The sequence below is a fragment of the Microcoleus sp. F4-D5 genome (genome assembly GCF_036704885.1).
GTDB lineage: Bacteria > Cyanobacteriota > Cyanobacteriia > Cyanobacteriales > Microcoleaceae > Microcoleus.
Genome location: NZ_JAUBSX010000025.1, coordinates 1 through 57671, shown reverse-complemented (window position 1 = coordinate 57671; position 57671 = coordinate 1). Strand labels below are relative to the sequence as shown.

The 57671-nt window shown below is 44.1% G+C and carries 37 protein-coding genes, 1 tRNA gene and 4 pseudogenes (1 of these 42 running past the window's edge); 25 read left to right on the top strand and 17 right to left on the bottom strand.

The window, feature by feature from the left end; all coding sequences use genetic code 11:
* A protein-coding gene (locus tag QUA80_RS14085) for a lysylphosphatidylglycerol synthase transmembrane domain-containing protein (RefSeq protein WP_333425414.1) crosses the window boundary here: on the bottom strand, window positions 1–576 show its 5' portion. Its footprint begins 417 nt before the window's first position; 576 of the gene's 993 nt are visible here — the first part of the coding sequence; its start codon is at window positions 574–576; its stop codon lies off the left edge, out of view.
* 36 nt (window positions 577–612) lie between these two features.
* The gene (locus QUA80_RS14080) at window positions 613–1557 is read right to left on the bottom strand and encodes a glycosyltransferase family 2 protein (protein WP_333425412.1); all 945 of its coding nucleotides are present in this window, start codon (window positions 1555–1557) and stop codon (window positions 613–615) included.
* A 513-nt stretch (window positions 1558–2070) separates the two neighbouring features.
* Between QUA80_RS14080 and QUA80_RS14075 the strand changes: the two genes are divergently transcribed.
* The 9 genes and pseudogenes from QUA80_RS14075 (at window position 2071) to QUA80_RS14035 (ending at window position 13462) form a co-directional block, all read left to right on the top strand.
* Window positions 2071–7005 carry a type I polyketide synthase gene (locus tag QUA80_RS14075; protein WP_333425410.1) on the top strand — a complete coding sequence of 1645 codons (4935 nt, stop codon included), beginning with the start codon at window positions 2071–2073 and terminating at the stop codon, window positions 7003–7005.
* A gap of 80 nt (window positions 7006–7085) precedes the next feature.
* Window positions 7086–7238 carry a hypothetical protein gene (locus tag QUA80_RS14070; RefSeq protein ID WP_333425409.1) on the top strand — a complete coding sequence of 51 codons (153 nt, stop codon included), beginning with the start codon at window positions 7086–7088 and terminating at the stop codon, window positions 7236–7238.
* A complete protein-coding gene (locus QUA80_RS14065; protein ID WP_333425407.1) occupies window positions 7207–7518 on the top strand; it encodes a carbamoyltransferase N-terminal domain-containing protein in 312 nt (103 codons plus the stop codon). The genes QUA80_RS14070 and QUA80_RS14065 overlap by 32 nt, the downstream gene beginning before the upstream one ends.
* Before the next feature lie 58 nt (window positions 7519–7576).
* Entirely contained in the window at window positions 7577–7804 is a 228-nt protein-coding gene (locus QUA80_RS14060) for a carbamoyltransferase C-terminal domain-containing protein (RefSeq protein ID WP_333425405.1), read from the top strand.
* Between the two features lie 145 nt (window positions 7805–7949).
* Window positions 7950–8354, top strand: coding sequence for an SxtJ family membrane protein (locus QUA80_RS14055; protein ID WP_333425403.1), 405 nt, complete (start codon window positions 7950–7952; stop codon window positions 8352–8354).
* Window positions 8355–8377: 23 nt separating this feature from the next.
* Window positions 8378–8548 (top strand): annotated as a pseudogene (locus tag QUA80_RS14050) (DUF5989 family protein).
* A 110-nt stretch (window positions 8549–8658) separates the two neighbouring features.
* Entirely contained in the window at window positions 8659–10269 is a 1611-nt protein-coding gene (locus QUA80_RS14045; RefSeq protein WP_333425401.1) for a zinc-binding dehydrogenase, read from the top strand.
* Window position 10270: 1 nt separating this feature from the next.
* On the top strand, window positions 10271–11926 hold the full coding sequence (locus tag QUA80_RS14040; protein WP_333425399.1) for a condensation domain-containing protein: 1656 nt from the start codon (window positions 10271–10273) through the stop codon (window positions 11924–11926).
* 201 nt (window positions 11927–12127) lie between these two features.
* Window positions 12128–13462, top strand: coding sequence for an MFS transporter (locus QUA80_RS14035; protein ID WP_333425397.1), 1335 nt, complete (start codon window positions 12128–12130; stop codon window positions 13460–13462).
* Window positions 13463–13486: 24 nt separating this feature from the next.
* Here the strand turns inward: QUA80_RS14035 and QUA80_RS14030 are convergent.
* Window positions 13487–13597 (bottom strand): annotated as a pseudogene (locus QUA80_RS14030) (IS630 family transposase); the annotation flags it as partial.
* Between the two features lie 433 nt (window positions 13598–14030).
* Window positions 14031–14976: pseudogene (locus tag QUA80_RS14025) on the bottom strand (IS630 family transposase); the annotation flags it as partial.
* Between the two features lie 497 nt (window positions 14977–15473).
* On the opposite strand from QUA80_RS14025, the gene QUA80_RS14020 reads away from it, so the two are divergent.
* The 4 genes and pseudogenes from QUA80_RS14020 to QUA80_RS14005 all read left to right on the top strand — a co-directional run.
* Window positions 15474–17288, top strand: coding sequence for a serine hydrolase domain-containing protein (locus QUA80_RS14020; protein WP_333425395.1), 1815 nt, complete (start codon window positions 15474–15476; stop codon window positions 17286–17288).
* Window positions 17289–17729: 441 nt separating this feature from the next.
* Entirely contained in the window at window positions 17730–23930 is a 6201-nt protein-coding gene (locus QUA80_RS14015) for an SDR family NAD(P)-dependent oxidoreductase (protein ID WP_333425393.1), read from the top strand.
* 77 nt (window positions 23931–24007) lie between these two features.
* On the top strand, window positions 24008–25162 hold the full coding sequence (locus tag QUA80_RS14010) for a hypothetical protein (RefSeq protein ID WP_333425392.1): 1155 nt from the start codon (window positions 24008–24010) through the stop codon (window positions 25160–25162).
* 941 nt (window positions 25163–26103) lie between these two features.
* A pseudogene (locus QUA80_RS14005) lies at window positions 26104–26613 on the top strand (transposase); the annotation flags it as partial.
* Between the two features lie 342 nt (window positions 26614–26955).
* On the opposite strand, the gene QUA80_RS14000 reads toward QUA80_RS14005, so the two are convergent.
* The 4 genes from QUA80_RS14000 to QUA80_RS13985 all read right to left on the bottom strand — a co-directional run bounded on the left by QUA80_RS14000 (window position 26956) and on the right by QUA80_RS13985 (window position 28742).
* A tRNA-Pro gene (locus tag QUA80_RS14000) sits at window positions 26956–27029 on the bottom strand.
* A 37-nt stretch (window positions 27030–27066) separates the two neighbouring features.
* The gene (locus QUA80_RS13995; RefSeq protein ID WP_333425390.1) at window positions 27067–27435 is read right to left on the bottom strand and encodes a DUF1818 family protein; all 369 of its coding nucleotides are present in this window, start codon (window positions 27433–27435) and stop codon (window positions 27067–27069) included.
* Window positions 27436–27588: 153 nt separating this feature from the next.
* Window positions 27589–28236 carry a hypothetical protein gene (locus QUA80_RS13990; RefSeq protein WP_333425388.1) on the bottom strand — a complete coding sequence of 216 codons (648 nt, stop codon included), beginning with the start codon at window positions 28234–28236 and terminating at the stop codon, window positions 27589–27591.
* Between the two features lie 275 nt (window positions 28237–28511).
* Window positions 28512–28742 carry a DNA-directed RNA polymerase subunit omega gene (locus QUA80_RS13985; protein ID WP_172188796.1) on the bottom strand — a complete coding sequence of 77 codons (231 nt, stop codon included), beginning with the start codon at window positions 28740–28742 and terminating at the stop codon, window positions 28512–28514.
* A gap of 80 nt (window positions 28743–28822) precedes the next feature.
* On the opposite strand from QUA80_RS13985, the gene QUA80_RS13980 reads away from it, so the two are divergent.
* Window positions 28823–29515: a GDSL-type esterase/lipase family protein gene (locus QUA80_RS13980; protein ID WP_333425386.1), complete on the top strand. Its 693-nt coding sequence runs from the start codon at window positions 28823–28825 to the stop codon at window positions 29513–29515.
* A 322-nt stretch (window positions 29516–29837) separates the two neighbouring features.
* The gene (locus QUA80_RS13975; RefSeq protein WP_333425384.1) at window positions 29838–31091 is read left to right on the top strand and encodes an S-layer homology domain-containing protein; all 1254 of its coding nucleotides are present in this window, start codon (window positions 29838–29840) and stop codon (window positions 31089–31091) included.
* Window positions 31092–31217: 126 nt separating this feature from the next.
* On the opposite strand, the gene QUA80_RS13970 is transcribed toward QUA80_RS13975, so the two are convergent.
* From QUA80_RS13970 to QUA80_RS13940, 7 genes are all read right to left on the bottom strand, one after another.
* Window positions 31218–31742, bottom strand: coding sequence for a pentapeptide repeat-containing protein (locus QUA80_RS13970; protein ID WP_333425382.1), 525 nt, complete (start codon window positions 31740–31742; stop codon window positions 31218–31220).
* Between the two features lie 20 nt (window positions 31743–31762).
* The gene (locus QUA80_RS13965; RefSeq protein ID WP_333425381.1) at window positions 31763–33112 is read right to left on the bottom strand and encodes an LCP family protein; all 1350 of its coding nucleotides are present in this window, start codon (window positions 33110–33112) and stop codon (window positions 31763–31765) included.
* A 14-nt stretch (window positions 33113–33126) separates the two neighbouring features.
* Window positions 33127–33474 carry a DUF6717 family protein gene (locus QUA80_RS13960; protein ID WP_333425379.1) on the bottom strand — a complete coding sequence of 116 codons (348 nt, stop codon included), beginning with the start codon at window positions 33472–33474 and terminating at the stop codon, window positions 33127–33129.
* 419 nt (window positions 33475–33893) lie between these two features.
* On the bottom strand, window positions 33894–35069 hold the full coding sequence (locus tag QUA80_RS13955; RefSeq protein ID WP_333425377.1) for an aminotransferase class V-fold PLP-dependent enzyme: 1176 nt from the start codon (window positions 35067–35069) through the stop codon (window positions 33894–33896).
* A gap of 145 nt (window positions 35070–35214) precedes the next feature.
* Window positions 35215–35820 (bottom strand): molybdenum cofactor guanylyltransferase, encoded by a 606-nt coding sequence (locus QUA80_RS13950; RefSeq protein ID WP_333425374.1) that lies wholly within the window; start codon window positions 35818–35820, stop codon window positions 35215–35217.
* A gap of 97 nt (window positions 35821–35917) precedes the next feature.
* Window positions 35918–36982: an anthranilate phosphoribosyltransferase family protein gene (locus tag QUA80_RS13945; protein ID WP_333425373.1), complete on the bottom strand. Its 1065-nt coding sequence runs from the start codon at window positions 36980–36982 to the stop codon at window positions 35918–35920.
* Between the two features lie 203 nt (window positions 36983–37185).
* On the bottom strand, window positions 37186–38160 hold the full coding sequence (locus QUA80_RS13940) for a LysR family transcriptional regulator (protein WP_333425371.1): 975 nt from the start codon (window positions 38158–38160) through the stop codon (window positions 37186–37188).
* Between the two features lie 262 nt (window positions 38161–38422).
* Here QUA80_RS13940 and QUA80_RS13935 point away from each other — a divergent pair, with 262 nt between their 5' ends.
* Complete coding sequence (locus QUA80_RS13935) at window positions 38423–41830, top strand: PAS domain S-box protein (protein WP_445302235.1); 3408 nt, start codon at window positions 38423–38425, stop codon at window positions 41828–41830.
* Window positions 41831–41990: 160 nt separating this feature from the next.
* Here QUA80_RS13935 and QUA80_RS13930 read toward each other — a convergent pair whose 3' ends face one another.
* Window positions 41991–44204, bottom strand: coding sequence for a polysaccharide biosynthesis tyrosine autokinase (locus tag QUA80_RS13930; protein WP_333425367.1), 2214 nt, complete (start codon window positions 44202–44204; stop codon window positions 41991–41993).
* Window positions 44205–44627: 423 nt separating this feature from the next.
* Between QUA80_RS13930 and QUA80_RS13925 the strand changes: the two genes are divergently transcribed.
* From QUA80_RS13925 to QUA80_RS13905, 5 genes are all read left to right on the top strand, one after another.
* Window positions 44628–47411, top strand: coding sequence for a polysaccharide biosynthesis protein (locus QUA80_RS13925; RefSeq protein WP_333425365.1), 2784 nt, complete (start codon window positions 44628–44630; stop codon window positions 47409–47411).
* Window positions 47412–47491: 80 nt separating this feature from the next.
* Window positions 47492–48826, top strand: coding sequence for an oligosaccharide flippase family protein (locus QUA80_RS13920; protein WP_333425363.1), 1335 nt, complete (start codon window positions 47492–47494; stop codon window positions 48824–48826).
* Entirely contained in the window at window positions 48774–49970 is a 1197-nt protein-coding gene (locus QUA80_RS13915; RefSeq protein WP_333425361.1) for a glycosyltransferase family 1 protein, read from the top strand. Before QUA80_RS13920 ends, QUA80_RS13915 begins: the two co-directional genes overlap by 53 nt.
* 28 nt (window positions 49971–49998) lie before the next feature.
* On the top strand, window positions 49999–51363 hold the full coding sequence (locus QUA80_RS13910; RefSeq protein ID WP_333425359.1) for a hypothetical protein: 1365 nt from the start codon (window positions 49999–50001) through the stop codon (window positions 51361–51363).
* Window positions 51364–51398: 35 nt separating this feature from the next.
* On the top strand, window positions 51399–52616 hold the full coding sequence (locus tag QUA80_RS13905; RefSeq protein WP_333425357.1) for a hypothetical protein: 1218 nt from the start codon (window positions 51399–51401) through the stop codon (window positions 52614–52616).
* Window positions 52617–52687: 71 nt separating this feature from the next.
* Here the strand turns inward: QUA80_RS13905 and QUA80_RS13900 are convergent, their stop codons facing one another.
* A complete protein-coding gene (locus QUA80_RS13900) occupies window positions 52688–53239 on the bottom strand; it encodes an acyltransferase (RefSeq protein ID WP_333425355.1) in 552 nt (183 codons plus the stop codon).
* A gap of 524 nt (window positions 53240–53763) precedes the next feature.
* On the opposite strand from QUA80_RS13900, the gene QUA80_RS13895 reads away from it, so the two are divergent.
* From QUA80_RS13895 to QUA80_RS13880, 4 genes are all read left to right on the top strand, one after another.
* A complete protein-coding gene (locus QUA80_RS13895) occupies window positions 53764–54960 on the top strand; it encodes a glycosyltransferase family 4 protein (RefSeq protein ID WP_333425353.1) in 1197 nt (398 codons plus the stop codon).
* Window positions 54957–56126, top strand: coding sequence for a glycosyltransferase (locus QUA80_RS13890; RefSeq protein ID WP_333425351.1), 1170 nt, complete (start codon window positions 54957–54959; stop codon window positions 56124–56126). The genes QUA80_RS13895 and QUA80_RS13890 overlap by 4 nt, the downstream gene beginning before the upstream one ends.
* A complete protein-coding gene (locus tag QUA80_RS13885) occupies window positions 56119–57066 on the top strand; it encodes a GDP-mannose 4,6-dehydratase (RefSeq protein ID WP_333425349.1) in 948 nt (315 codons plus the stop codon). Before QUA80_RS13890 ends, QUA80_RS13885 begins: the two co-directional genes overlap by 8 nt.
* 81 nt (window positions 57067–57147) lie before the next feature.
* Window positions 57148–57303 (top strand): hypothetical protein, encoded by a 156-nt coding sequence (locus tag QUA80_RS13880; protein WP_333425347.1) that lies wholly within the window; start codon window positions 57148–57150, stop codon window positions 57301–57303.
* Window positions 57304–57671: the final 368 nt, after the last annotated feature.

Sequence of the window (57671 nt, the reverse complement as noted above, 5' to 3'; positions counted from 1 at the left end):
AATTTTAGTTGGCGCTATTTTAACCGCATTTTTGAAAAAAATCTCAGCAATTTTTGATGAACTCAGCAATAAAATACCTGCTAACAGTCCGAAAGCAACGCTGCTAGTCATTAGCCAAAACAACCAATCTTTTGCAGGATAAATTATTAAACCAAATGCACACCAGAGTAGCAATGATAATAAATCGCAAGCTTTCTCAAAAACCACTAAAGATAGAGACAGGGAACCATCTAAATGTCCTCGCTGCTTCATAAAATAAGCTTTGGCAATGTCCCCCATTTTTGAGGGTAATAACATATTTAAGACGCTAGACGCTAGGATTAAGCGATTGGCTTCGCCAAATCCTAAAGTTTGCCCTCTTGGCATTAGTTGTTGTAGCCGCCAAGAAGTCAACATTGTTAGGGGAACAACCATGCCTAGGCTAACTACCATCCACCCGCCCTGACAATTCTTAAATACCTTGATTAATTCATGCAAGTCTATTTTCCAGTAGATGGCTACCAGAATCAATAAACTAACAATTAAAGATATAATTTTTGTCGCTCCTGTCTTCGATATAGATTGTTGTTCTGCCATTTTTTATTAACCTTTCCTTGTGAATTTTGAGTTAATTTAATTAGAGCATTTATTCCAACGACTTTGCCGTTGAATTTCTTCGAGTAGTTTCCGGTTAGCTGCTATTAAGTCGGCAACGAGACCAAAGATCCACAGTTGAAATCCAATTAGAATTAAGATAGCAGCAAGAATTAAGCTGGGAAGGCGGGTTCTTTCGCTCCCCATAAAGAAATATATCAGCCAGCGAATCCCTAAAACAGTACCAATGCTTAAGGGGATATTTCCCAATAAAAAAAAGAAGTATAGGGGCTTGTACAGCGTGAAAATGCGGAGAATGGTAAAAAACGATCGCACGACATAACTCCAATTGCTTCGCACTAGACGAGATGGCCGTAATGCCGGATTTGTTTGAATCGGTACTGAAGTAATTGCTATTCCTTGTTGCCCTGCTTGGATAATTGTCTCAATGGTGTAGGTATAATTATTAAAAACATTGATTTGCATAACGGCTTTCCTACTGAAAGCACGAAAACCGCTAGGGGCATCGGGGATATCGGTATTAGAAGCAATGCGTACTACCCAACTTCCAAGTTTTTGCAGCAGCTTTTTCAAGGGAGAAAATTCATTATTTGTCTCAATAGATCTAGCCCCTACTACTATTTCTGCTTCTTCCAGAAGAATAGGCTGAATTAATTTGAGAATGTCAGCGGCACAGTATTGATTGTCTGCATCTGTATTGACAATAATATCTGCGCCAGCTTGGACAGATGCTTCTAGCCCGGCCATAAAAGCTTTGGCGAGACCTTGGTTTTGGGGTAAATTGACGATATGATCTACTCCGTGGGATTTTGCTACTTCTATTGTGCGATCGCGACTGCCATCATTGATTACCAACCATTCGACGGTATCGACTCCAGATAACTGACGCGGCAGTTCTTTCAGAGTTATACCTAGTGTTTCTTCTTCGTTGTAGCAGGGAATTTGGATAATCAGTTTTGTCATTTGACTGGGGACTTGAGATGAGATTTTTTTTACTGAATCAGGACTGACACTGACCCTCTAAACTTAAAATGCCCAGTACCCATCTTATACTAAGTGGTAGTTAGCAATTTAACTTACAGCGGGCGATCTGGGGAGAAGAATTTACGCAACAGATCTGCCATTGGGTATTATACTACCTGTAGCTATATTTTTCACCGTCACAATCTGCAAATTATGTCCCAATACTAGGCGAACTGCCGTTTGCCCTTACTCGACTATACAAATGCAATTAGTAGTCGCGTTACGAGTAAGGCTATTAAATAAACTTTATTGAAATGATGCAAACGTGTTATAGTTGAGGTTTTCCAAATAATATACATATAATATGTACGTAACGTACATTTTTAGGAAATTGTAAATATTTACTAAAATTTTTATAAGAGGCAGTCAGGCATCATATAATTACTTGGTTAATCCTGTCGTAAAAAAAATATGACTGGAAAAAAAATTGTTTGATTTTTTTATTGGTATTACATGAATGATTTAGAAATAGCAGTAATCGGCATGTCATGTCGTTTACCTGGTGCAAAAAATATCGAAGAATATTGGCAAAACTTGCTCTCTGGTGTCGAGTCAATTTCTAGGTTCTCAGATGACGAGTTGTTAGCTGAAGGTGTAAAACCAGAGTTGTTTAGTAACCCTGACTATGTAAGAGCTGGTGGAGTGCTGTCAGAGATAGATATGTTCGATGCCAGTTTCTTTGGTTTTAGTCCCAGCGAAGCTAAGTTAATGGACCCGCAACAACGTATGTTCTTAGAATGTGCGTGGGAGGCAATAGAGAAGGCAGGTTACAACCCAGAAATCTATGATGGTCTAATTGGCGTTTATGCAGGGGTAGGTATCAACACTTATTTACTTAATAATATTTATCAAAATCCAGATATATTGAAGTTAGTTAATCTGCACCAACTTGTGACAGCCAACGATAAAGACTATTTGCCGACGCGAGTGTCTTATAAGCTGAACTTGAAGGGACCTAGCATCAACGTGCAAACGGCGTGTTCTACGTCATTGGTAGCAGTGCATCTGGCTTGCCAAAGTTTGTTGAATGGTGAATGCGATATGGCTTTGGTAGGTGGGGTGTCGGCGCGAGTTCCTCACAAAGTAGGCCACTTGTATGAAGAAGGAATGATCTTATCGCCAGATGGACATTGTCGTGCTTTTGATGCTGAAGCAAGAGGGACTGTAGGCGGAAATGGTGTAGGAATTGTTGTTCTTAAACGACTCTCAGATGCGATCGCCGATGGAGACTGCGTTCACGCGACAATTAAAGGCTCGGCTATTAATAATGATGGTTCATTGAAAATAGGCTATACAGCTCCTAGCATAGACGGTCAAGCAGCAGTTATTGCGGAAGCTCAGGCCGTGGCAGGGGTCGAACCAGAAACAATTACTTATATCGAAGCTCACGGTACGGGAACAAATTTGGGCGATCCCATTGAAATAGCAGCACTTTCACAAGCTTTTAGGGAAAAGACCGATCGGAAAAACTTCTGCGCGATCGGCTCAGTCAAAACTAATATAGGTCATACGGATGCAGCATCTGGTGTCGCGAGCTTGATTAAAACGGTATTAGCGTTGAAAAACAAGACAATACCTCCTAGCTTGCATTTTGAAAAGCCAAACCCTAAAATTGATTTTGCCAATAGTCCTTTCTACGTTAATAATCGCTTGTCAAAATGGGAAACTAATGGTTTTCCGCGCCGCGCTGGGGTCAGTTCCTTTGGGATTGGAGGCACTAATGCCCATATTATTTTAGAGGAAGCGCTACCGACCGAAGCATCAGGAGAATCACGTCCTTGGCAAATTCTAGTAATTTCAGCCAAAACAAGTGATGCCTTAGAGCAAAGAACAAAAGATATAGCAGCCTATTTCCAGCAAGAACCGGAACTGAACATCGCGGACGCAGCATATACTCTGAGTATGGGTCGCCAAGCATTCAACCACCGACGGATGCTTGTTTGTCAGCAGCTTGATGAAGCGGCGATCGCCCTAAATAAATTAGAACCTACACAAGTTTTTACCAGCAATATCGAACCAAAAGAACGACCTGTCGTGTATATGTTTTCAGGACAGGGTTCTCAGTATGTTAATATGGGGCGTGAATTGTACGACAGCGAATCAATCTTTAGGGAGCAAGTCGATCGCTGCGCGGAATTATTACTGCCGGAACTAGGAATCGATCTGCGCCTGGTACTCTATCCGAGTGCGGAAAAAACGGAGGTTGCAGCCCGAGAACTCAAACAAACAAAAATAGCACAACCAGCTCTATTCGTAATAGAATATGCCTTGGCGCAGCAGTGGCAAGCTTGGGGAGTGCAGCCAGAAGCGGCGATCGGTCATAGTATTGGAGAATATGTAGCAGCTTGTATAGCAGGGGTTTTTTCATTAGAAGATGCCCTGTCTTTAGTGGCAGCCCGTGGGGAAATGATGCAGCAAATGCCGATCGGTGCTATGCTTTCCATTTTTCTTCCTAAAGAAAAAGTACAAACCTTATTGGGAACAGAACTATCATTAGCAACAATTAACTCTCAGTCTAGTTGCGTAGTTTCAGGTCCGGTAGCAGCAGTCGAGGCTTTAGAAAAACAACTCGCATCTCAAGATATTCAATGTCGTCGCCTGCAAACTTCCCATGCTTTTCATTCCTGGATGATGGACCCGATGTTAGACGGCTTTGCAAGGCGGGTAAAACAAGTTAACCTTCAGCCTCCAAAAATTCCCTACATCTCCAACCTGACTGGCAAATGGATTACAGTAACCCAGGCGACAGATCCTAACTATTGGGTAAGGCATCTGCGTGAAACCGTGCTATTTGAAGAAGGTTTGCAAAATTTATTGCCAGATCCCGATCGCGTATTGCTAGAAGTGGGACCGGGACGAACCTTGAGTACCCTAGCTAAAAGACATCCAGATAAATCTACAGCGCAGCTAGTATTAACATCGCTGCGTCACCCTCAAGAAGAACAGGCAGATCTAGCTTTTCTCCTCGATACTTTGGGCAAGTTATGGTTGGCTGGAGTCAAGGTGGATTGGTCTGAATTCTACAGTAGGGAGCGACGCCATCGTCTGCCATTGCCTACCTATCCCTTTGAACGCCAGCGTTACTGGATTTCACCTCAAAAACAGTCACAGGAGGTTGGTCAACCAAACCGGTCAGGTGAAGAAGGTAAAAAGCAAGATATTTCCGATTGGTTTTACACCCCGTCTTGGAACAGGTCTCAGCCCGGGGCAGCTAAACAGGGCAAACTACCAGCTAGCGTCCTGGTGTTTATTGATGAATACGGTTTGGGCGACCAACTGGCAAAACAGCTACAAGAACAAAGTCGAGAGGCGATCGCGGTTAAGATTGGCGAATCCTTTACCAAGCTGCACGAGGGCTTGTATGCTATCAATCCAAGAGAAATCAAGGACTATGAGAGATTGTTCGCAGAACTACCGGCCATTCCCAAGACAATCGTGCATCTGTGGAGTTTGGCAGGAGATGACCGTCCCCCGTGCGACTGGGAGGGAATTGAAGAAGTTTTAGATCGAGGCTTTTACAGTCTGCTGTTTCTCGCTCAAGCATTAGGGAAACAGAACTTAAATGATGATTTTCAACTCGCCGTCGTCTCCAATAATTTGCAAAATGTGACCGGACAAGAACGGTTGCGTTCAGAACAGGCAACAATCATAGGACCGGTGAAAACCATCCCCCAGGAATATCCTACTTTTAACTGTCGGAGTATCGATCTAGAAATTCCTCAAGCGGGAACCGAACAGTATCAGGAAACGATAGACCAACTGATGACCGAGTTGAAAATTCCTGCCTCTGATGAAGTGATCGCTTACCGAGGACAGCATCGCTGGGTACAAACTTTTACACCCATACCCTTGGAAGACAAACCAAATGAGGGGATACAACGATTAACCGCAGGAGGAGTCTATCTAGTAACAGGCGGAATGGGAGGTATTGGACTGGTATTAGCAGAATATCTGGCGCAGACAGTACAAGCAAAATTGGTTCTGATCGGGCGATCGGCTTTTCCAGAACGAAACGAGTGGTCAGAGTGGTTGGCGACTCACGACTCAGCAGAAAACGTTAGTTGCAAAATTCGGAAATTGCAAGAACTGGAAAAATTTGGCGCTGAAGTTTTACCTTTGCGTGCAGACGTTGCTGATTTTCAACAGATGCAAAAGGCGATCGGTCGCGCCAAGCAACATTTTGGTAAAATCAACGGAGTTATCCACGCCGCCGGAGTGCCTGGTGGCGGCTTGATTCAGCAAAAAACGCGAGAAATGGCTGAAAAAATTCTCGCTCCCAAGGTAAGGGGTACTCTCATTCTCGACGCCCTTCTCAAAGATACTCAGCTAGATTTCTTTGTTGTTACCTCTTCACTAAATTCCCTTATCCCTGTATTGGGTCAAGTTGACTATTGTGCTGCCAATGCTTTTCTAGACGCATTCGCTCAGTATAAAAACTCCAAAGGTAAATTCACAGTATCTATCAACTGGGATGCTTGGCAAGAAGTTGGTATGGCAGCGGCGACGGCAGAAAAATCAACAGGAACAAAAGCCGATTACTCGCAGATCGCTCACCCGTTATTTGATAGCGTTATGGGAGTAGATGAAAGCAACAAAAAAATATACATATCTAACATGAGTATCAGTAAAAACTGGATACTCCAAGAACATCTTGTTATGGGACAAGCAACTATTCCCGGAACTGCATACTTAGAAATAGCGAGAGCAGCTTTTGAACACCTCACTCATAGCGAAACCGTTGAACTGCGGGAAGTATTTTTCTTGACTCCATTAACTGTGAAAGCAGACGAAGAGAAAGAAGTAAGAACAATTATTACTAAAAATGGAAATGAGTGGGAATTCGAGATAGTTAGCAAATTGAATTCCGATTCACAGCAGTGGCAAAAACATTGTGTTGGAGAAATTGTCAGCCTAGAAGTAGAGAAACCTACGCAACTTGCAATCCAAAAACTAGAAGCAAAATGTCTAGAACACCAACAAACCCCCATTCTAGTAGAAAAACCGCAAGCAAGTTTGATAGAATTCGGTCCCAGATGGGACAATGTAAAATGGGTAAAGTTTGGTCAAAATGAGGGATTAGCCTTTCTGGAACTGAACGAAAACTTTATAGCTGACATCAAAGACTATAAATTGCACCCAGCTTTATTAGACACAGCTACCGGTTTCATGGGCTTGAAAAATCAAGATGGCGCTTACCTGCCGTTTTCTTATAAAAAAGTCAAGCTTACTAGACCGATACCAGAAAAAGTCTACAGCTATATTACACAACAACCAGTTGATGGTAAATCGTCCAGTTTGAAAATGAATGTTACCATCGCAGACGAAATGGGAGTGGTGATAGTAGACATAGAAGAGTATACTCTCAGGAAGATCGATGGCAGCAAATAATACCATCAAAATCTGGGGTAAGATACTTTGCAGTACCTATTTGTTAGCAGGCTTATTCACACAAATCTAAAGTTGTTAAAATGCCTGTTCTAGGTATTTCAGCTTACGATCGTGAGAGTGCGGCAGCTTTAGTCGTTGATGGTGAAATTGTTTCGGCTGTTCAGGAAAAACGCTTATTGTCTAAAACAGGCAAGCATCAACTTGTCAGACATCGACCAAATTGTGTTTTATGAAAAGTTATTGTTCAAATTTGAACGGCTACTGGAAACCTACTTAACCTATGCGCCCAGAGGTTTTCGCTCATCGATCACCGCCATGCCAATCTGGTTGAAAGAAAAGCTGTATCTAAAAACGCTACTGAAAAAAGAATTGGCTACAATAGCGGCGTGTAAAAGTTCTCAATTGTCCCCACTATTGTTTACTGAACATCACCAAGCACATGCTGCTTCTGCTTTTTTTCCCAGTCATTTTGAGCGTGCCGCCGTTTTATGTTTAGATGGTGTAGGAGCTTGACCGTCCCCGTCCCTATATGGTATTAGTAGTACCAGTCAAAAAGAATTTACGAATTCCTATGACAAAGGAGGAAGAACAACTATTTGGCATTGACAAGCTGAAAGTCAAGCGTTCCCAGCTTCCATCGGTGCCCCGTGTTGATTGCACTGCTCGCATTCAAACCGTTCACAAAGAAACCAATCCTCGTTACTATGATTTAATTTGTCATTTTGAGACACTAACTGGTTGTGCGATATTGGTGAATAGTTCTTTTAATGTAGGTGAACTGATTGCTTGTCAAGCATAAAACGCTTATTGCTGTTGTATGAGAACGGAAATGAACTATTTAGTTTTAGACAATTTATTGTTAACTAAACCCGAACAGCCACAGATGCCTGAAGATGATTCATGGAAAACTTTTTGACTTAGATTAACCCAAGAGAACTTCAATCATGGAGCAGATAACAGAACTTGACAAAAAAGGTCTACGAGAATTCGGACTGATTGGCGGAGCAATTGTGGCGATTTTGTTTGGTCTTGTATTACCAATAACACGTCATCATTCTCTGTCGATTTTGCCGTGGCTGATTGCTGGAGTTCTATGGATTTGGGCACTAATTGCACCCGCAACTCTCAATTTGTTTTACCAAACCTGGATGAGGATTGGACTGGTTCTAGGTTGGATACAAACACGAATTATGCTTGGGGTTGTATTCTATATAATCATTGTGCCAATGGGATTGATGAAACGGCTGTTAAATCAAGACTCATGGGCGCGAGGCTTCCAGTCAAACTTACCTACTTATCGCCAAAGCAGCCGGATAAGAACTAAAGAAAGTATGGAGAAACCATTCTGATGTTAAAAGACAATTTGTAATTTCTGAAAGACCGTAGTGCGTTCATCAAGCAGCAACAAAAATACTGGTTAATTCCTTTAATTGTGACTCTAGTTATTTGAGGAGGTTTGATTGTTTTTGCTCAATCTTCTGCGCTCGCGCCTTTCATTTATACCCTTTTTTTTAAAAAAATAAATGGATTGATAACGAAATAAAAATTTTACTTGATAATGATGAAGTTTATCGGTAAAAGGTTTGATTTGATGAAAAGATTTGATGGCGAAAAGTGACGGCTGAATACTTACACTTAACTCGAGCTTGAAATATGATAGAGATAGAACCAAAAACGGAAAAAGAACAGTTTTTTCTGGAAAGTGAAAACGTTTGCTTGGAAATTGCCGAACTAGGACTACTGGACACTCTCAAATTTCAGTCAGTGCCCCGCGTCCAACCCGGGTATGGTGAAGTAGAAATAGAGGTTCTGGCAACGGGTCTGAATTTCAAAGATGTACTCCGAGCATTGGGGATGATGCCGGTGGAACCGGGTGTACCTGTTAGATTTGGCTTGGAATGTGCTGGAAAAATAGTCAAATTGGGAGATAAAGTTGAAGGATTTGAAATTGGAGACGAAGTCATAGCTTTTGGTTCCAACTGTTTTAGTAGGTATCTAAGAAGTTCTACAGAATTAATTGTTAAAAAACCCAAATTTCTCAGTATAGAAGAAGCCGCAACAATACCAGTAGCCTTTATGACTGCTTACTATGGCTTAATAGAATTGGCAAGGCTGCGACGTGGAGAAAAAGTTCTGATTCATGCTGCCACAGGAGGCGTGGGCATGGCGTCTGTACAAGTGGCTCAGTGGGTGGGAGCAGAAATTTTGGCAACGGCTGGCAACCCAGAAAAACGCGCATTTCTGCAAGGACTGGGGATAGAATATATTATGGATTCCCGGTCTCTGGATTTTGCTGATGAAGTGATGCAATACACCAACTGTAAAGGTGTAGATGTCATTTTGAATTGCTTAGCTGGAGAATTCATAGCAAAGAATTTTGCGATTATGGCTCCCTACGGACGTTTCATAGAAATAGGGATGCGGGATATATACAGTAATAGTCAATTCGGTCTAGAACCATTTAAAAAAGGTTTATCTTTATTTGCGCTGTTAGTGGGGCCTGAACTTCCAAAATTTAGTTCTATTTTTCGAGATATCGTGCAAGAATTTGAAAAAGGGAGTTTTAGTCCGCTTCCGGTTAAGGTATTCTCGGCAATGTCCGTGAATGAGGCTTTCGCATATATGGCGCGGGCTAAACATATCGGGAAGATTGTGGTGTCTTTCCCGGGGCTGGCGGAACATAAAAGTCAGGAAAGCCAGGGAAAAAATGGCCGGGTCTCTGTTCCGGATGTCAATTACCGCAGTCGTGAAAGAGAGCTCAGTCAAGGGATACTGCCGAAAGAAGGTTTAGAAGCTTTTAGACGAATTTTGGGCGCTAACCTACCCCAGGTTGTAGTATCTACCGTCGATTTGACAACAAGGCTAAAGCAAGCGACACAGACTGCCGGAGGTATTTTCTTAAAAGAATCAAAATCAGCAGCACCAGTATCCTCAGTTGCCCATCCTCGCCCCCAACTCAATAGTGCTTACATAGCCCCTAGCACCGATGTTGAGAAAAAGGTGGCTAAAATATGGCAAGATTATTTGGGAATTGACCAAGTGGGGGTTCATGATAACTTTTTAGATTTAGGTGGCGATTCTTTGCTGGCTACGCAAGTCATTGCTAGATTGCGGGAAGTTTTTTCTGTAAAATTATCTTTGGCTAGTTTGTTTGAAGCCCCTACGATTACCCAGATGGCTAATCATATTGAAGGCATGATTTCTGCCCAGCGGGGACTCAAAGACACAAGCAATATAACAGATAGAGAAGAAATAGAAATTTAATATGAAAAGCACTTCGGATTTTTTATTAGATTTGCAAAAGCAGGACATCAAAGTTTGGGTAGAAGGGGCTCGCCTGCGATGTAATGCGCCGAAGGGAATGCTCACATCAGAATTACAGGCTGAATTGACAGCTCGCAAGCAAGACCTGATAGCATACTTGCAGCAACAGGAGCAAGGGGCTTTAGAAGAAACATTTCCTTCTATTCGTCCAGTTTCCCAAACTCAAGAGCTACCTTTAAGTTGGACTCAGCAACGACTTTGGTTTCTAGATAGACTAGAAGGAGGAAGTAACGCTGCTTATAATTTGTCAACGGTCTTAGAGATAAATGGCAACTTAAATGTCAAAGCTCTAGAACAAACCTTAGCTGAAATCATTAAGCGTCATGAGATATTGCGTACCACTTTCAAGTTAGTAAATGGTACACCAGTCCAAGCGATCGACCCCGGCTTAACTGTAAGATTACCTGTCATCGATTTGCAGCATTACTCAGAGGTGGAAAAAGCTTCCCAAGCCCGACGGTTAGCTATTGAAGAAATATCACGAACGTTCGATCTAGCTAACGGCCCGTTGATGCGGAGTAGTTTGTTGCAACTAGGTTCAGAATCTCACATTCTGCTCGTTACCATGCATCATATTGTCTTTGATGGGTGGTCTACAGCAATCTTTGTTAAAGAATTGTCTACTTTATATCAAGCCTTTGCAAAAAACTTGCCTTCACCTTTAGCAGACTTACCAATTCAGTATGCTGACTTTGCGGTTTGGCAGCGCCAGTGGCTTAACGAAGATATCCTAAAACCCAAGCTAGACTATTGGAAACAAAAACTCGCTGGGACACCGCCATTGCTAGAACTGCCGACCGATCGCCCCCGTCCTCTAGTAGATAGTATGCAAGGAGATAGCGAGACATTTCAGTTAAGCGCAGAGGTAACTGAAAATCTCAAAAATCTCAGTAAGAGGTCTGGAGCTACTCTTTATATGATTCTGTTAGCAGCTTTAGCAACTTTATTGTTTCGTTACAGTTCTCAGAAAGACATTGTTATTGGTTCTCCGATCGCCAACCGTTACCCTAAAGAGACAGAGCCACTCATTGGACTATTTATTAATACGTTGGTATTGCGGATTAATTTGGAGGAAAATCCAAGTTTTCTGGAATTATTAACTCGGGTGCGTCAAGTAACTTTAGAAGCATACGAAAATCAGAATGTTCCTTTTGAAAAGCTAGTAAAAGAACTTAATGTAAAACGAGATTTGAGTCGCAATCCTTTGTTTCAGGTATGGTATACTCTGCAAAATACGGCAGTTGAAGGATTAGAATTAACTGGTTTGCAAGTGCGATCGCTGGAATTCGAGAACCCAACTGCGATTTTTGATTTAGAATTTATTCTAGAATATATACCAGAAGGCATAAAAGGTCGGTTGAGATATAAAACAGATTTATTTGAGGCATCGACAATAGTTCAAATGCTAAAGAGTTTTCAAACACTGCTACAAAGTATTGTAGAAGAACCAGAGCGCCGGCTAAGTAATTTAAGACTTTTGACAGATGAAGAAACAGGAGGTTACAGTATACGTAGCTTTCCTGATGCGGAGCTAAGTCAAAACGAGTTCGAGAAGTTGATGATGGAAATTGCAAAGATTTCTGTTCAGTCTCTGTAATAACCTTTATCTCGGGTGGAATAACTTAAAATCTTCATTCAACCGAGCAATTGATGGCATTAAGCCTTCATCTTCGTCCTTATTATCAGCGCGATAACCAAGTCCAAAAGCTTATTAAGAGTAGTTTATAGCCAAAGTTGTAGCCCCGTAGGTATTAATGTATCATTTATTTACAGATGTGAAAGATTTACAAAGGAAAAAATGAAAGTCTTTATCTTCATCTGGTTCGGTCAGCTAATCTCCCTGATTGGCTCGACTCTTACCAGCTTTGCCTTGGGCGTAAGAGTTTATCAAAACACAGGGTCTGTCACGCAGTTCGCCCTGATCACTCTGTGCGCCACTCTACCTCTAGTGGTAATTTCTCCTATAGCAGGAACTCTAGTTGATCGGTGGAGTCGGCGCTGGACGATGATTCTTAGTGATTGTGGTAGCGGTATGTGTACGCTGGCGATCGCTGTTTTGGTAGCCACTGGTACGCTTCAAATCTGGCACATATATTTGATTACAGCGCTAAATTCCTTATTTAGCAGTTTCCAATGGCCTGCTTATACCGCAGCAACTACCCTGTTAGTTCCCAAAGAACAGTTGAGTCGCGCCAGTGGCATGGTTCAGTCAGGAGAAGGCGTCGCTCAAATCCTATCTCCCGCGATCGCTGGTGTTCTTCTAGGAACAATAGGATTGAGGGGTATTATTTTCCTCGACCTCGCTACTTTCATTTTTGCGCTATTAAGCCTACTTTGTGTCCGGTTTCCAGAGTTGGAGACCACTACGCAAGAAATTAGCATAAAAGCGCTTTGGGAAGAATTAGTCTACGGCTTCACCTACATTACCACGAGACCAGGGTTAGTCGGAATACTTATTTTTTTCGCGGTTATTAACTTGTTTACGGGATTAATAACTGTCTTGTTCCCTCCTTTAATACTAGAGTTGTTCTCTCCTGTGGTGCTGGGTACTGTCGAGTCGATTAGCGGCATAGGTATGCTCGCTGGTAGCTTGCTGATGATTATTTGGAAAGGTCCTGCTCAGCGCATTAATACTGTATTTGGGGTTGCTATATTTATGGCTGTGTCTATCATGGCTGTGGGATTACACAGTTCCATATTCTTTTTATGTATTGGTGGTTTTCTCTTCTTATTTGGTTCCCCAGTTATCCGTGCTTGTCTCCAAGTTATCTGGCAAACAAAAGTTGCACCCGAGGTTCAAGGAAGAGTTTTTGCCCTTAGACGGATGGTAGCCCGGTCATGTCTACCCTTGGCGGCTCTACTAGCCGGACCGTTAGATGACTATGTTTTTGAACCTTTCATGACAAGTGATAGTCCTTTAGCATCAAGCCTTGGACAAATCATTGGCGTAGGAACAGGTCGCGGCATCGATCTGCTGTTCGTCTTCCTGGGCTTATCGATGATATTGACAACCTTTTTGGCATACCTATATCCTCCTCTGCGGCTTGTTGAAAGCCAACTGCCTGATGTCCCTTCTTCTGCGGAGTGTTCGCTCGACCCACCTCCAATTCAGTCAGTTGCTCCTATCCTCTAATTTGTCGGTGAGGCGTTTAGTTTATTCAGGAGGAAAAGCTTCATAAAAAGCACTTTTGACATGAGTATTAAGATTATATTGAACCACACTAATCACTTTCGCATGAGGATAGCGCTCATCTACTAAATATTTCACGATTTGGGATAATTCTCACTTGAAGCATAAATTTGCCTTTGAGGCAAATTTATGCTTCGTAAGAGTGTTACTTAAACCAAAAGATGGCTTTTTTTTAAGGATAAGCGGCAAATGTCTGGGGGGTGACAATCCGCCCCAAACCCAGAGAGTGTAAACATTTAGCCAGGTTATGCTAAAAAAAGATTGGCAGCCGAATTGTTACACGCGCTTCCTATCCCAAAAATAATGTTACCAACATTCTATTAGACCCACTTACAAAGACAACTGACACAAGTCCAGTTTATTCTACTCAGAATCTTGCTCCCCTTGATACAATCTGAGAAGGAAGTGAGGTTAGAGAGACTCGTGCGAGTATTCCCTTACCCAATTACTACCGAAAGTCGTCGTCGCAAACTACAAAGATTTCTTGATTTATAGCCTTTCGAGCGAAAGATGAGGTACAATAACAGCAGTGTGTAAACAAGTTAAAAATATTTGACGGTGTAACTTGACTGAACGCCAAATTTATGGATTCTGCTAATTCTTGATAATTAGTAGTCTTGAGAGAACGGAGAATATTTTTAAGTTTTGACCGCAGATTTTCAAGTGGTGAAAAATCTGGTGAATAAGGAGATAAGTATATTAATTTCGCCCCTTTTTTTTCGATGGCTTTTTCCACTTCTTCTCCCAACTGAATGGGACAATTATCCATCACTACACAAGCCCCTTTCCAGAGTTTTGGCACAACTTTTCTGATAATAAAAACTTCAAATGTAATGGCATCAGTTCCGCCTATTAGATTAACCGATGTCATTTTTTTTTGACTGACATTGCTCCAATTATTGAGACCTTTTTGCCATGTTTATTTGGTTTTGGTCGCGAGAGCTCTTTAACCTTTCAAAGCTCTCGCATGTAACCTAACCATTGCCAAATTAACTCCCGATTCGTCAATGAATATTAAGTCTTTCAAACTAATCTATTTAAGTTTTTGCCAGAACTCACACCGCAGGAGTTGAACTCGGTCGGTGCCTTTGCCCGAAAGGAACAGAGTCTTTGTTGACAGTAAGCTCTAAGAGTTTTATCATTGTTGCTATTGTCTATCTACTAACGGAAAATCCACTTTTTTCATAAAGTAAATAACGAAGTTCTTCAAGGGTTGCATTATGGTTTACTTCAATCAATTGGGCAAATATGAGTAGTTGCTCTGCATTAAGTTTGCCTTTGACTCCACATCGGTCAGTTCGGGGAGTAATGTTTTGTGTTTCACGATATTGTTTAAGCAATTTTTGTACAAAGCTGAGGGCTACAGAAAAACGCTTAGCTATTGCTTTTTGTGAAATCGGTTCAGTATGATAAGTATCAATAATTTTTTGCCTAAAATCAATCGAATCAGCTTTCATTTTTAACAATGTATGAAGAGGAGTACAAGTAAACGTGTTGTGAGTCAAGCAGATCGTACTGTCAAAAAATGCTATTATGTGTGCTATCGCTTTCCCGTGGCTTTACTGAACCATGTAACTATAGTTCATTTGATCTGATATTCTCTGTCTGACCCTCATGAGTGAGTGTCATTAGCAAGATACCTCATCTTTCGCTCGAAAGGCTATATCTCCTAGACTTCTTTGTCACCCCCCCCCAGGAAGAAAATCTTAAGTTACATGACAGCAGCCGCGAGCCCATCGAAGCGGGTAAACCTATAGCTCGTATGCGATAGCTCTCTTTGGCACTACCCCGCAGGGGGTAAGTTCCGCTTAATCTTCTACCTCTTGAGTTTTTGAGCAACAGCTTCCCTTCTATTCAAAGGCAGCTACTTTTAGCTGCGACCGTTTTTTAGTCTAAATTCCAGTGAGACAGTTTTCTGGCTAAAATCAAAAAGAACAAATTTTAGGATAAAAAAATGACAGACAGTACAACAGCACCAAACTCAGCCTTATGTGCGCGACAATTGGAAGACTTTAAGAAAAAGTTTGAAGAAAGGATGCAGTTCTATATGATACCTGGGGCATCATTAGGCATTGTTCAAAATGGCCAAGTGCTCGTGTCTCAGGGGTTTGGCGTGCGAGACTTGGAAACAGAGGAGCCAGTTACTCCAAAAACTCTTTTTACCTTGGGGTCAATGACTAAGTCATTGACAGCTTTTATGACTGCTACTCAAGTAGATGAGGGTTTATATACTTGGGATACTCCAGTCTCTGAAATTAGCTCGCAATACAAATTTCCCGATGAAATCAAAGACCCACTAAAAGTTAAAGATTTATTGGGGATGGCTAGTGGCATAGACGGTGCAGTTAATCCGTTTGCTAACATAGAAGATATGATATTGGGTGCTAATGCAACGCTTTGGAATGACCAATCTGCAATATACACTATCAAAAATATCCCTTTTTTGCCATGCTTTCCAGAGAATATTGGGAAACACCTTTATAACAACGAGCTGTATGCAAGTGCTGCTTACCTGACCCCTTTAAAAAATCAAAAGCCTACATCCCAATTGCTGCCAGCTTATAAGCGATTGATGCGCCAGAAAGTATTTAAGCCTATTGGCATGGAAAGTACCTGTCTCACTGCTATTTTATCAAGTGCTAGTCGTGACTATGCTGTCAGCTACGGCCTCGATATGAGGGATGGAATACCAAAAATTTTTGAAAAAGGTTCGATAAGTATTAATTTTATCGATGGTATAGGTCCAGCAGGTCAGGGGGTTTCAAACGTTGAAGATATGAACCGTTACCTGATAACTTTGTTGAACAACGGAGTCAACCCAGATGGTCAGCGGGTGGTTAATGCTGAAACTCTACAGGAACTTTGGAATGTAGAAGGCAAACCCTCTAAAACAAATGTTGATGATGTGGGTATTACAGGAACCACAAGGTATGGAATGGGTTGGTGGGTAGAAGAAATTCCCAGGAAATCTAATCCTAACGAAAAAATCACAGTACGGCATCATGGAGGGTTTTTACCATCCTGGGCTTGTATGCAGATGCTAGTTCCAGAACACAATGTCGGCATGGTCATCCTCAGCAATGGCTGTTTTGGTCGTGAGTTGACGATGGAAATGAATCAAGAGCTGCTTAAGTTGCTCTATGACTCCGATCTCGACAACTTAATTGACAATGAAGCCCTTTATAACGATTTTTTGAATGATTTGAAAACAACAGTTCCAAACAAAGTGTCATCATACACGATCGCATCCGAAAATTTGGACGATGTGGAGCTGCTTCTCGGTAATTATGAAGGGGGGTGGACTTTAGCGCTAGACCAAGATCGTAGCTTGGTGTTGTTCAAAGACGGCTGGATTTATGAGTTGTATCCCTCTAAAGACGATCCCTTACACATTTATTACATAGGAGCATCGAATAATCACAGGGTGATGAGGGTTAGAGATTCAAAGGATTCAGACCCTGATTTTGATGTGTTTGAAGCAGCTAAAATTTGGTTTGTCGAACATGATGAGGAAGAAGTCATTCAAATGATTGGGCCTCAAGTCGGACAACTCAAGAAATGGCGCAATGTACTGCATTCCCATGAGTCACACAGTCAAGTCCGCAGCATATTAACTGGTAAACCCGCTGAGTATTTTCTTACTCGTCCCGAACTCGCTCCCCGCAAGGCTGTAAAACCAGGGAAAAAACCTCCTAAAGCCAAAGATCGCAAGCTCAAAATCTCGCATGAAACAACACGTTACTTAATTGAGAACATGCAATTGGATTAAACCGTAAATCTTTCCTGAATTTTGATCGACCCGGTTTCTTTGAATTAACCGGGTTTTTGGTATTCGGTGACTTCACAGTTCCTACAAGGATTGCTATATAAATCCCTAACCAAGAGGAAATTACCTATTTTAACTGCTTCCCTATAACCTCTTAGAAAATGTCTGAGAAGTCAAAAATGCCATGTCCAACCGAACGATAGCGCAGTCAAGCGTGTCAAAAAAAATTAACCATATCCTCGGATTCTTCGCTTTACTTCGTTACGCGCAGAATGATAAAATATACCCTGTTTCAAGTGTTCACACATCCTCTGAGATAGAACCTGTTGCCTGTTGCCTCTTTTAAACGGTATTCTTTGGGTGGAGCGCGGGTACAAAAAGTTACCGCTTGGCGGGAATTTGCCTACTTGTCTAGTTTAGAAAAAACAGTAAAAGAGATAAAAGATGGATGATATTGAAGATATCTATGAATTAAGCCCTATGCAGCAGGGCATTCTGTTTCACAGCCTTTACGAACAGGGTTCTAGAGTGTATTTTCATCAACTTGCTTGGACTTTACAAGGAAAGTTGAATATAGATGCTTTTAAACAAGCGTGGCATAAAGTTGTAGCTAGACACGCGGTTTTGCGGACTTCCTTCCACTGGCAAGAGTTGGAAAAACCCCTTCAAGTAGTCCACTCTACTGTGGAGTTACCTTGGGTCGATCGCTCTTGGCGGGGACTGACGCCTTTAGAATTAGAAGAAAAGCGATCGGCTTTTCTGCAAGCTGATAGTCAGCAGGGCTTTCATCTGGACGAAGCGCCGCTGATGCGGTGTGCTTCGATCGAGTTAGAACCCGATCGCTGGGAATTTGTCTGGAGTCTGCACCATCTATTACTTGATGGCTGGAGTATGGCGATCGTCCTTAAGGAAGTTTTTGAGTCCTACGAAGCGATCGCCAGAGGTGAAAATTTATATTTACCGCCCCCCACGCCCTTCCGAGAGTATATTGCTTGGTTGCAACAGCAAGATTTTTCCAAAGCTGAAGCTTTTTGGCAACAAACACTCCAGGGCTTTAAAATGCCTACTATTTTACCAAGCATTAAAAGGTCAAAAAATCAAGATTGTTACACAGAGCAAGATTTTCATTTAACAGAAGTGACGACTGCGGCTTTGCAGTCTTTAGCTCGCTCAAATAGTTTGACATTAAATACAATTCTACAGGGAACTTGGGCGCTACTGCTAAGTTGCTATAGTGGGGAGTCAGATGTTGTCTTTGGAGTCACTGTTTCCGGTCGTCCACCTTCTTTACCAAAAGTAGAATCAATGGTGGGGGTGTCGATTAATACTTTACCAGTGCGCGTGCAAGTGCCCGAAGAAGTGGAACTATTGCCTTGGTTGAGAAACTTGCAGGCACAGCAGGTTGAACAACAACAATACTCCTATATGCCGTTGGTGGAAATTCAAACTTTGAGTGAAGTACCCCAAGGTCTGCCTTTGTTTGAAAGCATTGTTATTTTTCAGAACTATCCGGTAGATACTTCCACAAGGCAGGGAGACTTAAAAATAGGTCAAATTAAAGGAACTGGACATACTAATTATCCTTTGACATTAATGGTCAGTCCAGGTTCAGAATTGTCAGTACGCATCAAGTATGATGGCGATCGCTTTGGGTCAAAAACAATCACATCGATCCGAGAAAACTTACAAGGTTTGTTAGAGGCGATCGCAACGAATCAAGAGCAAAAAATTGCTTCATTTATAACCAAGCTACAGAAAAAGGGCAAACCAATTAAACTGCAACAACTTGAAGCTGCATTGATGTCTGCTCCTGAAGTTGAAGATTGTTTTGTGTTAGAAAGAGAAAACACTATTGTTGCTTATGTGGTGCCATCCTCTAAATTGACTGCTACAGAAAAGCTAAATTCTTATTTGCAATCTCAACTAGCTACTTACCAGCAACCAGATATATACGTACAAGTATCGGCTTTACCGCTGACAGATACAGGAGAAATTGACGAAGCAGCTATCCGTTGTTTACCTGCGATCGATCGAGACTTGGTACAACGCGGGGAAAAACAACTGCGCGGTCTGCCAGAAATTGAGCAAGTGGCGGTAGTTGTTCAATCTCAGACTAATACTTTACCACCTTTGCATTTATCTGACTTATTACCGCAGACAGAAGCTCGGGCTGTTGACTTTACTGCTGTTTCTGGTGATAGCCAATTATTGCTTGCTGCCGAACCCCAAGCACCGATCGCGAAGTCACGATCGCACGCTATCAGCCACGGCAGACCGCTACAATATCCAGAAAATATGCCGCGTACCCTTGCAGAACTATTGCAAGTTACGGCTAGAACGAGTAATAAAAATATTCTATACATACAGCCCGATGGTAGCGAGTTATTTCAATCCTATGGGGATTTACTGACACAGGCACAACGAATCAAGGCTCTTTTGAAAGAACTCGGTCTCCAACCCCAAGATAAAGTCATACTGCAAATCAAAAATCCGCAAGATTTTATTCCGGCATTTTGGGGCTGCATTCTGGGAGGTTTTGTACCTGTCCCCCTGGCGATCGCTCCTACCTACAGCGAAGTCAATAATGCTGCGAACAAATTGCACAATGCCTGGCAGATGTTGGAAAATCCGATCGTTCTAGCTAGCAAAGAATTGGTAGAGGCGATCGCTTCTTGGTCGGAAATGCTCGGTTTAGAAAATTTTAAAGTGGAAAGTTGCGATCGGCTTTACGAATATGACCCAGATCCTGATTATCATCTCAGTCAGCCAGATGATTTAGCAATTTTACTCTTAACTTCCGGAAGTACGGGAATGCCTAAAGGAGTCATGCTGAGTCATTGGAATATATTAAGTAGCGTGGCGGCTACTTCTGAAGTCAATCAATTGACTCAAGAAGATATATCTCTCAATTGGTTATCCCTAGACCATCCGGGACCTCTGATTCGCTGCTGTATCCGATGCGTATTTATTGGTTGCGAGCAAATTCACGTACCCACAGATCTGATTTTACATCAGCCGCTGACATGGTTTGACTTGTTGGAACGCTATCAGGTGACAAACACTTGGAGTCCTAATTTTGCCTTTACTCTCGTTAACGAGCAATCTGCTGAAATTAAACAGCGGACGTGGAATTTGTCTGCAGTCAGGTCTTTGTTAAATACCGCTGAACCGATCGTACCGCAAACAGCCCAAAGATTTTGGGAAGTATTTCAATCCCACCAGTTAGCTGCCCAGGCGATGCATTCCTCTTGGGGAATGGCAGAAACTTCTTCAGGCGTGACTTTTTCTGACAAATTTTTGTTAGAAAACCCAACCCCGACTTCCTTTGCAGAACTGGGGCTTCCCATTCCGGGTGTGTCTTTGAGAATCGTAAGCGGTGAAAATCAAGTTTTAGAAGAAGGGACAATCGGGTATTTACAAGTAAAGGGCGAACAGGTCACGCAGGGTTACTATAACAATTCTCAACTCGATCGGGAAGTCTTTACTGCAGATGGCTGGTTCGCTACAGGCGATCTTGGATTTATACAAGCGGGACGCTTAACAATTACGGGACGGCAAAAAGATGTCATTATTATTAATGGGGCTAATTATTACAGTCATGAAATTGAAGCCGTCGTCGAAAAACTTCCAGATATTGAAGTGTCATACACGGCTGCGGTATGTGTAGGACGAGATAAATTAGCGATATTTTTCTCTACTTCTCTCGCCGATAACGATCGTCTGTTGCGGAACAAATTAGAAGAAATTCAGCAGCAAGTTGTCACTCAAATTGGCATTAAAGCTGATTGCTTGCTGCCTGTAGAGAAGACAGCCATTCCCAAAACTTCTATTGGCAAAATTCAGCGATCGCAACTCAGTCAGCAATTGTCAGCAGGCGAATTCAACCATATTCTCAAAAAAGTAGATATTCTGTTGGAGAATGCCAAAACCATCCCCGACTGGTTTTACCGCCAAATCTGGCAAACAAAACAATTACGCCCATCAACTGATTTGTCAACAGGGCAGACATTAATTTTTATCGATCCATTAGGATTGGGGGATTATATCGGCGAGCAACTGAAGCAGGAAAATCAATCTTGTATTAAAGTATCGGTAGGAGCGGTTTTTGTTAAATTCAGCGACGATTGCTACAGTATAAATCCCGAAAAAGCCGAGGATTATTATTTACTACTAGAAAGCATAGCAGTCAAGCAAAAATATATCGAGCAAATTATACATTTATGGAATTACAGCAAGTATAAAGGAGAAATTTCCAGTCTGGCAGAATTGGAAACGGCTCAAAATACCGGAGTTTACAGTTTACTCTTCTTGGTACAAGCTTTGGCAAAGGTTCAAGGCGATCGACATCCAGCAAAACTATTATTCATTTCCAGTCATACCCAGTCTACAGGAGCTAATGACGAGATTGCATACGAAAAGTCCTCAGTTCTTGGTTTGCTGAAAACAATCCCTCAAGAAATGCCTTGGTTGAACTGCCGTCATATTGATTTATCTGTCGGTCGAGTTGAGGTAAACGGGGATTCTATTCTGGCGGAGATGCAAGACATAACAAAAGAACGAGAAGTTGCCTACCGCAAGGGACAGCGTTTGGTTCCGCGTCTGGAACGAGTAAACTGGTCTAGCGAATGTAAGCAAGCATTGCCTTTTAAAACAGGCGGTAGCTATCTCATTACTGGCGGACTGGGAGGAATTGGCGTAGAAATTGCGAAATACCTGCTCAAACATTATCAAGCCAAGTTAATATTGGTTGGTCGGACACCGCTACTGGCAGAAAAACTCGCAGTTTTTGAGCAATTACAACAGCTAAATGGGACTGTCATGTATGAAACAGTCGATATTAGCGATCGCCCGGGTATGGAAGCCATCCGATCGGCTTGGGGCGAGTTGGATGGCATTATTCACTTAGCAGGTGTAGCCCGTGAGAGTTTGATAGAGTCAGAAACGCAGTCAGGTTTGGCAACAGCCTTGCGTTCTAAGGTATCTGGCACCTGGGTACTGCACCAATTAATTAAAGATAACCCTGATAGTATTTTTATCAACTTCTCTTCTGTCAACGGTTTTTTTGGAGGAACGACTGTTGGCGCTTATGCAGCAGCTAACAGTTTTATCGATGCTTTTTCTGACTGCCAAAGAACCCGCAGTTCCTTGCACAGTTATTGTTTAGCTTGGAGTATGTGGGACGAAACTGGCATGAGTCGGGGCTATCAAATGAAAGAACTCAGCCGCGATCGCGGTTACTATCCAATTCAAAAACAGCAAGGAATTTACGCTTTTTTGGCAGGAATGAGTTTGGGACCCACACGCTTGACCGTCGGTTTAGATGGCAGTAACGTAAACATACAGCGCTATCAGTCCAAATGTTATAGTTTGGAAAAATTAATAGCCTATTTTACAGGCACAGTACCCGCAAGTCTGCCACAACCACCATGCGATCGCTTCGGCACTCCTACCGCCTGTGAGTTAGCTTTAGTAAAGGAAATGCCCCTTACCGATAGCGGTGAAATCGATCTTCACCAGCTTGCAGGAAAAATTACGCCTCAAAAAGAAGGCGAACGGGTAGCGCCCCGCAACGATGTAGAACGCGAGATTGCACAAATATGGCAAGAAGTGCTGGGAGTTGAAAATGTCGGTATTTACGACAACTTCTTTCAACTGGGAGGACATTCCTTGCGGGCGATCCAAGTCATCTATCGCTTGCAGAACAAATTTTCTGTAGACTTACCCTTGCAAAACCTCTTCAAAACTCCTAATATTGCCGGTTTAGCCGCAACAATTGGACAGCAGTGTCAAGACCAAGCATTCTCCTGCTTAGTTCCCATTCAGCAAAAGGGTAATAGATCGCCCTTCTTCTGCGTCCATCCCGTTGGCGGTAATGTCCTTTGCTATGCTGATTTAGCCCGTAATCTCGGCAACGAACAGCCATTTTATGGACTGCAATCAGTGGGTCTCAATGGGGAACAAGAACCCATGACCTCTATTGAAGAGATGGCATCCCATTATATTAAAGCCATTCAAACCATTCAGCCGACTGGTCCGTATTATATAGGGGGTTGGTCTTTAGGAGGTGCGATCGCTTTTGAGATTGCCCAACAATTATCCGTTGCAGGACACGAAATAGCGTTGCTTGCACCGATCGACAGCTACACCCCAAAAGTAATCGACCAGGTATCCGACCAACGCAAGCGCGTTTTGTCACACCAATCAAGCGATCGGGTTATAGATGATGCCACCTTAGCTTCCTACTACTTTGCCCGAGACCTTGGTAGTCTTTTAGGAAAAGATCTGCCGATCTCAATGGATCAACTACAACAACTAGACTTAGATGCACAGTTGACTTATATTTTAGAGCAGGCTCGGATAGCTAAACTTTTACCGCCGGAGTTAGGACTACCGCAAATCCGTCGCTTATTTCAAGTCTTCCAAGCAAATATCCAAGCGCGGCTTCGCTATCGCCCCCAACCATATATTGGATCGATTGTCTTGTTTTGCGCTAGCGAACAAGCTGAAGAAGTGACAGCAGACTCGTCTCAAGGTTGGGATACTCTTGCAATTGGAGGTTTAGAGAAACACTTAATTCATGGAGGACATTACCAGATCCTAAAAAGTCTCAATTTAGCAGAAAAACTTAAGCGTTATCTAACTTAATAACTTACAAGTAGATGGCAATGAAGGCTTAAAAATCTTGGTGATAATAACGTTTTAGCTAACTAAAAATAGTGAAGATGAAGTTCAAAAAAACTAACTTGTTGCAATTCATAGCATTGTGCCTGAGCGCAATATGCTTCTATCTGATTCAAGTTGCTCCAACCTTAGCCGCAGATATGCCAAGCGATTTTAGTTCAAATTTGTTTGAGGCTAACTCGCTTAACACCTTTGGCAATACCTATCTAATGGATAAGCATTCTTGGACATTGTTTGCCAAATTAAATCAGAAAGCACCAATACAATGTCCTGAAACCAATAACACTATTTGGGAAACTTGGGCAGATAATGCTGAGACGTTCCCAGGCAGTCAACCAAAATGGCCTGAAGTATGCGGTACTGCGGAAAAACCCCGTTTAAAGGTGCTTAGAGAGCGCAGCATTAACTTGTTTCTTAAAGAAGAAGAAAAACCGATAATTCCCGGAGTCGAATTTGTTAGCTCCTCAGTAGAAGAAGTCCGTCGTAATCGTGCTGTATTTGATTATATTCTTAATAAAGATCTCTGGAATTTGGATGGTTTAGCCAAGGCTTATGCTAGTGATGAAAAAATTGATTTTCCTACTGATGCTATTGAAGTAAAAGCTGATTGGGTGGCAATTCGCGAATCAGAAAAAAGTAAATATCACTGGAATTACACTCAAGATGGAACTCTAGTTGGTTTGCGGGCGATGCACATTATTACCAAAGAGTTGCCAAACTGGTTCTGGGCAACCTTTGAATGGGTTGACAACTTAGGACGCTGCGATGAAATCGGCTGTATCGATAACTTTGGGGTAACTCCGCATACCGTCAAACCGAACAATACTATCAATCTCAAATATGCTACCGAACAATTAACCCCGGAACTGGAAAAATTATTTACTGCTTACGGATTAACAGGAGAATGGGGCGAAGAATTTAAGAACTACCGCCTGAAAGGAACTCAAATCAACTTTATTGATTCTACAGGAAACCCAACGCTTTTGGGCAATTCAATTACAGAACAAAACGCTGTATTTGGCTCTTCTTGTATAACTTGCCACGCGCAGGCAAGGATTGATGCTTCTGGTCACGCAGCAAGAGTTCTTACATTAGTTGGAGCACCTGAGCCTGAATTGTTTAAAAACCTAAAATCAACGGGCTTTGTTTGGTCAATCCCAATGTGTGTAAACTATCCTTGGGCTTGTCAGCATTAATGAGCGCTGCATAATAGAGGGATGAAGTGTCTTGGGTAGTGGTAAATATCTAGTGAAAAAATTACTACATAGCTGGGGGGGTGACAACCAGGCCCAAACCCAGAATTCGTAAGGATTGAGCCTATGTGTGGTTAAAAAAGATAGGCAACAAAATTTTTAGACGCTTGCCTATCTAAAAAATAATAATACCAACATTCTACCACATTCATTTTCAAAAAAAACTAACGTTAGCTCAGTTTAAACTGATTGAAATATTGCTACCTGTGATACAATCAGAAAAACAAATCAGATTAGAACGGCTCTCCCGCCTATTTCCCTCTCTAATTACAACCGAAAGTCGGCGACGTAAGTTACAAAGATTTTTGGATTTGCCCAACTTAAATATTTCCTTAATTTGGTTCCCATTAATTACTTATTGATTGACCAATTATTGCCGTCTGGGTCAAACTTTGTCAATCGCAATTGACCGCATTCAATGGCGATGCATGAATCTTTTTATGGTGACGCTAATCTGGGAAAAAAGAGCAATTCCATTATACTGGTCATTATTGCCAAAATTAGGAAACAGTAACTTGTCGGAACAAACTAAAAATTTACAGCAAGTTTTACCATTATTTTCAGAATATAAAGTCGTCGTTTTAGGAGACCGGGAATTTTGTTCTATTGACTTGGGAAACTGGCTTAATGAAAAAGGTGTGTACTTTTGTTTGAGCTTGAAAAAAATTATTATATCGAAATAGAAGATTTAATTTTGCGACGGTTAGATGAATGAGGAATAGTACCGAGAACATCTTTATATTTTGCAGGAAAAAGAGTTAGAAAAACAGGCACGACTGCGGGATTTGATGTGGCTTGTAAATGGAAAAACACCTCGGCAAAAAATCAAGTTAAAGAAGCTTGGTTTATTCTCACAAATGTAGGTTCATTACCAGCAACATACAGAATTTGGAGCCAAATTGTCAGCGAGCAGCTTTGAAGGGTATGTATTCTTAGATCGAATTAGCTGGGATAACTTTAATGAATCAGGAGACTTAATCGCCCAAATAGAAGCCTTCAAAGAATTCACAGGTTATTATCCAGAATCAGTACATGATGACCAGATTTATGGGACGCTCTCTAACAGAGCATGGTGTAAATAAAGAGGGATTAGGATGAGCGGTTCGCCTTTAGGAAGACGACTAACTCACATCAGTAAAGCAACAAAGAAACAAGCTAAAAAAGATGAAATAGACAGTCAAGCAATCGAAGGAAAATTCGGACAAGCGAAGCGCAAGTTTAATCTGGATCGAGTAATGTCTAAGCGTAGTAATACCTTCCAAACAGCGATCGGTATGACTTTTTAAGTCATGAACCTTGTGGCGGGATTAAGGATATTATTGTTGCTTTTTTTGTGTCAATTTTTATCAAAAACAACTCGCGATTGCAGGCTGATTAGAAATAATTATCTGTGAGAGCAAGCACAATAATAATAACTTAACTGAGGCACTTGCTTGAATCGGGCGATCGAACTTTTTTGGGGTTTCCTGTACTTATTCAGCAAGCCCTAATTAGGGAAAAAAATGAATGAATAGAGTGGCTAAAAGCAGGAGCTATCTTGTAAAAAAATGGTCAAAGCTTGATAGATTCGTATAGATTCGTTGGCGAATGGTACTTTGACACACTCGTGTCAGACATCCGCAAAAGTATGTACAGAAAGGATTTGGGAATTTTCGGAGATGTCTATTGACAATGACAGTATGCTGCGAAATCTACCAAAAACAATGGAATCCCTGATTGCTCAAGGATTCCACCTATCGGAGCGGCGGGATTTGAACCCACGACCCCTACTACCCCAAAGTAGTGCGCTACCAAGCTGCGCTACGCCCCGACAGCTTTAATAGCTTAGCATAGAGTTCCCGAAAAAGTCAAAAAACTTTTAAAACTTTTGCGGCCTGCACCAAACTCGGAACCGCAGCCGCCGGCCAAAAACCCTCGCACCTCCGGCCAGCATTCAAGATCAATTGCACGCTGTAAGTTTCGGGATAGCCTTCCACCTGCACCCACAGCAAGTCGCTTTCGGCTTCAATGGCGATTTTTTCCTCGTCCATTAACTCAGAGGCAATGTGACTCATTGTGCCGGCTAATTGCCCCAACAATCGGCAAAAATCGTTCAACTCAGCCTCCGTGAGTTCGATCGCCCAACCGTCGCCAGCTACCAAACCCTGAAACTCCTCCGCCTCCGGGTTCCATCCCAAACGCCATCCGCTACCAGTCTTAATTACACGTTCCACCATTGAGGGATTTTAGATTTTAGATTTTGGATTTTAGATTTTATATTAGTAGGACTTACCCATAAATACGAAACTCAAGAAACCGGGTTTTTTATCAGTGTTAAAAGCTCAAATGCAGTATTTTCGTAAAAAACCCGGTTTCTGCATCTCTGAGTATTACGGTAGCAGCAATTTCGCATCTCCCGGCTGCGGCTGCGGTATTTCCGGGGAATTCGATCGCCCTTGCGGTTTTTCCCCCGCCGCCGGTGTGGGGGCCCCCCCGGAACTCTCCGTAAAAACATCAACCAAAGCTTGAACCAAAGCATCCCGCTGTGCTCTATTTAACCTTTGAATAGCAGCGCGATCCTGTTCCATTGGATTTGAGCGCAAAACGTCGTTTCCCGGATACACGCTTTCCACCAAATAATCGGGAGTCGCCCCCAAATAGTCAGCTAAACTCAACTTCCAATCAAAGCGGTAATTGGGCGGTCGTCCTTTGACAAATACGTGATATCGAATCAACCGCCCGACTAAAGTATTGGTAGGATCGACTTTTCCTGTTTCCTTAGAAATGTAGTTATTTTCGATCGGCAAATCCGGCAATTTTTCATACACCAATTTCCACGCATCTTGCACCCTCACTTGCGGCGGCGCAGATTGTTGAGCCACCCGCTGCACGGACGCAGAGTCAGAACTCCTCTGCTGCGAAGGTTCCAAAGCCGACATACTCAATTCGCCCGATTCCAATACCCAACTCAAAAGCGTGAAAATCGCCACAATCAAAGTAACGAACAGAAAACTTAAGCCCTGCTTTAATTTATTCACTGTTTTGACACTTTCAAACATAGAATAATTTCATAATCTTACGGCAATCGGAGTCATACTTTCTAATTTTATGAATTAGGAAAATCCACCCTGTTGGCAGCCTCCAGATTTTGTAAAAAGCGTTTTTTAGAAGTGCGAGCTTCCGGCTCAGTTGCGTATATAAAATAAACCGAGTTTTTCGCGGAGGCGCGCCAGTCTAGTTTGAAAAAGTTTTGGGTTTTGAGTTGACAAAAATTGCTGGCAACTCTCCACTCAAAACCCAAAACTCCCGAAGTCTAGATATCTCCGATTATTTCCGGCTGAGTCAGTTCGTCCGACATCTCAAATATCGCCCGCATTACAGGTTTCATTTGATGGTCGTCCATATTGTCAAAATCTTCATAGCGACGGCGTTTTGCGCGGTTCGCCACCTGTACCGTAATCCGATAGCGGTTGGATGCAGCACCGATTAACTCTTCCGCCCGACGGGTTAGCTGAGTTGAATCGAAGGTTGGACGCTTAACCATGAGACTACCTACTTTATGTAATGTTACATTCTAGTTTAGTATGTCAAGATTCATAATTTATTAACTGAGTATCATTGCTTATGCAGGTAGCAACAGCCTATTCCTTTGGTCACTTGCATCGGGGAAATTCTCATCCCCTCAAATTGGTTGCTTTCGGTGACAGCTTAATCTACGGTTTCGGCGACGGTGTAGGCGGTGGCTGGGTAGAAAGACTGCGCCGACAGTGGATGTTACCGGAGAGTGCAGGACACGTTTTATACAATTTGGGCGTTCGGGGCGATCGCACCTATCAAGTCTCCCAGCGCCTGGAAAACGAGTTTCGCCACCGGGGCGAACTCAGAAACCGCGTCCCGGATGCGATTATTCTTTCCGTAGGCCTCAACGATTCGGCGAGAGTGCAGTCGCCTACCGGGCGCAACTACACTGAGTTTGAACATTTTAAAACAGTTTTGGATAACTTATTAGACACTTCCAAACAACTTTGTCCGGTGATATTTGTCGGGATGGTACCGGTGGATGAAAGTAAAATGCCTTTTCAAGATTGTTTGTACTACAGTCATGCCGACCAATATCGGTATAAGGAAGCAACGAAATTAGCTTGTCAGTTGCGGGGAATTCCCTATTTAGATATTTTTGATAAATGGATAAATCGGGGCAGTGGTTGGTGGCGATCGCGCTTGATTGCTGACGGGCTGCATCCCAATGCAGCGGGGTATCAATCTTTATTTGAAGATGTGACAAGTTGGGAACCGCTAGCCTCCATTAGTCATTAGTCATTAATCAAATCGAGCGAGGGCGGGCACTCTTGGCACTGCCCCTACATAATACAGCTTCTGCATCCAGGACTGTATAAATTCAAGGTAGATAAGGGAGATAAGCAACATAAGGATTTTAAGGAATTTAAGCATTTTAAAATTCCCCAATCACCATAAAAATATTTATTTTAAAAGACCGTATCTTCCCCCCACGAAAAATAAAAAGATTCAACAATGATTACATAAGTGAGGTAAAGAGCAAGTTTGGCAGGAATCAATCAGCCTATCAAAAGCTTGCTTGTCCTCAATAAAAAAACTTGTGTAAATTGGAGAATCAAAAATGTCTGTATTACATCGCATTAAATCCGGTACATCTGTTTTATTAACACTGGGAACAATTGCCGGAACCGCAGCGCCGATGCTAGCTCCCGCGCCTTCTTTTGCTCAGACAGCTTTTTCGGATGTTAATAATAACTACTGGGCAAAAGACTTTATTCAAGATTTGTCAGAAAGAGGAATTATCAAAGGATTTCCCGATGGCAGTTTTCGCCCGGATGCACCGGTAACGCGGGCTGAATTCGCGGCAATGGTGCGTTCTGTGAAAAAGGCAAAAACGCGCGCTGCTGTAAGGTTTGCCGATGTTCCGTCTAATTTTTGGGCAAGCGGGGCGATCGCAGAAGCTTACGAGATGGGATGGATGTCTGGCTATCCCGGCAATGTTTTCAGGCCGGCACAGCAGATTCCTCGCGTTCAAGTTGTAGTCGCTTTAAATAACGGAATGGGCTATGAGCCTACCTGCAATTTTCAAGATGTTCTCAGCTACTATAATGATGCCGGTGAGATTCAAAGTTATGCTGTCAAAAGCGTTGCTGCTGCTACTGAAAAACAGTTAGTTGTCAGCTATCCCAATCCTAAATCTCTCAAACCGAACAAATCAGCAACGCGAGCTGAAGTAGCTGCTTTTATCTATCAAACATTAGTGAGTACCAATCAAGCAAGAGCAATTAATTCTCCTTACATTGCCAAGATTGATGTTAGCGAGTCTGTTGCTGTGCAAATTCCCAGGGGGGTGACTATCCCCATCGAGTACACAAAAGGCAAGATTTTGCTCGGCCCCAATGACAAGTCTCCGATTACGCTGACTGTAGCTGCGGATATCACGGGCAATAACGGCCAAGTGCTGATACCGGAAGGCTCGAAAATTAGCGGCGAATTGCGATCGACTGCTTCGGGCGTTCAGTTTGTGGCTCAAGAATTAAGTATCCTCAACGGCAACAGAGTGCCTCTCAATGCCACTTCGCAACTGATTACTAAGAAAGAAACTGTTACTAAAGGCGTTAATGTTGGTAATCTGATTAAGAATACGGCGTTGGGTGCAGCTGCAGCGGCGGCGATCGCAGGTGTTACGGGCGATCGGGCGATCGCGACTGAAGAGGTGCTCGGCGGTGCGGGAATCGGGACTTTGATCGGGGTATTTTTGGGTCGAGATAAAGTCGATTTGTATGCTGTTAATCCCGACACCGATTTAGATTTGCTGTTGAATTCCGATTTGGTAGTTGCTACTGCCAGCACAGGCATTTGTAGCGCTCGATAGCACCGATACTTGGAAATTTCCTCAAACCCCTCGCCTTGCTGGAGAGGGGCTTTAATGTGTATATTTTACCTCGCTACAGGTGCATCTAATCAAATAATTAGCCAGGGATTTTTTTAGTGTGAATTTCTACGGACATCCCAAACTTTCGCGGGTAGAAATTCCCGTCACGGGATTGACACCATCTGCTTTCTCGCACAGGAGACCCACTTGATAAGCGTCAATAATCGCGTCACTAAAATCAGCGCCGGAAATTGCAGCATCAAAAAACCGAGTTCGAGTCATAATTGCCTCAGTAAAATTAGCATTCGTCAAATTAGCCCCGTCGAATGTAACTCTATCCGCCAAAGCACCGGAGAGGTTGGCACCTGACAAGTTGGCATTCAGCAAAACTCCCTTAGTCAAAATCGCATTAGTTAAATCAGCACCTTGAAAATTTGTTCCCCGCATTTCAGCAGCGACAAATGTTCCCCCCGCTAAATCCGAGTTAGAAAAATCGCGATCGGACAAATTAATATTTGTGTAATTAATATTTGTTTTCGGCAGGGCAAATGCCGGAGTAGCACTCAGCAGCACCCACGCACAAGCCAACACTAAACTTAAAACCAGGCTCAGGAAAATTCGGAAAACACTTTTCACAGATATTGCACTCATGGTAATTGACTCATGATTAATTAAAATCGCTTTACCCAATCCTCGCCGACGCGAAGTGTCAAGTCAGAATTGATTTCACCGGTAGAAGATGCTTCAATTTTACCGCCGCCTAACTCTTTTTGCAGTAGATTCGCTGCCTCTAAATCGCCTTGCTGAACAATAATTTGACTTTGACGCTCCTTCTGGGGCGAATCCTGCACTACAGATACATTAAAAAAGCCCTTGTTTGTGAGAAATTCAGCAACGGTTTTCGCGGCAGTCGGTTTGTTAGAAGCGTTTTGGACGGCTATTTTGAGGTTTTTGGGCAAAACGGACTCGGCGGGATTGCGAAATCGTCCTTGTGCAAAATCCGGCACGCTCTGGTTGAAATATAGTGTCATAATGCGATCGAGCCCGATCGCATCTACAATCCAATAACTCCTCAAATCCCCTTGTTCTGAACTAGAACGTCCAGGCAACATTACCATTTTAAAATTATCTCGCTCCAATTGCAAACCGAAATTTGCCAGCGTCAATATTTCCTCATAGTTTAAGTTTGTATCCACGTATTTTTGCATCAATCTAACAATTTGTGGCAAGCGTACCAATACTGATGGACTTGTGAGGCGGTTCCGAATAGCTTGAATTAAAGATTGCTGCCGCTGAATGCGGCCGATATCTCCTAAATCATCGTTGCGAAATCGAGCAAATTGTTCTGCTTGTTCTCCGTTGAGAGTTTGCCATCCCTTGGCTAAGTTTATTTTGAACTTTTGGGCGGTATCTGTATAGGACATCGCGCGAGGTACAAATACCTCGACTCCGCCCAACAAATCGACTAATTCCCGAAACGCATTGCTGCTGACTCGCACGTATCTTTCAATAGTCGTATTGTTCAGCATACTGCTAACCAATCGCGTAGCCAAAGCCGATCCTCCCCTGGCATTGGCTTCGCTAATTTTGCTGAATTTAATTCCGGGAACTTCGACTTTAGTATCTCGCGGAACAGAAAGCAAACTAATAGATTTATCTCTAGGATCGAGGTGGAATAAGAGTATTGTATCGCTGCGACCGTCAAACATCTTAGGGCCATTGGCTGCTGCTTCTGGCACGCGGTCAATTCCCAATATCAAGATATTAACTGGCCGCGATAGGCGGTATCCAGAGCGGTTTGAGGATAGATAGTCAAAGCCAGTAGCCTCTAATACTCTATTGATAATTGGCGGTTCCACCGGAGCTAAAAGGGCGGTAATTGCCCCCATTGTGGCAGAGATTGCCGCTGTGAAAACTAGGAAAAATAGCCCCACTATATACAGGAAGAACTTAGGCTTTTTTCTAGATGTTCGATCGACTGGTTGAACAAAGTTTCTTTTAAAAATTGACAAGTTTTTCATTGACTTGCTGTTGATTATTGCAGTTTTTCAGCTTTGCAGTAAAACTTGGGCGGTGCTTCTTGAAAGTATTTGAACATAGCCGGACACAACCAGCCTTCGAGATTTTTGGATTCCCACCGATACCAGTTACCGCCGTATTCTGCTTTCAACCACAGCATTTCTGCTTGATATCCGGGAAATGGATTGGCTGAAAATAAAAGTCGGAAACCTTGAGCGGCATTGGGAATGTCTGCGACAAGCGCGTTAATCATTTCGGGGACGCCCTGAACAAATGGTTCTCGGACAAGTCCGACTCGCTCGTCGTCAAAAACCCAGGTGTACTGTTCGCGATAGGGGTAAATTACCATCATGGCATTGGCCATGTTATTCGCCTCTTTTGATTTCGTTTGTTTTGTTTGCGAAAATGCAAGTGTTGATACATTATATTCTGTGGCGCGGAAGTTGTGCGCTATCCAATTTGACAACCCTGTTTTAACTTAGGAAATTTTACGGGTTATTTACAAACTTGGGCTTGGGCGGATTGGCGAAATCTATAGCTATAAGGCTTGAGAGCTGTTTTTTTGAGTTTTTTTGATTTTAGGTAAAGGGAGGTAAAGTAAAAAATGGTTAAATCTTAATAATTGCCAATTTTGCGCTATAATTATGCCTTGTTTTATAACAATTATTACCTAGGTAGTAAGGACGAATAGTCTGTATTCACCAAAACTGTGAAAACTACACCCTAACTACCCACATATAACTGTTTGTAGTTAGGTTTTATATTAGTTTTCGGGAATCTAGCTCAAATTGTTGTCAGCTCAACCAGCGCCTTCGCTAAATATTGATACTGGGGCAAAGTATTGTATAACTGAGCCGAAATCCTCACCAACTGCTTACTAGCATTCGGCCAAGGAATCACCGGAACTTCAATTTGAAAAATCTCCCACAGCGCCTCTTGCAAAGGTGGAATTCCTCCCTTTGCAACCTCCTCAGACTGAGTGTCTGGCAGTGGCAAAACTGCCATCGAACCCACCATTTCATCAGGACAAGGCAGTGGCAAACTTAATTTGTCCGCCAATATTTTTCTACCCGCCAACGCTAAAGTATGATTTTTCGCCATCAATTCCGGCCAGCCGCCGCTCAATAAAGAACCCATAAACTCAATAGCTACAGGCACGCACAAATAGGGACTCGGATCGACAGTTCCCATCCAGTCAAATTCTAATTGAAAGCGCGATTTATCAGCGCGGGGCGAATTAGCACCGTGGCTGATCGTAGTTGGACGAATGGCATTTTGTTTGTCGCGCCGCACGTATAAAAATCCCGCACCTTTCGGCGCGCAGAGCCATTTGTGGCAATTTCCCGTATAGTAAGCCACGCCAATTTCATCTAAATTCAGTGCTACCATTCCCGGCGCGTGAGCTCCGTCTACTAACACATCTACGCCACGGTTAGCTAACTCGCCAACTAACTGTTTGATGGGAAATATTAAACCTGTTTGGCTCACAACGTGGTCTAATAAGGCTAACTTTGTTTGCGGTGAAACGCACTTAATTATTGCTTCAATAATTTGGTCGGGTGACTCAATTGGAAATGGGACTTCTGCTACTATTACTTTAGCGCCTGTACGCTCGGCTACAAAATTAAGTGTGTTGCGGGAAGCGTTGTATTCCTGATTTGTAGTTAGCAATTCGTCGCCCGGAGAAAAACTGAGCGATCGCAAAACTGCATTTACTCCCGTCGTCGCATTCGGGACAAAAGCCAAGTCATCCTCAGCCGCACCGATAAATGCTGCTAACTGATTTCTTGCATTATCCAACAAGGGTTCAAATTCCCGCATTAAAAAGCGCAAGGGTTCTCTTTCCAGTTGTTCCCGAAAAGCGGTTTGCGCTTCCAGTACGGGAATCGGACAGGCCCCAAAAGAGCCGTGATTCAGGAAAGTTATATTGCGATCGAGCAACCAATATTCGTTAATCATTAGTAATTAGTCAGTAGTCAGTAGTCAGTAGTCAGTAGTCCTTAGACATCTCCCATAATTATTGTCGAACAGGCAGGATGCCTCTTCAAAACCTGCTTTTTAGGAGATGTCTATTAGTCATTAGTCATTAGTCAACATTCAACATTCAACCGTTACTCATTTTACCTTTTAACTGCTCAAACTCTTCTAATGTATTGCAATTCGATAACATTACTGCTTCTCGTTCCCCTACAGGTAGAGGGATAGCGGGGATTTGATTTAACCACACTTGAAAGGAACGTCCACCTCGATCGATAAAACTTTGCAAACTGGGCAGCGCTTTTTGGCGGTAGAAGGCGCATAAAGGCTCCCAGCGCGAATTTTGATAAGGCACAACTGCTAAAGTTGATTGGGGAAACTCGGTTAACTGACTTGCCCAGTTTTGAATAATTTGGGCATCCAACAAAGGCAAATCGCAAGCTAACAGTAAAATCCACTCGGCGGCTATTTCTGTCAATCCCTGAGTCAATGCAACCAAGGGCCCGGAACCCGGATTGTACTCTACCAGAAATTGGGATGTTTCGGTTAATGTCGATCGATAGCGATCGGGCCAAGCAGTCAGAACATAAACTGCCGGCCCTACAACTGCGGCAACTTCCAACACGCGCTGCAATAGGGATTTGCCCTGAATTTCCAGCAAAGCTTTATCCCTACCCATCCGCGAACTTTGACCGCCTGCAAGCACAATTACAGCAATTTGATGATTAGTCATTAGTTATTAGCCATCAGTTATGAGTCATCAGTCATTAGGAACAATAAAAAAATCTCAATGTAGGTGGGCATGGCGCACAAAACGTGACTAATTATTCTCAACTCAAAACACTAACGGCTTTGCTAACTTCCTCAAGTTTTTGCACGACTTGACCGCTACTCAATAAAGTTTCTGCTTCAATCAAACCCGAGCTAATATCCAAACAAACTCCGCTGCGCCACAGATAAAAGCCGCCGTTCCAGATAGCGGACTGCATTAATTCCGAGGGTTTTCCCAGCAACACTTCCTGCATTTGTTTGAATAACTCAGATCCTGATTGAAAGGCAGGATTTGTGCTGCTAAACCCGTAATCTCCGTGGGCTAAAAGCAGTCGCTCGAACTCAGCGTCCGGCTTAGCAATGCCGATAATCGCAGTACGATCGCGCGGTAAATCGCAGCTTCCCTCCAATCCCTTGACGGTGGTATAATTTTTGATTCCCCGCAATTCAAAGGCTTTTTGAAACATACCTTCTGTGGGCGGGTGGACGTAGCCGGAGATGACGTTAACGTCGCCGGCACAGGGACACCACATCAACTCCATTGTCGAAAAAGGCGGCCGTTTGCCGATTTCGCGGCGGTAGGGCACTAAAGCGGCGGCTTGAGGAAAATGCTTGGGAAGGTAAACAAAACCTAAACCCGTACTGTCAAAAACTTGCTGGACTTTTTCTAAACGAAGTTTTCTCCAGTCAACTCCCAAACCGCGCCAAATTTCAATCAGGGGAATGCCTTCCTTCGTGGGCGTGGTATCGCCCCCGTGCATGAGGGTTGGGACGCCAGAGGCGGCTAAAATTAGGGCGGTTATTGGGCTAATGGGAGCCGTGCGCGATCGCCCGTCGTAAGCAACGCCAAACACGGCCACGGTAGAGACGGAAAAACCTTTTTCTCGGTTTGGGGGGGCAAGCACAGGCCCCAATTGTTCATAAGCATCGAGCATTCCCGCTAATTCTTCGCCGGTGGGCCGTTTAATGCGGTGGGCAATCATAAAAGCTCCGATTTGAGCCGGTGTTGCTTCTTGCAGCAGCATCATCCGCGTGGCTGCTGCTGCTTCGGATCGAGTTAAATTTTCTCCTGTGTGTACTCCGCTGCCAATTTTTCGCAGCAATTCTCTAAAGGCGTCACTCATAACTTTTGAAGTTGGTAATTGGTAATTGGTAGTTGGTAATTGGTAGTATTTAAACCGTTTTAAATTTAAATTTCAGAACTATCTATTCAAAATTATCGAATTATACCAGTTCCCAAAAAGAAGGCAATTGTTGGAAATATCCAAACCCTTATTTCATCAGTCATTCCCAATCTAAAATCTACAATCTACAATCTAAAATGGTATTAACTGCCTGATTTTTCTAGCTTGAGTACATCAAAAGGCGGCACAAATTCGCGTACCAGATTCCAGAAATGGGCGATCGGCGGAATTTGCATTCGATCGTGAGTTGTCACCAACACCACTTCGCGAGTCCAAGTCGGATCGACCGCCGATTGACCGATCGCGGAAACCTTGGAATTTGAGCGCTCTTGGGCGATCGACCGCACTGCTAAAGTGCGATCGGTTTTCGCCTCCACCAAAGCTGAATGCGGCAGCAAAGCAATCAATTCTCCCTGCCGCACCACACCCCGAAAAGCATCAAGAGTGTTGAGTTCCAAAACAGCATGAAGTTTAGCACCGATGCGTCCAAATTGTTCTTGCACCATCCGCTGCATTCCGTACCCGTCCTTAAACACCACTTGCGGGTAACAAATCAATTCCGGCCAAGGTACTCGCTCGTACTGGGCCAGGGGATGACCCGCCGCCATCAACACCTCGATCGGCTCATTGTAGAGCACCTCAACCAACATTTCCGGGGCTTGAGTAAAATAGCGGTTGTTCATCACTACCGCGATGTCCACCAAACCGTCTTTGAGGACTTTTAGGGCTCTATCGCTTCCGAGGGAAGTCACCCGCAACTGCACGTCTGGATAGTCGCGGCAAAACTTTTGCAGCACAGGCGGCAAATAAGCAGCGCAAACCGAGTGAATGGCAGCCACACAAAGTTCTGGCTGCTTTCCCGCCAGCAAGTCTCCCAATTCTTCTGCTGCATTTTGCCAAGTCTGACAGATTTTGCGAGCGTGAGGCAGCAGGCATTCCCCTCCCACAGTCAGTTTCGCGTGGGCCGTGCGGTGAAACAGCGACAAACCCACTTCCGCTTCTAATCCCTGCACTTGGCGGCTAATAGTCGATTGGGTAACGCCACACTTCCGGGCCGCTTGCTGAAAGCTACCAGTTTCAGCAACTGAAAGAAATGCTTGAAGCTGCTCTAAGCGCATGGATGTTTAATTCGAGATGGTTTCAGATATTTTCCTCGAAGATAATCAGTGACATTAACCGATTTACTAGAAGAATTTAGTAGACGTTGATACACGTACAGATTAGTTTTGATTCCCGAGCAATAAAAGCGCAGGCATTAGCAATTTACACTCCCCCGCAAGACAGATGCGGGGATATTTGGCTGTTTTTTTGTGTATAAACTAGGAATTAGCGAGCCAGCAACAAAAGTACAACTGCGATCGATCGCACACGAATGCCGAAATGCTGCAATTTCTTAAGATTATGTTATTTAACCACAATTTTATTCTGCAAGGTGGATGTTGCCAGTGGCAAACCCAGTTGATGGGACTGCACGCGGTCAGCGATTTGTTAATTGCCTTGGCTTATTACTCAATTCCAGCAATTCTGACATACTTGGCCCGGAAGCAGGGAGACGTGCCTTTGAGCAAGGGGTTTCTCTTATTGGGAGCCTGGTTTTTCTGCGGCGGGACAACTCATTTGATGCAAGTTTGGATGCTGGTGCATCCCACCTCCTGGCTGTCAAGTTCGATCGCGGCCGTTACCGCTATCATCTCTCTGTGGGCTGTAGCGGAACTGATACCCTCGCTTTCTCAAGTGTTGGCTTTGGCTGGGGCGGCCTCGGGAGCAGCAAATACGGCGCTGGGAACTCAAAAGGTCGATCGACTGCAAGCCGGTTCTGCTATTAAAAATTCCGTCGCCTCCCCCACAACCGAACTCCAGCAAATTAACCAGCAATTGCTTGCAGAAATAACGCAGCGCGAGCGAGTCGAAGAACTCCTGCTTGACGCTTTAGGTAAGCTGCAAGAAAGTGAAGAACGCTTCCGCGTTTTTCAGGAATTATCTCTAGACGGGTTTAACGTCTTTCGCAGCATCCGCGACGAATCCAAAATTGTGGATTTTGAATGGGAATACGTCAATCCCGCAGCCGCAAAAATTCAACACAGTACACCTGAAGAATTAATCGGCAAGCGATTGCTAGAAGTGCGGTCAGGTCATAAAGATAGCGGTTTGTTCGACCGTTTCGTACAAGTTGTAGAAACAGGAATTACCCTGGATACCGAGATTTATTACAACAGCTACGGTATAGTCGGCTGGTTTCGGATGATGACTGTTAAATTGGGCGACGGCATTGCTATTTCTTTTAGCGATATTACTGGGCGCAAGCAAGTAGAAGCATCCCTGCGCAACGCGCTGCAAAAACTCACTTCTCATTTTGAAAATACTCCCCTAGCGGTGATTGAGTGGGATGAAAATTTTCGGGTCAGCAGGTGGTCGCCGGCAGCCCAGAAGATTTTTGGGTGGAAGGAAACAGAAGTTTTAGGCAAGCATTTTAGCGAATGGAACTTTATTTCTAAAGGCGATTTTGAAGAGGTAGAATCGGCAATTTATAGTTTAAAAAAACCAGGTCTTCGCTGCAATGTAGTTCGCAACAGGAATTATAATAAGTGGGGTTCGCTGGTACACTGCGAATGGTACAATTCGGCTTTTTACAGCGATTCGGGACAGTTGATATCGGTGCTGTCTCTGGTTTTGGACGTGACGGAACGCTTTAAATTTATGGAAGTGCTGCGACAGTCTGAAGAGCGGTTTCGGATTGCGGCAGAAAGTGCCAGCGATTTGATTTACGAATGGGACATCGAGACCGGAATCGTGCTGTGGTTCGGTCACGTAGACGAACATTTGGAGTACGAAAAAGGCGGATTTCCGAGGACGAGAGCAGCTTGGAACAGTATCTTGCACCCGCTAGACCGCGATCGAGTCTTGGCTGCGGTCGATCGGTATTTGAGCGCGCCAGACAGTTCTGCGGCCCCATTTTTTCAGGAATACCGCGTTCAGTGCCAGCGGGGCGGCTTGCTCCACTGGATCGATCGGGGTAAAGCAGTGCTTGACAAACAAGGCAATCCCTGCAAGTGGATCGGCGTGATTAGCGACATCAGCGATCGCAAACAGGCTGAAGAACAGCGGAATCTAGCCTTGGCCCGGGAACAGGCCGCCCGCCGCGAAGCCGAAGCCAGCGAACAGTTGTACCGCGTCCTCGCTGAAGCCATCCCGCAAATAGTTTGGACTGCCAGAGCCGACGGCTGGGTGGACTACTACAACCAGCGCTGGTTTGAATATACTGGCTTGACGGTGGAGGAAACTCAAGGCTGGGGGTGGCACCTGGCCCTCCATCCAGATGACGTGGCAGATGCCGTAGAACGCTGGAAGACCTCGGTGGAGACGGGGAATACTTACGAGGTGGAATACCGCTTTAAACGGGTATCTGACGGGGCTTACCGCTGGCATTTGGGTCGGGCATTGCCCGTGCGGGACGCTGAGGGGAAAATTCTCAAATGGTTCGGGACTTGTACCGATATTGACGATCGCCAGCGATCGGCCCAAACAGCCAATTTTCGCGCTCGAGCCTTGGCTTTGCTGTCGTCGGCTTCCCTGGATTACGAGGAGGCGCTGCAAGGTTTGGCAGATTTAGCAGTACCGGGGCTCGGCGATTGGTGCTGCGTGCATTTGCTCGAGACGGACGGCTCGATCCGCTTGCAAGCAGTTGCTCACTCCGATCCGAGCAAAGTCGCTCTGCTGTGGCAAATCGACCAGCGCTTGCCACTCGATCCCCAGGGACGGCACGGAGTAGCAAAGGTGCTGCGGACTGGGGAGTCGAAGCTCTACCCAGAAATACCGGACTGGGTGATCGAGGCGGTTGTGCCGGACAGGGAACTGCTGTTCGTGCTGCGAGCCCAGGCGCTGTCGGCAATCTGCGTGCCGCTGATCGCTCGCGGGCGGACGCTGGGAGCGATTTCGCTGCTGTGCGGGGAGTCTGGCCGCCGCTGCGGGGAGGGGGATTTGCTGTTGCTGGAGGATTTGGCGCGGGATGCGGCGGTGGCGATCGACAATGCGCGGCTTTACCGGGAAGCAGCCCTGGCCAACCGGATTAAAGATGAGTTTTTGGCAACGCTTTCTCACGAGTTGCGGACGCCTCTGAACGCGGTTGTGGGCTGGGCTCAGATACTGCGGCAGCGCAAGTTGACTCCCGAAAAAACGGCTGTGGGTTTGGAGACTATTGAGCGAAACGCGCGGTTGCAGACTCAGATGATTGAGGATTTGCTCGACGTTTCTCGGATTGTGAGCGGCAAAGTGTGTTTGAAGCTGTGCCCGGTGGATTTGGCACGGATTGTAGAAACGGCCGTGAAGGCGCTGAGCCCTGATGCTGAAGCTCGGGGAATTGAATTGCTGAGTTTTTACGGCGAAGGGGTGAGCTTGGTGAGGGGCGATGCTACTCGTTTGCAGCAGGTGGTGTGGAATTTGCTCTCGAATGCTATTAAGTTTACGCCGCCGTCGGGCCGCGTGGAAATAAGGCTCTCGGAGGATGGGGAACCGGGAGCAGCAGGTGGCGCTATGTTGTCTGGGCCGTCTCCGGTTCACTCTGTTTCGATCGCCGTCAGCGATACGGGAATTGGCATTAGCAAGGAGTTTTTGCCGTTTGTGTTCGATCGCTTCCGCCAAGCTGACAGCACTTCTACGCGCCATTACGGCGGGCTGGGACTGGGATTGGCGATCGTCCGCCATCTCGTGGAACTCCACGGCGGCACTGTCTGGGCCGAAAGTCCCGGAGAAGGACTCGGCTCGACTTTCGGAGTGCGGCTGCCAATGTAGTCAGTTGTCAGTTAAGCTGTGTTGCATCTAGATTGCCTATGGTATTAGAGAGGGAGAGGGTCCGATGGGGATCGGGGGAGAGGATTTGACGATTTTCGATCTGGACTAGAAATATACAATTTAAATGCACAACAGCTTAACAGTTAACTGTTGTTATTGGTTACTGGTTCTTGGTTCTTTTAATACCAGGACTCTGCTCTTGAGTGTAAGATTCATTGGTAAAGTAGTAATGGCTGTGCGGTTCGTTTTTAGGACTTACTCCATTCACCACTAAGCCCAGAACGTGCTGATTTGATTTCTTCAATAGCTCCTTCGCAAAAGCCACAGTACCAGAATGAAGAACTCCAGGTCGCACTACCAATAAAATTCCATCGGCTTTATTCCCGATAATCAGAGCATCAGCAGCAACATTCAAAGCAGGAGTATCAACGATCACGGCATCATAACTAGCCGAAAATTGCTTAATTAATAAAGTCAGCCGCTGGGAGTCCAACAGAGCCATTGGATTAGGCGGAATCACCCCGCAAGGGAGCACATCTAAATTCTCCATAACTTGTGCGATCGCATCCCCAAATCCAGCTTGTCCGACTATCACGTTGCTCAAGCCTACTTGATTGGGAAGTTCCCAAATCCGATGTTGAACAGGACTGTGCATATCCCCATCTACCAACAAAACCTTCCTTCCTAATTGAGCTATAGCTACAGCCAAATTAGCCGATACAGTAGACTTGCCTTCTTGCGGTAGCGAACTACTGACAACAATCACTTTCAGCTCTTTATCAGAACTCAGGAATCTCAGATTTGCTTGAAGCATTCGATAAGCAGCACTGCTCGAATTATGAGGAATATCTCTAACCACAATCTGTCGGGGAGATAGTTCTAAATCCTGCGCCGCAGACTTAAGCGGGCGGGAATTGCGCCGAGGATTTTTTTCCAGCTTTCTATGGAAAGGAATCACCCCCAACAAAGTAAACCCAAACAATTCCCTCGCCTCTTCAATAGTTTTCACGGACTTATCTTGAGCCTCTAAAACCATTGCCGCACCTACCGCCAGCAGAGTTCCCAAGAAGGTTCCCGATATCAGCAATAAATACTTGCGAGAACGCAGTGGTTCTTCCGGAACACTCGCCTTTTGGATAATCCTAGCATTGCCCACTTGCTGATTTTCAGTAATCCGAATTTGCTGGAGTTTTTTCTGCAATTCTTCATAATCAGCTTCTGCTTCTTCGAGTTTCCTTTCAAGTTCGCGCTTTTCTTTCTCTAGCTTCGGCAAAACTTTTACCCGCTGCCTGTAGCCAGCTAAAGCATTTGATAAAATAGTAACTCGCTCACTCAAACCCTGGCGTTCTACATCTACCTTAATAAATTCTTCGATCAGTTTTGGTTTCACCTCTCCTATCTGTAAACTTTGATTTTGCAACAGCTTTTCCCCGCCTAAAACTTGTTGTATTTGTTGGTCTAGTAAAGCTTTCATAGTAGCTTTCTTAGTTTCTAGCCTAGTTATTACAGGCGAAGTTTCCAGGTAGCGATTTTGCTCAATTGCTAACTGCCGCTCTATTTGTTTGTATTCTTTGAGAGCTTCCTGCACAGTGCTAGATTGGCTGAGAGTGCTGGCGGTCAATGCTTGCTGGGGATTCATTTGTAACTCGTCTTCAAATGCTTTGGACTTAGCACTTGCCTTGAGAAAATCAGACTGAGCTTGGTCAATTTGACTTTCTAGTCCCGCCATAACTGCCACTGCTGATTTAGCTTCTTCTTCAAGATTTACAACTTTATTATTTTGTTTAAAATTTCTCAATTCTGCCGCAGCTTTCTGCATAATTTTCTCTGAATTAGGCAGTTTTTTTTCAATAAACTCTCGAACAGACACAGCTTCTAAGCGATTGACTTTTTGATTGTTATCTATATAATAGTTCATCATAAGTTTTACTACATCTTTTGCTACTTTAGGTTCTTTGTGTTTGTATGAAATCCTGAGAATATCAGCTCCCCGAATAGTAGCTACCGTCAGATTTTTCAAAAAATCTTTTGTTTTGAGATGATTATTTTCTTCGTCTTTTAACTGAAGTTTATTTATAGTTTTTTCGATAATTTCTAGAGAACGAATGAGTTCGATCTCGGTAGTCAGAGGGTTACTTTGCTCCGCCGCAGGAGTCAACTGTCCGATTTCTTTTCCCAATTCTGTTAAAGCAGAGCCAGGAGTTGTTTTCTTAAATAATAGCTTTCCTTCTGCTTCATAGAGGGGCTTTTCCTTCAGCATGGTGTAGGTTGTGAGTGCCAGAACCGACGCAAACACAACTAAGGCTGGCAGCCACCTTCGCTTCAGAATCTGCCAGTATTGCTGAAATCCGATACCATTTTCAGTTGATTCCATCAGTTACTCCCGAAAAATTATTCTTGGTAAACAGTAGCACCCCAGGCTTTTCAACTCATTATTGAGGATATCTATTGTATCACTTAAGTCAAGCACTGTCATGTTTTTAACAAATATATTTGTGTTCCCCTAACACAAAAAAAAATATGTATTTTTATTAAAAAAAGTAAAGAATTATAAATTTACGAGTAATGGAACCAGTATTAGGAGAAGATGGTCGCAGCATTAATAGCTATAAATTTAATCTAAGCAAATAAAAAACAAAGAGAGGGGGAATATTCTTGGTAATCGCCTTAATGATATCACTTGAGTGATGTCCGATTAAAAGAAAGGCTGATTAATTTCAGGGGCTGGGCGGTAAAAAATACCTCAGCATTAGGTACTAGATATAGTTTTAGTAAAGTTTTTGTGTAATAGGGTGTGATGAATACGATCGTAAAAAAACTCAGTAAAGTGTTGGTGGGATTAAGAACCCGTCATTTTTTGATAATCGATGCAATTTGTTTGGCGATTGCACCGTTATTGGCTCTGGCAATTCGTTTAGATGATACATTGACTCTGGCTCCCTATCTAAACAGTCTAGCGGTAGTTACAGTATTATTTGTAGCAGTCAAACTTACAGTATTTTATGCCGGCGGCTTCTACAGGCGTTACTGGCGGTATGCGGGTCTGGAAGAAATGGCACAAATAACGATGCTGATAGGTGTATGCCTAGCAGTGGAAATTATCTTGTTCCAACAACTATACCAGCTAAATAATTCGCCGATCGGCAATCTGCCGCGATCGCTGCCGCTACTAGACGCTATCATCAGCTTTTTATTAGTTGCGGCCATTCGTTTCAGCATTCCAGCTCTCGAAAGATGGAACCAAAAACCCTGGAAAGTTCAGCAACGCGAGCGCGTCCTGATAGTCGGTGCGGGCAGTGCAGGCACATCTCTGATGCAAACGATGCAGAGGAGTCCGGAGGTAGGACTCGATCCAATCGCTTTCGTTGACGACGACCCCAAAAAAATCAGCAAGCAGATTCGCAAACTAACTGTAGTCGGCAATCGTTATAACATTCCCGAAGTAGTGCGATCGCTAAATATCGACAAAGTTATGATTGCCATCCCCTCAGCTCCGGGAAAAGAGATTAGGGAGATCGTAGAAATTTGTCAGTCAATAGGAATTCCAACCAGCACCCTCCCCGGGCTCAATGAAATCATCAACGGTCGTGTCAGTTTAGGTAGCCTCAGAGAAGTGCAGATTGAGGACTTGCTCCGCCGCGCCCCCATCCAAACCGATACCCAGAAAGTCTTGCGATTGATTAGAGGCAAAAAAGTTCTAATTACCGGTGCCGGCGGCTCCATCGGCAGCGAACTCTGTCGGCAAATATTAAAGTGCGAGCCTGCGGAAATCATCATCGTCGGACACGGAGAAAATTCTGTATTCAACATTCAACAAGAACTAACAAAAGTCCTGTCAGAACTCAAAAAGACAAGCAAAACCCAAACAGATATTACTCGCCTGACAGCTTTCATCGCCGACATTCGTTTGCTGGAGCGCTTAGAGTACGTTTTTGAAAAATATAGACCCGATATCATTTTTCATGCGGCCGCTCACAAACACGTACCCATGATGGAATTAAACCCGCCCGAAGCGATTACTAACAATGTGCGGGGAACGAAAAATCTGCTGGCTCTGGCATTGAAATATAATGTGCAGCACTTTGTGATGATTTCCACCGACAAAGCCGTGAATCCAACTAGCATTATGGGAGCTAGCAAAAGAGTTGCCGAAATGCTGGTGCTGCAAGCAGCAAAAGAAAGCAAAAACCCCTTTGTAGTGGTTCGTTTCGGTAATGTTCTCGGCAGCAGGGGTAGTGTCGTACCTACTTTCCAGCGACAAATTGCTGAGGGCGGGCCGATCACAATTACCCATCCAGATATCACTCGCTATTTCATGACAATTCCCGAGGCTGTTCAACTGGTTTTGCAGGCAGCAGTAATCGGCAAGGGCGGGGAAGTTTTCATGCTCGAGATGGGAGAACCAGTCAGAATTTTTGATTTGGCAAAAGATTTGATTCGGCTCTCAGGATATGAAGTGGGCAAAGACATAGAAATCGCGTTTACAGGGCTGCGACCGGGAGAAAAATTGTTTGAAGAACTGTTTATACCCGGTGAGAAATACAACCGCACTAAACACAAAAAAATTCTCAGTTTGGGCAATGCCAGCCGCATAGTGAAAGAAAATATTAACCCGGAGGTAGAAGCTCTTTGTCAAGCGGGCGATCGCAACGATACCAATTTAATAGTCTCAATGTTACAGCAGTTAGTGCCTGAGTACATACCAGGATATTCAACAGCCAATTTGCACGCAAATACAGCCAAAGAAACAACCGCTCTGGCAAAGATTAGCAGTGCAGCATCTGTGCAGTTAGAGAATGATTTGCGGGTGGCTCTTGCCAATGAGGAGTTTCGGATTCACTATCAGCCGATCGTCTGCCTGGAAACCGATCGAATTAGTGGTTTTGAAGCACTGTTGCGCTGGCAGCACCCGAATCGAGGTTTGCTTTGGCCGGACGAATTCCTAACACTGGCAGAAGAAACGGGCTTGATTCTTCCTATTGGCGAGTGGGTACTGCGGCAAGCTTGCAGCCAGATGCGAATTTGGCAGTCGCAATTTGGTCTTGAGTCTCCTTTAACAGTCAGCGTGAATCTGACTAGCAAACAGTTTTTCCACCCTGACTTAATCGAGACGATTGCCAAAATATTGAAGGAAACACATCTCGATGCTCCGAGTTTGAGGTTAGAAATTCCTGAATATGTTGTGACGGAAAATTCCGAGTTGGCTGGGTCTGTTTTTGTCAAACTTAAAACTTTAGGGTTGCAAGTACAAATAGACCACTGCGGTCTTAGTGATGTATCATTAACTCAGCTCTACCAATTGACGCGACTTAAGTATGGGAAATTCGACAGTTTGAAGCTAGATTGTTCTTTAGTCAGCGGGCTGGATGCTAGCAACCCGAACTTAGAAGTTCTTCATAAAATTATTGCGATAACTCAGGATTTAGGTATGGGAATGATTGCCACAGGAGTAGAAACGAAGTGGCAAATAGCTCAGCTAAAATCTATGAAGTGCGTCTACGGACAGGGATACTTTTTCTCGAAGCCTGTAGAAGGCTCTAAGGTAGAAAAATTGATCGGGACTCTGGCTGTTAAAAGTTAATGGGGCATTTGTGAATAATAGTGAAAGGGGAAAAACACGATTGGGAATTCACTAATTAGCAAGCAGGTAGTTAGTAACTAATGCAACAGTTGAAACCACTAACATTGCGCCGTAATTTTTCATGGACTTTCACTGGCAACCTCGTTTATGCCGCTTCCCAGTGGGGGATGTTGGTGCTGCTTGCTAAGTTAGGCAGTCCTGAAATGGTGGGTCAATTTACCTTGGGTCTGGCGGTGACAGCGCCTGTGGTCATGTTTACTAATCTGCAACTGCGAGCTATCCAAGCGACGGATGCCAAAAGGGACTATGTTTTTAGCGATTATCTGGGTCTGAGGTTAATTGGAACTGGGTTAGCACTCTTGATAATTGCGGGAATTACGCTCAAAGCTGGATATCGCTGGGAGACTTCGCTGGTGATTTTGGCGATCGCACTGGCGAAGGCCTTCGAGTCGATCAGCGACGTGTTTTACGGACTGATTCAACAACACGAACGGATGGATCGAATTGCGATCGCCCTAATGATTAAAGGCCCTTTATCGCTGTTGCTTTTAGGCATCGGAGTTTCCCTGACTGGGAGTGTTGTAGGGGGAGCGATCGGATTAGCAGTTGCCTGGGGTTTAGTCCTATTCGGCTGGGATCTTGGCAATGGTAGATTAATTTTAAAGAATTCCTCGCACGGGAGAGAGGGACCAGATTTATTAGTTGCCGATGCTGAACCTGCAAACAGCGAAAATCCCTTGTATCCCCGCTGGGATGGAAAAATTTTGGGCAAGTTAGTTTGGCTGGCTTTACCTCTGGGTTTTGTGATGATGTTGATTTCGCTGAATACTAATATTCCTCGATACTTTATCGAGCGATATTTGGGCGAACGCGAACTGGGAATTTTCGCTGCCATGTCTTACCTGATGGTGGTTGGGCAGATGGTAGTGAGTGCGCTAGCGGAGTCTGCAAGTCCGCGACTGGCAAAATATTATGCAGCGGGAAATAGCACTGCTTTTCGCACACTTTTGCTCAAGCTGGTGGGGGTTGGCTTGATGTTAGGTGCGGGAGGCGTTTTTGTCGCGGTTGTTGCCGGCAAACCAATCTTAACTTTACTTTATAAACCGGAATATGCCGATCGAGCAGATTTGTTCCTATGGCTGATGGTGGCTGCGGGTATTTGGTACGTTTCTGCCTTTTTGGGTTACGGGATAACGGCAGCTAGGTACTTTCGGGTGCAAATGCCTTTGTTTGTTTTGGTAACGGGAAGTTCTGCGATCGCTTGTCTGTGGTTAATTCCAATTATGGGACTTCGAGGGGCGGCGATCGCCCTGATCGTTACTGCAATTGTTCAAGCAGTTTTTAGTTTTGCAGTCATTGTTTATGCACTATACAGACTCAACAGATATCAAGGAACAAAATCAAACATTGACTAAGCAGCGTCCAATCCGTATTCTTCATGTCGTCGGCGGCATGAATCGGGGCGGCATAGAAACTTGGCTGATGCACGTTTTGCGAAATATCGATCGCGATCGCTTCCAGATGGACTTTGTAGTTCACACTGAGAAACCCTGTCCTTACGACGAGGAAGTGCGGGATCTCGGTAGCAAAATTATCCCGTGCCTCGATCCTTCAAAACCTTGGCTTTACGGTAACAACTTTAAACGAATTTTACGCGAATACGGGCCCTATGACATTGTTCACAGCCATGTCCACCACTTCAGCGGTTACGTTCTTTGGTTAGCAAAACAAGCCGGAATAGCTGTCCGCATTGCCCAAAGCCATAACGATACCTCCTCCGTTCAGGCAAAAGCAGGATGGTATCGGCGTTTGTATCTCGCGTTAACAGAATGGTGGGTCGATCGCTACGCAACAGTTGGTTTAGGAGTTAGCTACAAGGCAGCGGCCTCTCTATTCGGTTCAGCATGGTCAACAGATCCGCGCAGGCAAATTCTTTACTATGGCATCGATCTAACTCCGTTCCACTCTCCTGTCAATTCGGTTGCTATTCGGACTGAATTGGGTTTACCTGCGGATGCTTTTGCGATCGGTCATGCAGGCAGATTTATCGAACAAAAAAACCATCTGTTTCTATTGGAAATTGTGGCGGAAGTTGCCAAACGAGAACCAAAAATGCGCCTGTTACTGATAGGAGACGGTTCGCTGCGCCCAGAAATAGAACAGAAAGTTATTCAGCTTGGTTTGACAGACCGTATTATTTTCGCAGGTGTCCGACCTGACGTACCCCAATTAATGCTAGGTGCTATGGATGTATTCCTTTTGCCATCCTTTCACGAAGGGTTGCCGTTAGTATTGCTAGAAGCACAAGCGGCTGGACTTCCCTGTATTTTCTCCGATGTCATTACCGAGGAAGTCGATATTGTCAAGCCTCTGGTGCGGCGAATTTCCTTGTCGCGATCGGCATCGGATTGGGCCGAGGCAGTTTTGGCAGCACGAGGCGATACATCGGCCATTAGCCAATCGGATGCCCTAGGGATTTTAGAAAAGAGTTCTTTCAGTATTGAGATGAGTGTAAAAGAGCTAACAAAAGTCTATCAGGCTAACTTTCCTAGCTGCTAGCGCCAGTCATTTCTCCTAATTTCCTTTTATGTTAGACGTGCTGTTCTGGTTGAGTTTTTTCTATTGGACGGTGCTACCATCGACCCAAACTCCGTGGTTTGAAATTGAATCGATACCTGTTAACGGCAAAGACATACTTCTTGTGGTAGTCGCTTGCATATTCTTGTTCTGGCAAAGGAGGAAAAAAACCTCAAGTACCACCTTACCCAGACGGGAACATCTAATCGCTACCTTCCTCGAACCTTGGCATTATCACTTGCCGATTTTGACAGTTAGCCTGATATTTTACGCTACGCTATCCCTTCAAGATAGCCGCATCGACCCGCGCGATGCTAAGGGAATGATCTGTACCCTGATCTTGACAGCATCCAGCTTTTTGCTTGGCTATAATGCGATCGCAAAAAGACCGGCTGCATCTGTACGGCTATTTCTCTGGCGGCTTACAGTTGGTTTAGCTGGAGTAGGGCTGTTATACACAGTTGCATCTTTATCATCTTTCCAGTTTGCAGGTGTAAGAAGCGCGCTAATTAACGACCCGACAGTGCGGGTACAAGGCCCGCTGTTTGGGTCAGATGATGGATATTTTGTGCTAATACCAGCGCTGGCATTTGCGATTCAAGAGCTGATTCAAACTCCTACCCAACGTTTATTTAAGCTTACCATTATTTTTATTTTAATGCTGACTCTAATCGGTCTTGGGTCGCGGGGCGCAATACTCATTATTGGTGTATTTCTTTGTTTGACTATTTTATTTAATAAAAACAAGAAAATTGCTGCTCTTGCTGCTCTGGGAGTAATTGTTTTCGTAATGATAGCAGCAGCAATAGTCTTTGCAACATCAAATACTGGCGATCGCTTGCAGTCCTTGGAAGACTCATCTCGTTCAGATACATATTTAACATCTTTTAAGATTATTGGCAATCGGACTACTGAATTGAATATTTTGGGGTCGGGTTATGGCTCTTATTGGGATTGGTATATTCTAGATATTGAGGATGGTTCAGATGCAGAGGGAGGAAGAACTTTTAAGATAATACGAACTTCCTTCGGACCGATGTTATATCACCCTCACTCAACTTTTTTGCTACTAATTGTCGAGCTAGGAATGGCTGGTTTTCTATATTTTGTGTTTTTGTGGACTGTTTATGCTCGTCTCCTGCTTCGCGATTCAAGAAAATTGGAATTTCCAATCTTGGGCTGCGGTATCCTTGCTTCAGGATTTTCACTATTTATGAATTTTTTCATTTTTAGGCTGCAAATGCTCACTTGTCTGTGGTGGATTTTCCTATTCGGTGCTTTAGCCTTGAGTTCAAGTGCGAGTTCGTCTAGAACACAAAATACTATGCTTCACCAGGAAGGAGCGCAGTTTGCAAGACACGCTGACAGAATTTAAACAAGTAGCAAGACGATAGCAGAGGAACTCAACAAATGAGTAGTAATAACCGAAAAAGAACGAATAAGTTTCCCGGTCAAATAAATAGAATATTATCGGTTTTATTGATTTCAGTTATTTTCTATTTTGGTTCGTGCAGTAGTTCTGATGTCAGCTTATCCTGTGCAGATCGTATCCCCGTTCTTCCTGCTACTATTCCTAGAGTTGAGGTGCGTGCTGACGGTACTGCTATGGTTAATGGCAAGCCATTCTTTCCCTTTGGTTTTTATCACGTTTCCTGGCAATCTACTGCGGACGTTCGCATTAACGACTTGCGCGAAATTGCGGCGGCTGGATTTAATATAATTCACCCTTCTTTTAAAAGGTTTGAAAAGTTTGAAGAATATGAAAAATTTCTCGATGAGGCTGAGCGAATCGGTATTTACGCCCTGACTGAATTTGAGTTAGTACCAACGGTCGATCCTATTCAAGTTGTTAATAAATTCAAGAATAAATCAGCAATTTTTGGTTGGAGTATTGCTGATGATGTCGATAGTAATAAAGATGGATTTACTGTGAATCAGATTTTAGATTTACATTGTAAGTTTAAAACTGCCGACCCCGCTCACATAACCTATATTAGCGGTAGCAAAGAAAATAAAATTTCTAATTTTATTAATACTGCTGATGCAGTTGGAGTTCAAGCTTATCCTGTGGGATTAAATCAACCATTGAATTGGGTGAAATATATGATTTCTCTGGCTCGCGATGCGGCTCCTAAAAATCGTTTGATTATTGGAAACTTGCAGTCATTTAAATGGTACGATGAAGCGGCGGAAGTCCCAACTTTTGATGAGGTACGTAATATGACATATCAGGCAATTTTGGCGGGTGCGAAAGGAATTATTTACTACACTTATTACGATCGAGAGTGGAGTTTGCAGGAACATCCTGATTTATGGAGGGGAATGAAATCTTTAGTACCAGAAATGCAAGCAATTAGCTCGTTCTTACTAGAAGGAGATTTCAAAACTATTGAGACGGGTGCGAAAAACATCTTAGCTGGAATTTGGGTGCATCAAAACCAAAATTTAGCTGTTTTCATCAATACTTCATACGATCGCACTCCTAAAGTCGCGATTAAACTTCCAGGAAATGTGAGAGAACTACAACCTATGTTTTCAGGTCACGATTCTGGTATGAGCTTCAAAAACGGTCAAATCAGTGGTTTCCTCAATCCCTTAGAGGTTCGCGTTTATAGTCTGAGAAGCTGATTCATGAATGTTGTTTTTGGTTGAGAACATCGATTCATCGCACCCCCGACGGACAGGTACGGTTTTAAGGATTACTTTTGTGACGCAGGTAACAGGCATCCAATCACTTTTGCTGGATTTCCCGCTACGATAGTGTGATCCTGAACATCTTTGGTAACAACAGCACCTGCTCCAATTACTGAACCCCGCCCTACATATCGAACTTGTGGGAGGACAATTGCTCTGTAGCCTATCCAAGCACCTTGACCAATAACCTTTGTACCTGGAGAATAAATTTCACCTGCTCTGTTTTCAGGGTCATTATAATCATGAGTATTACCGAGCAGACATACATAATCTGCTAGAGTCACAGCATTTTCTATGACTACGTTCATTCCAATGTCACAGTATTTTCCAATAAAAACTTTGTTTCCGATCTTAACATTTTCATTGATTTGAGTGTGCCAACGAATAGTGACCCAATTTCCGATATCTACAGTTCTTATACTGAGAAATCTAACTTCATGCTCTATAGTGATTGGAAAACCGCAGGAACGCAAAAACAACTTCACGAGCAAGCCGCGAAAAATACCAATCACCTTTGCTAGTGCGATCTTTTTCTTAAATACAGACATCTTGACCATTGCTACTCTTTCCTAAATCTTCTCAACAATCAATATAAATATAACTGATGTTACGCTCTATTATCAAAATTCACCACCTTGACAGGGCTGGCTTCTTTGATGACACCCTCTGTGACGCTCTAATAGTTATAATTTTTACATAATCCTCAATCCCGATCCCAATTGGTGAACCTATCAACGACATTCCGTTGAACAATATGGTCGTCGATGACCGTATTGTATTTCTATTGCCATTGTTGCTTCATTAATAGTCCTGGACGCACGGTCGGTAAGAAACCGGGTGTTTATTGCGAAAATACTGCATCCCGACCTGGAAAACTGGTAAAAACCCGGTTTATTTGGTATTTATGCGTCCAGGACTAATTAAATAAATTTTTGTAAAATTTAGATAAATAACTTAGCTTGAGATACAGGGTATGGTATAAAAATTATGTCATTACTTAATTAAAAAATATTGACCGCCAAAAAACTCACCAAAGTTAATTTATTTTTATGAACAAATAAATTTTAGGGGTTGTCAATTTATGAATGTTGTTGTTGCTCTCGAACATCGATTCGATCGCACTCCCGACGGAAAGGTGTGGACGCAGGTAGCGTTTCCACATTCCTTCTGGATGCGTTATTTGGAAGTTTTCGATCGCGTGCGCGTGGTGGCGAGGGTTCGAGAAGTTGCTTCAGTTTCTGGCGACTGCAAACGCGCAGACGGCGAAGGGGTTTCCTTCGCAGCCATACCGTACTACATCGGCCCTTGGCAGTACCTCCAGAAAGTCTCGCAAGTCCAGCGTGCCGCCAGAAATGCAGTGGCAGCAAACGATGCGGTGATTCTGCGGGTTAGCTCGCAGATAGCTTCTTGCATTCAACCGATGTTAAGCAAGAGAAATCATCCGTATGCCGTAGAAGTCGTAGCCGACCCCTATGATGTCTTCGCGCCCGGTGCAGTTAAACATCCCTTGCGCCCGTTCTTCCGCTGGTGGTTTCCACGCAAGTTGAGGCATCAATGCGCTGGGGCTTGTGCTGCTGCTTACGTTACAGAAGGAGCCCTGCAACGCCGATACCCTTGTAGGTCTGGGGCGTTTTCCACCCACTATTCCAGTGTGGAATTGCCAACTTCGGCTTTTGCTGCTGCACCCCGTTTTGACGATCGCGACAAGCAATCTTTCACCCTGGTTACTGTCGGCACCCTGGCTCAACTCTATAAAGCCCCAGATGTCCTAATTGATGCTGTAGCTACCTGCGTGCAGTCGGGATTAAACCTGAAGTTGGTTTTGGTAGGAGATGGCAAACATCGGTCAGAATTGGAGGCGCGAGCCCAGGCCCGCGGTATAGCAGATCGGGTTTGTTTTCTCGGCCAATTAACTGCTGGCGATGCTGTACGCGCCCAGTTGGACAAAGCAGAGCTTTTCCTCCTGCCTTCCCGCCAGGAAGGCTTACCCAGAGCGATGATCGAAGCGATGGCCCGATCGCTCCCGTGCATCGGCTCTACGGTAGGTGGCATTCCCGAACTGCTGGCGGCCGAAGATCTTGTACCGCCCGGCGATGCGACTGCTTTGGCTCATAAAATTCGCGAAGTGGTGACCGATCCAGAACGCATGAGTCGGATGTCGGCCCGCAACCTGGAGAAAGCCAAAGAGTATCGAGATGAAGTGCTGCGGGAAAGGCGGAATCAACTTTACCGCTTCGTGCGAGAGCAAACAGAAGTTTGGTTGAGAGAAAAAAAATGAACAAACTATTGATAGTAACGACGATCGCACCAACTCTCCGCGCTTTCTTCGCACCCATTGCCCGCCACTTGCGCGAGATCGGTTGGGAGGTAGACGGGATGGCCAAAGGAGTTTCGACTTGTCCTGAATGCTTGCAGGCATTCGATCGCACCTGGGAAATCGACTGGTCCCGAAACCCCGCTGCGCCGCAAAATCTGCTGGTTGCGCCGCAGCAAATCCGAGAAGTGCTAGCACAGCAAGCCTATAACCTGGTAAATGTTTCCACCCCCGTGGCGGCCTTTGTCAGTCGGTATGTTCTCAATGATTGGAGAAAGCAGGGAAAACTCAAGGTGATCTATACGGCCCAAGGTTTTCACTTCTACAAAGGAGGTTCACCGCTCAAAAATGCAATTTTTCTAGGGCTAGAAAAGCTTGCCGGGCCTTGGACTGATTGCCTAGTGGTTGTGAACCGCGAGGATGAGGAAGCGGCCAAGCGCTGGCTGGTTCCGGCTGAACGAGTCCGTTACATACCGGGAACTGGGTTGAATGTCGATCGCTACAACCCATTGGAAATTCCTGAAGCAGAAATACGGAGAGTCCGCCAAGAATTGGGATTATCACCGGATGCGCCGCTGTTTTTGTCGGTTGCTGAATTGATTCCCCGCAAGCGCCCCCACGACGTTTTAAAGGCTTTCGCTCGCTTGGGAAGACCGGAGGCACACTTAGCCTTTGCTGGCGAGGGAGAAATCAAGGAGATGCAGCAGTTGGCATCTGACCTAGGAGTGGAAAATCAGGTGCATTTGTTGGGGTTTCGTCGGGACATTCCTGTTTTGATGCGGGCCTCAGCAGCAACAGTCCTGGCTTCAGAGCAAGAGGGGCTTCCCAATTGTGTCATGGAGTCGCTGTGCCTGGAAGTTCCGGCGATCGGCACAGATATTCGCGGCACTCGCGACTTGCTCGAAGGAGGTTGCGGCCTTCTTGTCAAGTTGGGAGATATCGACGGGTTGGCTGAGGCTATGGCTTGGGTGCTCGATCGCCCGATCGCAGCTCGCGAAATGGCACAGCGCGGTAGTAAAAGCATACTTGCTTACGAACTTCAGAACATCCTGAAGCAATACGAGGCTTTGTACGCTGAAATCAACAATCAACAATCAACAATCAACAATCAACAATTAACCAATGAGTAATATAGTTACAGGCGCGGCAGGTTTTATCGGCTCTCATTTAGTAGAAACTCTGTTAAAGCAAGGTGAGAAAGTTATCGGCATTGATGAAGTCAACGATTATTACGATCCAGAATTGAAGAGAAAAAATCTCGCTCATTTTGCCAAACATCCAAATTTTCAACTGATCGAAGACAATATTTTATCTTTGGATTGGCGATCGCTCTTAGCTAATACAGAAGTCATTTATCACCAAGCAGCGCAAGCAGGCGTGCGCGCTAGTTGGGGAGAAGGTTTCTGCAGCTACACCGATCGCAACATCAATGCAACTCAGGTACTCTTAGAAGCAGCAAAAGATGCACCGCAACTGAAAAGATTTGTACTAGCTTCTTCTTCTTCTGTGTACGGCAATGCTGAAACTTTCCCTACCCGCGAAACTGCCTGTCCTCAACCAGTTTCTCCCTACGGAATTACTAAGTTGGCCGCTGAACGTTTGTGTTCGCTTTATTATCACAATTTCGGCGTTCCGGCAACCATGTTGCGCTATTTCACCGTTTACGGGCCTCGCCAGCGTCCCGATATGGCATTCCACATATTTTTTAAATCAATTTTGCGCGGCGAAGCGATTTCAATTTACGGAGACGGACAGCAAACCCGAGACTTTACGTTTATCAGCGATTGCATTGCTGCTAATGTAGCTGCTGCTAAAGTTCCAGAAGCTGCGGGCGAAATTTTCAATATAGGAGGGGGAAGTCGAGTTGCTTTAGCAGAAGTTATTCACACAATGGAACACATTGTCGATCGCCCGATTCGCATCAATTACCTACAATCGAGTAAAGGAGATGCGCGGGATACTAGCGCTGACGTATCCAAAGCTCAGAAAATATTGGGATATCAGGCACAGGTTTCTTTGAGGGAAGGATTGAGGCAAGAATGGGAATGGGTTCAGTCTTTGTATGGTTAGGGCCGACTTAACCTACTTGACAGATGCAGCTACCGGAAGCGATTCAACCGAACATGAGATCGATTTTTTTTGACATGAAAAATGAGTATTCAAGTAATTGGTTTATCAGACTCTTTGTGGTTAGAGACTATGCAAAAACTTCGCTACGATATTTATCCTTTGCCTGAATACTTATATGTGAAGTCTATTAGGAACAACGCCCTAGCAGAAGCTAGGCATTGCATAATTTTGGGATGAATCTTGTGGTGTTCCCCTCAGATTACGCCCAAAAAATAAGGGTTTTCAGCTTTGATAAAATTCAAAATCATCCCGCAAATATGCAACGCCCAATTTTTTAAGTTTCTGTAATAATACTGCGGACAGTTTTTGATTGCTAATTGTAGAATAAGGGTTTCAAGGATCTGCGGCAAGTTCGCTAACAACGGAAAATCGAGGGTTTCAGACGCTCGATCTAAAAACAGTCCGAACTATTGCCATTGGTGACAAGTTAAGACTTAATTGCATTTGTCAATCAGTAATATTACTCAAAAAAACTGCTGTTTTAGGAGTGGAAAATTTACGATTTGAGAGGGAGTAGGTATAAGTATCACCCTCGGCACGATCGC

What these genes read in the sequence shown, in the direction of transcription:
- QUA80_RS13885 (WP_333425349.1), top strand. Translation starts at nt 56,119, where the DNA reads ATGAGTAATATAGTTACAGGCGCGGCAGGTTTTATCGGCTCTCATTTA.
- QUA80_RS13945 (WP_333425373.1), bottom strand. Translation starts at nt 36,982, where the DNA reads ATGAGTGACGCCTTTAGAGAATTGCTGCGAAAAATTGGCAGCGGAGTA.
- QUA80_RS13940 (WP_333425371.1), bottom strand. Translation starts at nt 38,160, where the DNA reads ATGCGCTTAGAGCAGCTTCAAGCATTTCTTTCAGTTGCTGAAACTGGT.
- QUA80_RS14075 (WP_333425410.1), top strand. Translation starts at nt 2,071, where the DNA reads ATGAATGATTTAGAAATAGCAGTAATCGGCATGTCATGTCGTTTACCT.
- QUA80_RS13915 (WP_333425361.1), top strand. Translation starts at nt 48,774, where the DNA reads ATGCACTATACAGACTCAACAGATATCAAGGAACAAAATCAAACATTG.
- QUA80_RS14010 (WP_333425392.1), top strand. Translation starts at nt 24,008, where the DNA reads ATGAAGTTCAAAAAAACTAACTTGTTGCAATTCATAGCATTGTGCCTG.
- QUA80_RS14020 (WP_333425395.1), top strand. Translation starts at nt 15,474, where the DNA reads ATGACAGACAGTACAACAGCACCAAACTCAGCCTTATGTGCGCGACAA.
- QUA80_RS13965 (WP_333425381.1), bottom strand. Translation starts at nt 33,112, where the DNA reads ATGAAAAACTTGTCAATTTTTAAAAGAAACTTTGTTCAACCAGTCGAT.
- QUA80_RS14070 (WP_333425409.1), top strand. Translation starts at nt 7,086, where the DNA reads ATGCCTGTTCTAGGTATTTCAGCTTACGATCGTGAGAGTGCGGCAGCT.
- QUA80_RS13985 (WP_172188796.1), bottom strand. Translation starts at nt 28,742, where the DNA reads ATGGTTAAGCGTCCAACCTTCGATTCAACTCAGCTAACCCGTCGGGCG.
- QUA80_RS13880 (WP_333425347.1), top strand. Translation starts at nt 57,148, where the DNA reads ATGAGTATTCAAGTAATTGGTTTATCAGACTCTTTGTGGTTAGAGACT.
- QUA80_RS13995 (WP_333425390.1), bottom strand. Translation starts at nt 27,435, where the DNA reads ATGGTGGAACGTGTAATTAAGACTGGTAGCGGATGGCGTTTGGGATGG.
- QUA80_RS13890 (WP_333425351.1), top strand. Translation starts at nt 54,957, where the DNA reads ATGAACAAACTATTGATAGTAACGACGATCGCACCAACTCTCCGCGCT.
- QUA80_RS13950 (WP_333425374.1), bottom strand. Translation starts at nt 35,820, where the DNA reads ATGACTAATCATCAAATTGCTGTAATTGTGCTTGCAGGCGGTCAAAGT.
- QUA80_RS14040 (WP_333425399.1), top strand. Translation starts at nt 10,271, where the DNA reads ATGAAAAGCACTTCGGATTTTTTATTAGATTTGCAAAAGCAGGACATC.
- QUA80_RS14035 (WP_333425397.1), top strand. Translation starts at nt 12,128, where the DNA reads ATGAAAGTCTTTATCTTCATCTGGTTCGGTCAGCTAATCTCCCTGATT.
- QUA80_RS14015 (WP_333425393.1), top strand. Translation starts at nt 17,730, where the DNA reads ATGGATGATATTGAAGATATCTATGAATTAAGCCCTATGCAGCAGGGC.
- QUA80_RS13920 (WP_333425363.1), top strand. Translation starts at nt 47,492, where the DNA reads ATGCAACAGTTGAAACCACTAACATTGCGCCGTAATTTTTCATGGACT.
- QUA80_RS13925 (WP_333425365.1), top strand. Translation starts at nt 44,628, where the DNA reads ATGAATACGATCGTAAAAAAACTCAGTAAAGTGTTGGTGGGATTAAGA.
- QUA80_RS13955 (WP_333425377.1), bottom strand. Translation starts at nt 35,069, where the DNA reads ATGATTAACGAATATTGGTTGCTCGATCGCAATATAACTTTCCTGAAT.
- QUA80_RS14080 (WP_333425412.1), bottom strand. Translation starts at nt 1,557, where the DNA reads ATGACAAAACTGATTATCCAAATTCCCTGCTACAACGAAGAAGAAACA.
- QUA80_RS14060 (WP_333425405.1), top strand. Translation starts at nt 7,577, where the DNA reads ATGACAAAGGAGGAAGAACAACTATTTGGCATTGACAAGCTGAAAGTC.
- QUA80_RS13930 (WP_333425367.1), bottom strand. Translation starts at nt 44,204, where the DNA reads ATGGAATCAACTGAAAATGGTATCGGATTTCAGCAATACTGGCAGATT.
- QUA80_RS13960 (WP_333425379.1), bottom strand. Translation starts at nt 33,474, where the DNA reads ATGGCCAATGCCATGATGGTAATTTACCCCTATCGCGAACAGTACACC.
- QUA80_RS13900 (WP_333425355.1), bottom strand. Translation starts at nt 53,239, where the DNA reads ATGGTCAAGATGTCTGTATTTAAGAAAAAGATCGCACTAGCAAAGGTG.
- QUA80_RS13935 (WP_445302235.1), top strand. Translation starts at nt 38,423, where the DNA reads ATGCTGCAATTTCTTAAGATTATGTTATTTAACCACAATTTTATTCTG.
- QUA80_RS13980 (WP_333425386.1), top strand. Translation starts at nt 28,823, where the DNA reads ATGCAGGTAGCAACAGCCTATTCCTTTGGTCACTTGCATCGGGGAAAT.
- QUA80_RS13975 (WP_333425384.1), top strand. Translation starts at nt 29,838, where the DNA reads ATGTCTGTATTACATCGCATTAAATCCGGTACATCTGTTTTATTAACA.
- QUA80_RS14055 (WP_333425403.1), top strand. Translation starts at nt 7,950, where the DNA reads ATGGAGCAGATAACAGAACTTGACAAAAAAGGTCTACGAGAATTCGGA.
- QUA80_RS14045 (WP_333425401.1), top strand. Translation starts at nt 8,659, where the DNA reads ATGATAGAGATAGAACCAAAAACGGAAAAAGAACAGTTTTTTCTGGAA.
- QUA80_RS13970 (WP_333425382.1), bottom strand. Translation starts at nt 31,742, where the DNA reads ATGAGTGCAATATCTGTGAAAAGTGTTTTCCGAATTTTCCTGAGCCTG.
- QUA80_RS13910 (WP_333425359.1), top strand. Translation starts at nt 49,999, where the DNA reads ATGTTAGACGTGCTGTTCTGGTTGAGTTTTTTCTATTGGACGGTGCTA.
- QUA80_RS13895 (WP_333425353.1), top strand. Translation starts at nt 53,764, where the DNA reads ATGAATGTTGTTGTTGCTCTCGAACATCGATTCGATCGCACTCCCGAC.
- QUA80_RS13905 (WP_333425357.1), top strand. Translation starts at nt 51,399, where the DNA reads ATGAGTAGTAATAACCGAAAAAGAACGAATAAGTTTCCCGGTCAAATA.